The organism is Streptomyces sp. NPDC047853 (assembly GCF_043204535.1).
Classification (GTDB): Bacteria; Actinomycetota; Actinomycetes; order Streptomycetales; family Streptomycetaceae; genus Streptomyces.
In genome coordinates this window covers 1-54,532 of sequence record NZ_JBIDCI010000031.1, presented here as the reverse complement: position 1 = coordinate 54,532, position 54,532 = coordinate 1, and the positions used below count along the sequence as shown (strand labels likewise).

51 protein-coding genes and 3 pseudogenes (1 of these 54 cut by a window edge) are annotated in these 54,532 nt (G+C 74.1%); 19 read left to right on the top strand and 35 right to left on the bottom strand.

The window, feature by feature from the left end; all coding sequences use genetic code 11:
• Together ACGF5T_RS34225 and ACGF5T_RS34220 are read right to left on the bottom strand one after the other, a co-directional pair.
• A protein-coding gene (locus tag ACGF5T_RS34225) for a protein kinase (protein WP_366768682.1) crosses the window boundary here: on the bottom strand, window positions 1-1,140 show its 5' portion. 696 nt of this gene lie to the left of the window's left edge; 1,140 of the gene's 1,836 nt are visible here — the first part of the coding sequence; the start codon lies at window positions 1,138-1,140; its stop codon lies off the left edge, out of view.
• Between the two features lie 240 nt (window positions 1,141-1,380).
• Entirely contained in the window at window positions 1,381-2,112 is a 732-nt protein-coding gene (locus tag ACGF5T_RS34220; protein WP_366768683.1) for a maleylpyruvate isomerase family mycothiol-dependent enzyme, read from the bottom strand.
• A gap of 123 nt (window positions 2,113-2,235) precedes the next feature.
• Here ACGF5T_RS34220 and ACGF5T_RS34215 point away from each other — a divergent pair.
• Window positions 2,236-2,412, top strand: a pseudogene (locus tag ACGF5T_RS34215) (NAD-dependent epimerase/dehydratase family protein); the annotation flags it as partial.
• A gap of 307 nt (window positions 2,413-2,719) precedes the next feature.
• Here the strand turns inward: ACGF5T_RS34215 and ACGF5T_RS34210 are convergent.
• Entirely contained in the window at window positions 2,720-3,271 is a 552-nt protein-coding gene (locus tag ACGF5T_RS34210; RefSeq protein WP_366768684.1) for a hypothetical protein, read from the bottom strand.
• A 157-nt stretch (window positions 3,272-3,428) separates the two neighbouring features.
• On the opposite strand from ACGF5T_RS34210, the gene ACGF5T_RS34205 reads away from it, so the two are divergent.
• The 4 genes from ACGF5T_RS34205 to ACGF5T_RS34190 all read left to right on the top strand — a co-directional run bounded on the left by ACGF5T_RS34205 (window position 3,429) and on the right by ACGF5T_RS34190 (window position 6,321).
• The gene (locus ACGF5T_RS34205) at window positions 3,429-4,007 is read left to right on the top strand and encodes a TetR/AcrR family transcriptional regulator (RefSeq protein ID WP_356611033.1); all 579 of its coding nucleotides are present in this window, start codon (window positions 3,429-3,431) and stop codon (window positions 4,005-4,007) included.
• Between the two features lie 485 nt (window positions 4,008-4,492).
• Window positions 4,493-4,813 (top strand): hypothetical protein, encoded by a 321-nt coding sequence (locus ACGF5T_RS34200; RefSeq protein ID WP_366768685.1) that lies wholly within the window; start codon window positions 4,493-4,495, stop codon window positions 4,811-4,813.
• Window positions 4,814-5,031: 218 nt separating this feature from the next.
• Window positions 5,032-5,313 carry a hypothetical protein gene (locus ACGF5T_RS34195; protein WP_366768686.1) on the top strand — a complete coding sequence of 94 codons (282 nt, stop codon included), beginning with the start codon at window positions 5,032-5,034 and terminating at the stop codon, window positions 5,311-5,313.
• Between the two features lie 120 nt (window positions 5,314-5,433).
• Window positions 5,434-6,321, top strand: a complete 888-nt coding sequence (locus ACGF5T_RS34190) for a septum formation family protein (RefSeq protein ID WP_366768687.1) — start codon at window positions 5,434-5,436, stop codon at window positions 6,319-6,321.
• Between the two features lie 268 nt (window positions 6,322-6,589).
• Here ACGF5T_RS34190 and ACGF5T_RS34185 read toward each other — a convergent pair whose 3' ends face one another.
• The 5 genes from ACGF5T_RS34185 to ACGF5T_RS34165 form a co-directional block, all read right to left on the bottom strand.
• Window positions 6,590-6,841, bottom strand: coding sequence for a hypothetical protein (locus tag ACGF5T_RS34185; RefSeq protein WP_366768688.1), 252 nt, complete (start codon window positions 6,839-6,841; stop codon window positions 6,590-6,592).
• 27 nt (window positions 6,842-6,868) lie between these two features.
• Complete coding sequence (locus ACGF5T_RS34180) at window positions 6,869-7,174, bottom strand: hypothetical protein (RefSeq protein WP_356611025.1); 306 nt, start codon at window positions 7,172-7,174, stop codon at window positions 6,869-6,871.
• Between the two features lie 30 nt (window positions 7,175-7,204).
• On the bottom strand, window positions 7,205-7,384 hold the full coding sequence (locus ACGF5T_RS34175) for a hypothetical protein (RefSeq protein ID WP_356611023.1): 180 nt from the start codon (window positions 7,382-7,384) through the stop codon (window positions 7,205-7,207).
• Window positions 7,385-7,714: 330 nt separating this feature from the next.
• Window positions 7,715-8,206 carry a hypothetical protein gene (locus ACGF5T_RS34170; RefSeq protein WP_366768689.1) on the bottom strand — a complete coding sequence of 164 codons (492 nt, stop codon included), beginning with the start codon at window positions 8,204-8,206 and terminating at the stop codon, window positions 7,715-7,717.
• A gap of 83 nt (window positions 8,207-8,289) precedes the next feature.
• The gene (locus tag ACGF5T_RS34165) at window positions 8,290-9,627 is read right to left on the bottom strand and encodes an NlpC/P60 family protein (protein WP_356611019.1); all 1,338 of its coding nucleotides are present in this window, start codon (window positions 9,625-9,627) and stop codon (window positions 8,290-8,292) included.
• A 231-nt stretch (window positions 9,628-9,858) separates the two neighbouring features.
• On the opposite strand from ACGF5T_RS34165, the gene ACGF5T_RS34160 reads away from it, so the two are divergent.
• Window positions 9,859-10,992, top strand: coding sequence for a hypothetical protein (locus ACGF5T_RS34160; protein WP_366768690.1), 1,134 nt, complete (start codon window positions 9,859-9,861; stop codon window positions 10,990-10,992).
• 131 nt (window positions 10,993-11,123) lie between these two features.
• Window positions 11,124-12,704: a serine/threonine-protein kinase gene (locus tag ACGF5T_RS34155; RefSeq protein WP_366768691.1), complete on the top strand. Its 1,581-nt coding sequence runs from the start codon at window positions 11,124-11,126 to the stop codon at window positions 12,702-12,704.
• Between the two features lie 58 nt (window positions 12,705-12,762).
• Here the strand turns inward: ACGF5T_RS34155 and ACGF5T_RS34150 are convergent, their stop codons facing one another.
• The 3 genes from ACGF5T_RS34150 to ACGF5T_RS34140 form a co-directional block, all read right to left on the bottom strand.
• The gene (locus tag ACGF5T_RS34150; protein WP_366768692.1) at window positions 12,763-13,653 is read right to left on the bottom strand and encodes a hypothetical protein; all 891 of its coding nucleotides are present in this window, start codon (window positions 13,651-13,653) and stop codon (window positions 12,763-12,765) included.
• A gap of 149 nt (window positions 13,654-13,802) precedes the next feature.
• Window positions 13,803-14,501: an NUDIX domain-containing protein gene (locus tag ACGF5T_RS34145; protein ID WP_361018781.1), complete on the bottom strand. Its 699-nt coding sequence runs from the start codon at window positions 14,499-14,501 to the stop codon at window positions 13,803-13,805.
• Window positions 14,498-14,881 (bottom strand): DUF4406 domain-containing protein, encoded by a 384-nt coding sequence (locus ACGF5T_RS34140; protein WP_366768693.1) that lies wholly within the window; start codon window positions 14,879-14,881, stop codon window positions 14,498-14,500. Before ACGF5T_RS34140 ends, ACGF5T_RS34145 begins: the two co-directional genes overlap by 4 nt.
• 48 nt (window positions 14,882-14,929) lie before the next feature.
• On the opposite strand from ACGF5T_RS34140, the gene ACGF5T_RS34135 reads away from it, so the two are divergent.
• The 5 genes from ACGF5T_RS34135 to ACGF5T_RS34115 all read left to right on the top strand — a co-directional run bounded on the left by ACGF5T_RS34135 (window position 14,930) and on the right by ACGF5T_RS34115 (window position 18,327).
• On the top strand, window positions 14,930-15,688 hold the full coding sequence (locus ACGF5T_RS34135; RefSeq protein WP_366768694.1) for a DeoR/GlpR family DNA-binding transcription regulator: 759 nt from the start codon (window positions 14,930-14,932) through the stop codon (window positions 15,686-15,688).
• Window positions 15,685-16,062 carry a hypothetical protein gene (locus tag ACGF5T_RS34130; protein WP_366768695.1) on the top strand — a complete coding sequence of 126 codons (378 nt, stop codon included), beginning with the start codon at window positions 15,685-15,687 and terminating at the stop codon, window positions 16,060-16,062. The genes ACGF5T_RS34135 and ACGF5T_RS34130 overlap by 4 nt, the downstream gene beginning before the upstream one ends.
• Window positions 16,063-16,182: 120 nt before the next feature.
• Window positions 16,183-17,241: an aminoglycoside phosphotransferase family protein gene (locus ACGF5T_RS34125; RefSeq protein WP_366768696.1), complete on the top strand. Its 1,059-nt coding sequence runs from the start codon at window positions 16,183-16,185 to the stop codon at window positions 17,239-17,241.
• A 172-nt stretch (window positions 17,242-17,413) separates the two neighbouring features.
• A complete protein-coding gene (locus ACGF5T_RS34120) occupies window positions 17,414-17,854 on the top strand; it encodes a VOC family protein (protein ID WP_356611006.1) in 441 nt (146 codons plus the stop codon).
• 167 nt (window positions 17,855-18,021) lie between these two features.
• The gene (locus ACGF5T_RS34115) at window positions 18,022-18,327 is read left to right on the top strand and encodes a hypothetical protein (RefSeq protein WP_366768697.1); all 306 of its coding nucleotides are present in this window, start codon (window positions 18,022-18,024) and stop codon (window positions 18,325-18,327) included.
• Between the two features lie 119 nt (window positions 18,328-18,446).
• Here the strand turns inward: ACGF5T_RS34115 and ACGF5T_RS34110 are convergent, their stop codons facing one another.
• Together ACGF5T_RS34110 and ACGF5T_RS34105 are read right to left on the bottom strand one after the other, a co-directional pair.
• A complete protein-coding gene (locus ACGF5T_RS34110) occupies window positions 18,447-19,031 on the bottom strand; it encodes a dihydrofolate reductase family protein (protein WP_366768698.1) in 585 nt (194 codons plus the stop codon).
• Between the two features lie 96 nt (window positions 19,032-19,127).
• Complete coding sequence (locus ACGF5T_RS34105; RefSeq protein ID WP_356611002.1) at window positions 19,128-19,520, bottom strand: SgcJ/EcaC family oxidoreductase; 393 nt, start codon at window positions 19,518-19,520, stop codon at window positions 19,128-19,130.
• Between the two features lie 175 nt (window positions 19,521-19,695).
• Between ACGF5T_RS34105 and ACGF5T_RS34100 the strand changes: the two genes are divergently transcribed.
• Window positions 19,696-20,292: a dienelactone hydrolase family protein gene (locus ACGF5T_RS34100; protein ID WP_366768699.1), complete on the top strand. Its 597-nt coding sequence runs from the start codon at window positions 19,696-19,698 to the stop codon at window positions 20,290-20,292.
• Between the two features lie 43 nt (window positions 20,293-20,335).
• Here the strand turns inward: ACGF5T_RS34100 and ACGF5T_RS34095 are convergent.
• Window positions 20,336-21,377 (bottom strand): annotated as a pseudogene (locus ACGF5T_RS34095) (saccharopine dehydrogenase family protein).
• 129 nt (window positions 21,378-21,506) lie between these two features.
• On the opposite strand from ACGF5T_RS34095, the gene ACGF5T_RS34090 reads away from it, so the two are divergent.
• Window positions 21,507-22,445, top strand: coding sequence for a helix-turn-helix domain-containing protein (locus tag ACGF5T_RS34090; protein WP_356610996.1), 939 nt, complete (start codon window positions 21,507-21,509; stop codon window positions 22,443-22,445).
• A gap of 90 nt (window positions 22,446-22,535) precedes the next feature.
• Here the strand turns inward: ACGF5T_RS34090 and ACGF5T_RS34085 are convergent, their stop codons facing one another.
• Complete coding sequence (locus ACGF5T_RS34085; RefSeq protein WP_366768700.1) at window positions 22,536-22,886, bottom strand: STAS domain-containing protein; 351 nt, start codon at window positions 22,884-22,886, stop codon at window positions 22,536-22,538.
• A gap of 716 nt (window positions 22,887-23,602) precedes the next feature.
• Between ACGF5T_RS34085 and ACGF5T_RS34080 the strand changes: the two genes are divergently transcribed.
• Window positions 23,603-24,064 (top strand): carboxymuconolactone decarboxylase family protein, encoded by a 462-nt coding sequence (locus tag ACGF5T_RS34080; protein WP_356610992.1) that lies wholly within the window; start codon window positions 23,603-23,605, stop codon window positions 24,062-24,064.
• 78 nt (window positions 24,065-24,142) lie between these two features.
• Here the strand turns inward: ACGF5T_RS34080 and pcaB are convergent, their stop codons facing one another.
• Together pcaB and ACGF5T_RS34070 are read right to left on the bottom strand one after the other, a co-directional pair.
• The gene (gene pcaB / locus ACGF5T_RS34075; protein ID WP_366768701.1) at window positions 24,143-25,558 is read right to left on the bottom strand and encodes a 3-carboxy-cis,cis-muconate cycloisomerase; all 1,416 of its coding nucleotides are present in this window, start codon (window positions 25,556-25,558) and stop codon (window positions 24,143-24,145) included.
• The gene (locus ACGF5T_RS34070) at window positions 25,555-27,567 is read right to left on the bottom strand and encodes an FAD/NAD(P)-binding protein (RefSeq protein ID WP_366768705.1); all 2,013 of its coding nucleotides are present in this window, start codon (window positions 27,565-27,567) and stop codon (window positions 25,555-25,557) included. The genes pcaB and ACGF5T_RS34070 overlap by 4 nt, the downstream gene beginning before the upstream one ends.
• A 268-nt stretch (window positions 27,568-27,835) precedes the next feature.
• Between ACGF5T_RS34070 and ACGF5T_RS34065 the strand changes: the two genes are divergently transcribed.
• Together ACGF5T_RS34065 and ACGF5T_RS34060 are read left to right on the top strand one after the other, a co-directional pair.
• Complete coding sequence (locus ACGF5T_RS34065; RefSeq protein ID WP_356610989.1) at window positions 27,836-28,699, top strand: sigma-70 family RNA polymerase sigma factor; 864 nt, start codon at window positions 27,836-27,838, stop codon at window positions 28,697-28,699.
• Between the two features lie 187 nt (window positions 28,700-28,886).
• Window positions 28,887-30,122, top strand: coding sequence for an acyltransferase (locus ACGF5T_RS34060; protein ID WP_361018760.1), 1,236 nt, complete (start codon window positions 28,887-28,889; stop codon window positions 30,120-30,122).
• A gap of 67 nt (window positions 30,123-30,189) precedes the next feature.
• Here the strand turns inward: ACGF5T_RS34060 and ACGF5T_RS34055 are convergent, their stop codons facing one another.
• The 3 genes from ACGF5T_RS34055 to ACGF5T_RS34045 form a co-directional block, all read right to left on the bottom strand.
• A complete protein-coding gene (locus ACGF5T_RS34055; RefSeq protein WP_356610986.1) occupies window positions 30,190-30,633 on the bottom strand; it encodes a carboxymuconolactone decarboxylase family protein in 444 nt (147 codons plus the stop codon).
• A gap of 78 nt (window positions 30,634-30,711) precedes the next feature.
• On the bottom strand, window positions 30,712-31,263 hold the full coding sequence (locus ACGF5T_RS34050) for a carboxymuconolactone decarboxylase family protein (protein ID WP_356610985.1): 552 nt from the start codon (window positions 31,261-31,263) through the stop codon (window positions 30,712-30,714).
• A 72-nt stretch (window positions 31,264-31,335) separates the two neighbouring features.
• The gene (locus ACGF5T_RS34045) at window positions 31,336-32,049 is read right to left on the bottom strand and encodes an SDR family oxidoreductase (protein WP_356610983.1); all 714 of its coding nucleotides are present in this window, start codon (window positions 32,047-32,049) and stop codon (window positions 31,336-31,338) included.
• A 164-nt stretch (window positions 32,050-32,213) separates the two neighbouring features.
• Between ACGF5T_RS34045 and ACGF5T_RS34040 the strand changes: the two genes are divergently transcribed.
• Together ACGF5T_RS34040 and ACGF5T_RS34035 are read left to right on the top strand one after the other, a co-directional pair.
• Window positions 32,214-35,171, top strand: a complete 2,958-nt coding sequence (locus tag ACGF5T_RS34040) for a BTAD domain-containing putative transcriptional regulator (protein ID WP_366768702.1) — start codon at window positions 32,214-32,216, stop codon at window positions 35,169-35,171.
• 117 nt (window positions 35,172-35,288) lie between these two features.
• Window positions 35,289-35,993, top strand: a complete 705-nt coding sequence (locus tag ACGF5T_RS34035) for a gamma-glutamyl-gamma-aminobutyrate hydrolase family protein (RefSeq protein WP_356612962.1) — start codon at window positions 35,289-35,291, stop codon at window positions 35,991-35,993.
• A 280-nt stretch (window positions 35,994-36,273) separates the two neighbouring features.
• Here the strand turns inward: ACGF5T_RS34035 and ACGF5T_RS34030 are convergent, their stop codons facing one another.
• The 15 genes and pseudogenes from ACGF5T_RS34030 to ACGF5T_RS33960 all read right to left on the bottom strand — a co-directional run.
• Window positions 36,274-37,788 (bottom strand): FAD-dependent monooxygenase, encoded by a 1,515-nt coding sequence (locus tag ACGF5T_RS34030; protein ID WP_366769244.1) that lies wholly within the window; start codon window positions 37,786-37,788, stop codon window positions 36,274-36,276.
• 41 nt (window positions 37,789-37,829) lie between these two features.
• Entirely contained in the window at window positions 37,830-38,804 is a 975-nt protein-coding gene (locus ACGF5T_RS34025; protein ID WP_366769245.1) for an alpha/beta hydrolase, read from the bottom strand.
• Window positions 38,805-38,845: 41 nt separating this feature from the next.
• A complete protein-coding gene (locus ACGF5T_RS34020) occupies window positions 38,846-39,682 on the bottom strand; it encodes an NAD(P)H-binding protein (RefSeq protein WP_361019655.1) in 837 nt (278 codons plus the stop codon).
• A gap of 196 nt (window positions 39,683-39,878) precedes the next feature.
• Entirely contained in the window at window positions 39,879-41,339 is a 1,461-nt protein-coding gene (locus ACGF5T_RS34015) for an FAD-dependent monooxygenase (protein ID WP_356612863.1), read from the bottom strand.
• Window positions 41,340-42,121: 782 nt separating this feature from the next.
• Window positions 42,122-43,633: an MFS transporter gene (locus tag ACGF5T_RS34010; RefSeq protein WP_356612864.1), complete on the bottom strand. Its 1,512-nt coding sequence runs from the start codon at window positions 43,631-43,633 to the stop codon at window positions 42,122-42,124.
• Between the two features lie 164 nt (window positions 43,634-43,797).
• Window positions 43,798-44,496, bottom strand: a complete 699-nt coding sequence (locus tag ACGF5T_RS34005) for a hemerythrin domain-containing protein (RefSeq protein ID WP_366769247.1) — start codon at window positions 44,494-44,496, stop codon at window positions 43,798-43,800.
• 145 nt (window positions 44,497-44,641) lie between these two features.
• Window positions 44,642-46,204, bottom strand: a complete 1,563-nt coding sequence (locus tag ACGF5T_RS34000) for an MDR family MFS transporter (RefSeq protein ID WP_356612867.1) — start codon at window positions 46,202-46,204, stop codon at window positions 44,642-44,644.
• A gap of 40 nt (window positions 46,205-46,244) precedes the next feature.
• Complete coding sequence (locus ACGF5T_RS33995; RefSeq protein WP_392890218.1) at window positions 46,245-47,000, bottom strand: response regulator transcription factor; 756 nt, start codon at window positions 46,998-47,000, stop codon at window positions 46,245-46,247.
• A 168-nt stretch (window positions 47,001-47,168) separates the two neighbouring features.
• Complete coding sequence (locus ACGF5T_RS33990; protein WP_356612868.1) at window positions 47,169-47,573, bottom strand: GNAT family N-acetyltransferase; 405 nt, start codon at window positions 47,571-47,573, stop codon at window positions 47,169-47,171.
• On the bottom strand, window positions 47,557-48,843 hold the full coding sequence (purB, locus tag ACGF5T_RS33985) for an adenylosuccinate lyase (protein ID WP_356612870.1): 1,287 nt from the start codon (window positions 48,841-48,843) through the stop codon (window positions 47,557-47,559). Before purB ends, ACGF5T_RS33990 begins: the two co-directional genes overlap by 17 nt.
• 98 nt (window positions 48,844-48,941) lie before the next feature.
• Entirely contained in the window at window positions 48,942-50,474 is a 1,533-nt protein-coding gene (locus ACGF5T_RS33980) for a glutamine synthetase family protein (protein ID WP_356612871.1), read from the bottom strand.
• Window positions 50,475-50,477: 3 nt separating this feature from the next.
• Window positions 50,478-51,905, bottom strand: a complete 1,428-nt coding sequence (locus tag ACGF5T_RS33975) for an amidase family protein (RefSeq protein WP_356612873.1) — start codon at window positions 51,903-51,905, stop codon at window positions 50,478-50,480.
• Window positions 51,906-52,036: 131 nt separating this feature from the next.
• Window positions 52,037-53,947, bottom strand: a complete 1,911-nt coding sequence (locus ACGF5T_RS33970) for a hypothetical protein (protein ID WP_392890215.1) — start codon at window positions 53,945-53,947, stop codon at window positions 52,037-52,039.
• Window positions 53,944-54,270 carry a 4Fe-4S dicluster-binding protein gene (locus ACGF5T_RS33965; protein WP_053125832.1) on the bottom strand — a complete coding sequence of 109 codons (327 nt, stop codon included), beginning with the start codon at window positions 54,268-54,270 and terminating at the stop codon, window positions 53,944-53,946. Before ACGF5T_RS33965 ends, ACGF5T_RS33970 begins: the two co-directional genes overlap by 4 nt.
• Before the next feature lie 46 nt (window positions 54,271-54,316).
• Window positions 54,317-54,532, bottom strand: a pseudogene (locus ACGF5T_RS33960) (hypothetical protein); the annotation flags it as partial.

Here is a 54,532-nt window from a genome sequence, read left to right as displayed (position 1 = left end):
GCCGGGGGCGGGGGTGTGGTGCCCGGGGTAGTGGGGGGCCGGGGTGTGGTGGCCCGGCGCGGGCTGTCCCGGGTGTCCGGGGGGCGGCACCGGGCCCACGGCGCCCGGCGCGGGGGGTGTGGCGAACCCGGTCGGCGCGTACGGGTCCACCGTGCCCGGCGGCGGCTGCGGCGGTGAGACCTGGGTCGGCGTCGGAGTGACGGAGGGCTGCGGCGGCGGGGTCCTGGCCGGTTCGGGCAGGCGGAGCCGCTCGGTGATCGATCCGGCGACCGTCCGCGGCAGCCAGTCCTCGCCCTGGCGCAGTGCGGTGGGCGACAGTTCGTGGCACAGCTCGATGATCTCGGTAAGGCTCGGCCGGCCGTCCGGGTCGCGGCTGAGGCAGCGGGACACCAGCGGCAGCAGCTCCCCCGGCAGCCGGCTGAGGTCGGGGTCCTCGTGGACGATCCGGTAGAGCACCGCGTGCGAGGAGCCTTCACCGTAAGCGGGCGAGCCGATCGCGGCGAAGGCCGCGATCTGTCCCAGGGCGAAGATGTCGGTGGCGGGGGTGACCGTGCCGGCCGACGCCTGCTCGGGCGCCATGAACGCCGGGGTGCCCACGCTGACGCCGGTGCCGGTCAGCGCGGTCGTGTCGGCCGCGCGGGCGATTCCGAAGTCGATCACGCGAGGGCCGTCGGAGGCCAGGAGGACGTTGGCGGGCTTCAGGTCACGGTGCACGATCCCCGCGCCGTGGATCACGTGGAGCGCCTCGGCCACCCCGACCGTCAGCAGCAGCACGCTGCGCAGCGGCAGCCCTCCGTGCTGGGCGACGGCGTGCGCGAGGGAGGGGCCCGGCACGTAGGCGGTGGCGAGCCAGGGCTGAACTCCGTCGGTGTCGAAATCGATGACCGGCGCCGTGTACAGACCTTGCACCCGCTGGGCGGCTTGGACCTCCTGCTTGAACCGCCGCCGGAACTCGGGCTCCTCGCTGAGCTCGGACCGGATCACCTTGAGTGCGATGGGCCGGCCGCCCGGCGTGTAGGAGAGGTAGACCTTGCCCATGCCTCCCGTGCCGAGGACGGCCGCCAGGCGGTAGCCGCCCACCACAGCCGGGTCGCCCTCCTGGAGTGGCTTGAAGAGGTCGGCGGAAGGTGTGCTGCTCATGATGAACCATCCCCTGTTTGCGGCAGTCCGGCCCCCGCCGAAGCCGCGAAGCCAAAGGGGAGCGTACCGACTGCCCCTCGGCGTCCCCGCCACGTCACGCAACGGTTCCGCTACGAAACCGCCGCACCCGCCGCAACGCCGGTGCCTCGCGCGCCTGCCGGGGTCCCCCGGGCCGGTTCAGGAGGGCGAGGGCGTCGCCGGTCGCCGCTCGACGGCCGGGCCGGGCCGGTGTCTTGCCGGTTACTTCCGCCAGGCGGGCACGGGCGGCAGCGGACCGGGCGGGTCGACCGTCAGGGTCCTCCCGTCGGTGCGGCCGGTCAGCCAGCCCAGGAGGTGTGCGGCCGGCCCCGACACCTGGGGACCGGCTCGGTCACCGATCGGGCGTGGTACCCGGTCCTCGTCGGCGAGCAGCACCAGGGCCGGGGCGTCGCTGCGGTCGTGGAGTGCCGCCGCGGCGGTGGCGAGTTCCCGTTGCACGAAGGGCGCGGGCCAGTGCGCCGGTTCGTGGCCGGTGGCCAGGTCGGTGTGGTGCACCTCCACCTCGCGCAGCATGCTGCTGACGGCGCCGCGCACGGGGCGCAGTCCCGCGCCGAGCCAGCGCACGGGGACGTCCCAGGCGTCCTGCGGGTGGCTGTGGGCGGCCGTCAGGAAGCGGTGCAGCGCGCTGTGCAGGTCCTGGGCCAGGACGGCGGCCGGGCGTCCCGCACCCTCCTCGATCTCGCTCTCGCGCTCGGCCTCGTCGCGGTACTGCGGCAGGTCGGCGCCGGTACGGGCCGCTGTGAGCAGCCGGGTGCGGGAGTCGGCGCTGCGGGCGAGGTGGGTGAGTACGTGTCCGCGGCTCCAGCCGGGCAGCCGTGAGGGGGCCCGTACCTGGTCGTCCGTCAGGGCGGCCGCGGAGGCGAGCAACCGTTCCGCGGATCTGCGCAGCACCGGCAGCAGGATGGTGGGCAGTTGGGGCTCGTTGCGCGTCATGGGTGCCTCCTACCCGTGTCGGCGGGTTGCCCGGCCGGCTTTGCGGGCGGCTGCTTCTTACCGACCCGTGACGTGCGGGGCGCTGCACCTGGTGCGGTCCGTGAGCGGGCGCAGCGTGGACGGATGCGTGTACTGGTCACCGGCAGTGCCGGGTTCATCGGGTCCCCTGTCGTGGATGTGCTGCGGGAGCCCGGGCACGAGTCCGTCGGCTACGACGTCCGAGCGGACCCGGGTGCCGATGTGCGCGATCCGGTGGCCGTGGCGCGTGCGCCGGCCGGGGTGGACGGCGTGTGTCACCAGGTGCGCCCCCGTCCGTGGCTGACGGCGCAGGCGATACTGGCTCGCCTGCTCAACCACGCCCTGGCGACCGGCTGGTGAGCGCGGGGAGGGCGGCCGCACAGCGATCCGGCGCCGGCTGGTGCTCTCGGGGGCGGGGCTCGACGGCCTCCTGGGCGCCGGTCTCTCGGCACCGTGGCTGCGCAGGGGGGAGCTGCCGGAGCGGATGCGGCGGCCTTGGAGGGCGCCTCGTCGAGCCTGTAGGACGGGGTGCGGGCCGGGCCTGCGCGGTCCCGGCCGCTTCCGGGCCGGGCACGGCGTGGTGGTGCCGTCAGCGCCGCAGGCGCAGGGCGGAGAGGAGGAAGAAGATCCCGCCGAGGAAGGCGTATCCGGCCAGGGCGGTCAGCGAGGCGTCGTCCTGTGCGGCCTGGGCGATGAAGGAGGCCCCGGCCAGGGTGGAGATGCCGCCGCTGGCGATCATCGGCCACTGTCCTTTCATGCCGCGCCGCAGGACGCCGACGGCCAGCTGGACGAGACCGGCGGTGACGGCCCAGGCGCCCCACAGGCGCAGCACGGCCGGGATGCCGGAGGAGACGGCCACGGCCAGTCCCGCGGCGGTCAGGGTGCTGAGGGCGATGTTCGCGTACAGGGCGCGGACCGGTCCGCGGGCGGCCCGCCCGGACCGCACGTCGACGATCGCGCAGGCCACGTCGAAGAGCGGATAGGCGATCAGCAGCGCCTTGGTGAGGGGCCCCAGGGTGTCGGCGGCCGTCCACAGCAGGCCGGCCCATACGGCGGCGAACGCGAAGCGCAGGAGGTACAGGCGCCGCAGCGTCACGGCGGCGCCCGCCGCGGGGGCGGGGGCGGCGAGGGTGGTGTCCATGAGGATGCCTTTCGGGAAGGAGCGGCACGTTCGCCGCCGCCGGAGTGGGACCAGCCCTCGACGAGGGAGAACGTTCGGTCTCTTTTCATCTAAGGCCGTCCGCGGCCGACCGTCAAGACCGAACGTTCTCCCTCAGGCGGCTGGTACGGTGGACGCCATGAGTGCGAGCACCGGGGGCGCAAGGACGTCCGAGGCGCGGTCACGACTGCTCGGCACGGCGACCCGCATCTTCTACGCCGAGGGCATCCATTCCGTCGGCGTGGACCGGATCGTCGAGGAGGCCCATGTCACCCGGGCCACCCTGTACCGGCACTTCAAGGGCAAGGAAGAGCTCGTCCTCGCCTACCTCCAGCAGGCCGACCAGGGCATCCGGGGCCAGATCGAGGCGGTGCGCGCCCAAGGGCTGCCGGCCCGCGACACGGTCCTGGCCGTCAGCCGGACGATCACGCAGGGCATCCGGTCCCCCGGCTTTCGCGGGTGCGCCTTCCTGAACGCGGCAGCCGAGTACCCCGACCCGGCGCACCCGGTCCACCAGGCCGTACTGGCGCACCGGACGTGGTTCCTGGAGACCGCCGTGGACTTGCTCGCCCAGGCCGGCTGCGTGCCCGCGGACGAGGCGGGCCGGCACTTCGTCATGCTCCGAGACGGCGCCATGGCCGCCGGGTGCCTCTTCGACCCCGCGCTCATCTCCGACACGTTCCTGCACGGCGTGGAAGGCATCCTGCCCTCCAGGTGAGCGCCCTCCAGGTGAGAACACCCCTTCCTCGTGCCGCCCCAGGGCGAGCACGGGCCGGATCCCCGAGGGCGGTGAGCGTGTCCGGGTGGTCCGGGCCCCATGTCGCCTCCCGCTGGGCGAAGACGCAACGGCGCAGCCGCTCCGCGTCCTCCGGCCGTCCACGATCCTGTGACAGGGAGGCGAGAGCGGTCTCAGCCGCCGCGAGGGTGCCCGGGCGGGCCCCGGGTCCGTCCTGCGCTCCGCCACGACCCAGCGGAAGACTTCCTCGGCTTCGTCGAACTCGCCTTCCTGGCGGAGCTGCTCGCCCGGCTCGAACGAGAACCGTACGACCTCCGGATGAGCGGGCCGTGCCCGGTCGCGAGATGTCCCAGCTTGATGCGCGTCGTCCCGGACGGTGTCGCGGAGAGCTTCATATTCATCACCGGGATGCCGTCCAGGTGAAAGGCTGCCCGGCGGCACCAGGACATGGACGGAGAGCTGGCGGGATGGGTTTCGAGGGCGAAGTCTGGCGACTGATGCGGCAGGAGGAACCAGTCGGCGAGATCGTGATCGACGAGGCCGACTTTCCATGGCTGAACGGTCACTTCGTTCCGACGCCGACGTTCGCAGAGGTGAAGCCGTGGTTCGACGAGTCGCTGGCTCTGCTGGAGGCGAAGGAGTACGAGCGGTTCGACGACTCCTACGACCGGATCGCGGACACCTTGTCGCTGGTGGGCCCGTCAGGGCCGGTCGCGGAGTTTCTTCTGCACATCAGGAGCGGTCGTGCTTGGTTCAGGTGGAGCGACGAACCATTCGATGATGTCTGAGCCCGCCAGGCATGGGGAATTGCGTGACCACGGCCCCTGGGGAGCAACGCTGTCGTCGGACGTGGCGATCGCGTCGATCACCTATCAGTGATCACGCCCCAGACAACGACAGCCCTCTCCGCCGCCACCGGCGCCGTGCCGGTGGCAGCCGCCACCGGGCCGGGCGCCCAAGGACCTCACCCTCCGGCAGGATCTGCGCCCGGCGCCGATGGGACCCGGTGCTCCTGGAACGGACGGCCGCCCATCTGATCGGCAACGCCGTCCGGCACGACCGCCCCGAGGCCCGTGCCGCGGTGCCCACCGGACGCACCGTCCAGGCGGCGTACCCGCGGGTGGTCAACGCCGGCGACGGCCCGCTCTCTGAGCAGTCACTTGCTTGGGAGTACCGCGCCTGCTCCCCGCCCGTGGACGGACCGGTGCCCGGCCGGCAGTACCGGTGCCGGCGTCTCCGTACCGGTACGACCTGCCGGTACAACCTTCGCGGCCCGTCCCGAGTCTGAGATGCCGCGATGAGGTGAGGGCCTGCCCCCTCCCCCGAGCCACCCGGCCACGACCGGGCACCGGGATGGCATACGATCCGCATGCCCCATGTAAAGATCCAGTAAGAGGATGTACACGTCATGACTGCCCGTGCTCCCTACCGTTCCCTTCGCGGTATATCCGCCGTTGCCGCCCTGCTCGCGATCGGCGCGGTGGGATGCTCGGACGTCACCGACGCCGTCGACAGCGCCAAGGACGGTGCGAAGAAGGTGGCCCGCCAGCGCTCGGTGTTCTCGCTGGACACCGGTGACTGCTACAACCCGTCCGGCAAGGCCGAGGGGACGGCGTACACCGTCGAGATCGTGCCCTGCGACGAGGCGCACGCAGGCCAGGTCGTGGGCGAGTTCTCGATCGACAAAGGCAAGAAGTACCCCGGCGACGACGGGGTCTCGGCGATCGCGGACACCCGCTGCCCGGTCGAGGCGCAGAAGTACGCCCCTGACACCTGGGCGCTCCCCAAGGGCGCCGAGCTCTTCTACTACACCCCGACCGCCGAGAGCTGGGCGACGGGCGACCGTTCGGTGAGCTGCACCTACACCGCCTCGAAGGGCGCGCTGAACGGCACGCTGGACACCGCGAAGTCCCTCAAGCCCGAACAGCTCACGTACCTCAAGGGTTCGAACGCGGTCTACGAGGCCCTGTGGGCGAACCAGTCCGAGAAGGACACCGTCGAGGCCGACCTGCCCGGTTACAAGGCGCAGGCCAAGGCCGTCGCGGCCGCTCTCCAGGACCACGTCGAGGGCCTCAACGGCATCGACGGCGCCGAGGTCGGCACGCTCCGTTCGACGCTGGCGAAGGCGGCCGGCGACTGGAAGAAGGCCGCGGACGCCGCCGACGCCGACATGTTCTACGCCGCCTACGACCCGGCGTTCACCGGCATCGACCCGAACAAGTCGGTCGCCGCCCGCAAGGAGTTGGGCCTGGCCACCACCGTCCCGGCCGACGAGGCCGAGGTCTGGGCGGGCTGACACCTGTGAGGTCCGGGCACCGGTCGGCCGGTGCCCGGACCCGCCTGACGGGGACGGGCCGGGACCGGGCCGGCTCTTGGGGAGAGCCTCCTTCCGGACGGCTGCGGTGCGCCGCCCTTGTACGCAGACGGTGCACGCGGTCGTCGACGAGGCGCCGGAAGGGAGGCGCCTTCGGCTCAGGGTCCCCGCCCATGGGTGTGACGGAGCACGGCCGTTGGCGGGGGGCGGACCGAACGGTCGCCCCCCCCGGGCGCGTGTGCCGTGGGGGTCAGCTCGCTCGCTGCTCCTTGACCAGCTTCTTCGCGCGGTCGCGACGGGATGGGGCCGGCACGTCCACCGTCACGCCGGCGCCCTCGCCGGGCGTGGCCTCGGCCCGCCGCGGCCGATCGGGGAGGGCGCGGACCGACGCGTCGTCGGGGCCGCGGTCGATGTAGAACAGCGATTCGTCCGCCGGGTCGTCGTCACCGTCCCCGCGCACCACGCCCTCGCAGTCGGCGAGGATGTCGCGGACCGTCAGCACCTGGAGCGGGAAGAGGGGGTTCCCTTTCTAGGGTGAGTAGATGATCAGCGCCGTGGTCGGCACGAACGTGGCCAGGGCGCTGAGCCACCAGTAGGTCCGTGAGGTGAGCGAACTCCGTCGGGCCAGGGCGCGGTTCACGGACAGCCACAGCAGGACGTACGGGACGACGACGACGGCCGCGATCGGCAGCCAGAGGACCATGGGGTCGTTGTCCGTCGCCTCGGGACCGCTCGTCCAGCTCGCCGCGAGGAACCACAGTATCCAGATCGGTATGACCCCGGGGACGCCCAGGAGGACGTTCGCCCCCAGAGCCGCCTGCCACCGCCTGGTCATCGGTGCAGCCCTCCTTCGTTCGCCGCGTCGCTAGGCGCGCGACAGCGCGTTGTACTGCTCCAGGACGTGGTAGAGGCCCATCAGCTCTCGTCCGTACTGCTCGGCGTCCGGGCCGGTGCCGTTGTACCGGCCGAGGACGGCCTCCGTGACGTGGACGTTGCCGCTCAGGTCCGGCCGGTCGATGCCGAGCAGTTCCGAGTTCCGGAGCAAGGCGTACGCGACCGTGCGGACGTTGTACTCCTCGTCGTCGTGGAGCTTGTCCCAGACGGCCCGGAGGTCGGACCGGGAATCGTAGTCCAGGGGTTCACCATTGCGCCGCCTGCCTCGGGGACGCCGACCGACTCCAGGTAGGCCTGCACGTCCTGGAGCATGACGCTGCGGTACGCGGCCGTGATCTGCCGGCCGCGTGTGGCGCCGGCCGTGTCCTGGATGCCGTCGGGGCGGGGGGCCTTCCGCCGTGCCGGGCCGTCCTTGGAGCGGGGGCCGGTGCGGTGTCCCGTGCGCCGGGGCACCGCACCGGGTGGGTTCAGCCGGCGGGGCTCAGCACTCGGGTACGCCGTCGATCCAGTTGGAGGCGTTGTCGATGTAGTAGCTCGACATGTAGCCGCGCTCGCCGTGGGTCGGCATGACCCACAGCCAGTACGGGTTGCCGCCCACGGACTCGATGCCGTACGTCTGGCAGTACACGTAGACCGCCTCGGGGGCGCTGACCTGGTTGACGATGCGGAAGCAGTTGACCGTGCCCGGCCGGAGCTGGCATGCCTCGCCGCCGGTGCGGAGGTTGACGCCCGACGCCCACACGCCGTACCAGCCGACGCCGTGTCCGTCGGCGTGCGCGGTGCCCGCCGCGCCCGTGAGGGTGCCGGTGGCGGCGAGGACGGTCGCGCCGATGACGGTGGCGGCACGCGTGCGCAGGCCGGAGGCGATGCGCCCGGCGAGGCTCGTCCTGCTCGTCGCCTTCGCCGCCGCCGCCGTCGTCGTCTGCGTCGTCTGCTTCGTTGGCTTCGTTGGCTTCGTGGAAAGGGAGGTCATGGGTTCCTCTGTCCTGTCTGGGGCGCGGTCGCCGGGACCGCGAACGGGGTGGTGGAGCAGGCAGTGCGCGCGGGGCGGGCGGGTCAGTACCAGCCGGTGCAGGCGATCGTTCCGCCCTTGCCGTTGGTGCCGCAGGCGCGCATCACCAGGCCGTTGTCGTTCCACTGGGTGGTGTACGCGTCGCCGCCGGAGGTGACGGTGGTGTAGCCGAGCATCGGCTCCCACGTCTCGCCGCCGTCGCTGCTGCGGTCGACCCAGATCTCGTCGCCGACCGTGCCGCCGATGATGCGGCCCCAGGCGCACGCGGTCGTGCCGTTGTAGCGCAGCTCGACGGTGCGGCCCCACACGGTGGCCGACTTGGCAGTCCAGGCGCCCGTGGAGTTCGGCTCGGTGCCGTCGCCGCAGGACGTGTTCGAGTCGGCGCCGTCCAGCGTGCCCCCGATGGCCGCGTACTGCCCGCAGGACGGTACGCCCGGCGTGATCGCGGGGCCTTGCAGGAACAGGTTGCTCACCCAGCTGCGGTAGTCCGGCAGGTAGGTCCAGACGTTGTTGACCATGCCGTCGACGGTGACCCGCTCGCCGACCCGCTGGCACAGCGCCCGGACGGCGACGGAGATGCCGTTGCCGTTCTGCCACTTGACCGGGCTGCCGGTGTGGGAGTTCTCGCGCAGGTTGGGCTGGCCCCACGTCTTCACGTGCTGGCCGAGCCCGTCGTACTCCCAGACCGGGAACACGCCGTTGGTGTGCGGCCGGAACGCGCCCTGGTAGCGGTCCCAGCGGGCGTCGGCGACCCGGACGACGTCACCGGAGTTGGGGGCCTCGACGACCTTGCCGTCGCCGAGGTAGAGCGCGACGTGCGTGATGCTCGTACCGAAGTAGAGGATGTCGCCGGGCAGCAGCGGGGCCTCGCCCTGTTCCTTGGTGAACTTCGTGTGCGCGTAGCCCGGGTTCTGCCAGGTGGACTGCGTGGTGCGCTCGCTGACGATGTCCTGCCGGGTCGCCTTGTACCAGGCCCAGCGCACCAGTCCGATGCAGTCGAAGCTCCAGAGCTTGGGGTCCCCGTACGAGCGTGGGTCGGTCGGATCGATCATGCCCTGGCTGGGGCCGGGCAGGCCCTGGGCGTGGCCGCCGCCCCAGGCGTAACTCCAGCCCACGTAGCGGCAGGCGACCTCCACCGCGTCCTCGGCGGTGGCGCTCGCCCCCGCCTTCAGCGGGGCGCAGGCGTCGGCGGCCCGGCCGGCGGCGGGGGTGGTGGCGGGGGTGGTGGTCCGGCCGGCGGCGGGGGTGGTGGCGGCCCTGGTCTCGGGGGCCGCGGTGCCGGCCGCGGGGGCAGCCGCCGGTGTCGCCGTGGCGGCGGTCGCCGTCGTGGCCGGCAGGCCCAGACAGGCCGCCGCCATGACCGCGGCGAGCAGCAGTCTCAACGGGCGCCCGCGGTCCAGGGGTCTTCGGCCACGGTCACCGCGCTCACTTGGTCTCATCTCGTTTCCCCGGTTTCTCATCGTGTGTCGGCGTGCCCGGGCGTGCGTCGTGGCGGCCCGGACGGGCCCAGCAAAGCGCCGCCGGGCCAGAGCTTTGTCCCGCTGGACAATCCGTGGACAATTGGCGGACAAAAGTCGGCCGTCCGGGGCCGGGCACAGTCGGGGGACTTCGTCATGGGCAGGCACGAACAGCCTCTCGACCCGAGAGGCGGGCCGCTCGCGCTCTTCGCTCGGGACCTGCGCGGGCTGCGGCGCGCCGCCGGTTCGCCGTCGTACCAGCGTCTTGCCGCACGGACCCATTTCGCCGCCTCGACGCTGGCCGCGGCGGCGGGCGGCAAGCGGCTGCCGAGCGCCGCGGTCCTCGCCGCCTATGTGGCGGCGTGCGGCGGTGACGTGGCGACGTGGGAGACGCGCCGCCGGGCCCTGTCCGCGGAACTCGCCCAACGCTCGGAGCTGTCGGAGCTGTCGGAGGTCGCGGAAGCCGCCCGACTCGCGGAGCTGTCGGAGGTCGCTGAAACCGCGGAAGCCACGGGGCCGTCCGCGGCCGCGTCGGTGTCCGGCGCACCGGCGCAGCTCCCGCCTCCCCGCAGCTTGGCGCAGGGCCCGTCCGAGGCGGGTCCCGCGCGGGACGCGCCCGCGGTGGTGTTCGCGGGCCGGCGGCACCTCCTGCGCCGCGCCGTCGGCATCACGGGAGCCGCGCTGCTGCTCGTGACCACGGGGGCCGCGTCCGCGCCCCGGGGCGACGCCGAAACCCGGGCGCTCGACTCGTGGTTCGCCCGCGATGCCGCCATCCCCGCCCGCTACCGGCGCGCGATCGTGGCGGCGGGCACCGCCTGCGCGGCGCCGCAGGTCTCGCCCGCCCTCGTCGCGGCGATGCTGAAGACCGAGAGCGACTTCGATCCGCAGCTGAGCGATCCCGCCGCGGACGAGTACGGCATCGCCCGCTGGACCCCCCGCGTGCTGCGGTACTACCTCCCGGAAGGCCGGCAGGACCGCGTCCCCCGGCCCCCGCTCGACGCGGAGACGTCCATCGCGGCCCTCGGCCGGATGCTGTGCACGCTGGCACCGCAGCTGGAGGGCGTCGCCGGGGACCCCGCCCTCAACCTCGCCGCGGCCTACCGCACCGCGACCTGGGTGGTGCAGAAGGAGAACGGCATCCCGGACCGCATCCGTCCCTACACCGACCGGGTCCGCTCCCACCTCCTGCGGTACGCGCCCGAGCACGGCGTGTGCCTGCCGTACGCCACGGCGGAGAGTTCCTACCCGGCCCCCTGCGGGAGGGCGGTGGCGGGCTCTCCCGCCGCATGACCTCACAAGCCGGGACCCCGGCGCCCGGCCGCGGGCGACGGCGGGCGGTCCGGCGGTCCGCTCCTCCCCCTTTAGGCTGCTGTCCGGGGCCGGACCTGCGGCCGGGCGGGGATCAGGGGGACGACAGTTAGATGAACGGCACCACCGAGGTGTTCCAGCCTCTCCAGGCGGGCGACCCTCCCGTCGTGGCCGGCTACCGGCTCGCGGCCCGGCTCGGCGCGGGGGGCATGGGCCGGGTGTACCTGTCGCACACCCAGGGCGGCCGGCCGGTGGCGGTCAAGGTGGTGCGCCCGGAACTCGCCGACGACCCGGCCTTCCGGCGGCGTTTTCGCCGGGAGGTGGAGGCCGCCCGCCGGGTCAGGGGCGCCTACACCGCGGAACTCGTCGACGCCGACGCCGACGGCCTGCCCCCCTGGCTCGCCACGCTGTACGTGCCCGGGCCGTCCCTGACGGCGGCCGTCGCCCGGCGTGGCCCGCTGCCGGTGCCCGCGGTGCTGTGGCTGATGGCCGGCGTGGCCGAGGCGCTGTCCGCGATTCACGAGGTGGGGGTGGTGCACCGGGACCTCAAGCCGTCCAACGTGCTGCTGGCCGCCGACGGACCGCGGGTGATCGACTTCGGTATCTCGGTCGCCGCCGACCTCTCCTCGCACACCGCCACCGGCTCCACGGTCGGCACGCCCCACTTCATGGCGCCCGAGCAGGCGACCGCCGGTGAGATATCCCCGGCGACCGACGTCTTCGCCCTGGCCCAGACGGCGGCCTTCGCGGCGCTGGGCGAACCGTTGTACGGGGAGGGCACGGCGCCGGTGGTGCTGTACCGGATCGTGCACGAGGAACCCGACCTGTCCCGGCTGCCGGAGGCGTTGCGTCCGCTGTTCGCCCGGTGCCTGGCGCCCGACCCGCGGGAGCGGGCCACACCGGCGGAGGTCGTCCGGTGGTGCCGGGAGCAGCTGGGAGCGGACGCCGACGCGGGCGCCGGGCCGGCCGTCTGGCGTGAGGTCACCGGCCCCCAGGCGAGTGTCCCGGAGCCGGTGCGTACGCCGGTGGATCCTCCGACGGCGGCCTCCACGCTCGCGCTCGGGCCGGCCCGGCGGCGGGCGCCACTGGGGCGGCGCACCGCGCTGATCACGGGCGCGGCCGTGGTGGCGGGCGCTCTGCTGGCGGGGCTGACGTGGTTCACCAGCGACGGGTTCGGCCTCGGCGAGCGGGCCGCGAGCTCCCCCGCGTCGGCTCCCGCGCCGACGCGGTCCGCGGCGTCGCCGTCGCGTACCCCGCAGGCGGCCGGCGGCTCCCCTCGGGCGTCGCAGCCAGCCCCGGACGCCTCGGGTCCCCCCGGGGTGTCCCCCATGTGGCTGCGCCGGACGAACTCCCTGAGCCTGAACGAACCGAGGCTCCCCGATGACCGGACGGGCGACATCCGCCTGGACTGCGAGGACGACGTCGACTGCGCGCTGCGAAGCGACACCAGCCGGTTCGTGCAGCTGTTCAACGGCAAGGCCGCCTCCGCCGAGACCTGCCGCCACCTCCTGAGCGGTGCCACCGGCCCCGAGTACCGCACCTGGTCCCTCGCGGCGGCCGACGAGGGCACCCGGATCTGCGTCGGGAACGACTCGGGCGACATCGCGGCGCTCACGATCCAGGTCAAGCAGACGGCCCTGCGCGAGGAGGCCTTCCTGCAACTGGGCATGACCGTCTGGGGGAAGGCGGCCTGAGGCCTGCGGGGGCGTCACCCGCAGGCCGTCGGTTGCAGGCCGGGGGCCGGATTCCGGGTCAGCTCTGCTGCCGGCCCTGCTTCATCACCTCGGCCGTCATGTCGGCCACCTGGCCGGCCGGGGGTGCCTGGGCCTCGACCTCGGTGCCGAAGTCGGAGTAGTTCATCACCATGGTCATCTTGATCTGCTGCGGTGCGGCGCTGTTCTGCGCCTTGGCGCCGGCGGAGGGCGCGCCCTTGATGCTCATGTCGAGCTGCTGGCGTCGCAGCCGTCCGTCGCCGTCGAGCCAGACCTGCATCGGCAGCGTCGGGCCGACCTGTTGGCGCAGCTGGTCGCCGCCCGGCAGCTCGGCGACGTCCACCGACACCTTGTAGTGGGTGGTGTCGGCGCCGTCGATCTTCTCCTGGCCGACCTTGGTGACGTCCTGGTCGGTGATGGCCTTGGCGTAGCGGGCCGACTGGGCCGGGTCACCGATCTGCCCGGCGTTCACGCCCAGTGCCTGCGCGGCCTTCTTCAGGTCGATCTTCATCCAGGTCTTGCCGCCCTGGGCCTTCTGCCCCGGCACCTTCTGGTAGAGGACCTGGTCGACCACGCGCTGCTCGATGCTCTTGCCCTGGGCGGTCACGGTCATGACGCTGTCGCCCTCTTCGAAGTCGAGCGCGCCCTTGCCGTCGGTCGTGATCGACTCCTCGGGCGCGGAGAGCTTCATGTTGATCGTCATTTTGGCCGTCTCCGCCTCGGCCGTCCTGTCGTAGGCGGCCCGCACCTGCGTGGTGCCCTGCTCCTGCGCCCCCGCGTCGCCGCTCGCGCTCGCGCTCGCGCTTCCGCTCGATGCCGTACCGGCCTTCTGCGACTTCGGCTCCTCGTCACCGCCGCAGCCCGTCAGTACGGCACTCGCCATGACGGCGGCCACGCCGATCGCGCTGGCCTTCATCCCCCTGCTCGGCATGTGAACTCCCCATCTCCTCAACGGCTTGCGGCCACTGCGGCCCCGCGGCTTTCTGCCGTCCCGAATGCCCCGGGGCGGGCGGAACACACGCTGGCCGGTGCGGAGTTGGCGCGGTGCGTCGTCCGCCGTGCCGGTGCGGGCGGGCGGGTTCAGCCGCCGTGCGGGGGCCGGCCGCCGGGCGCGGGCCGGGGGGCGAAGGGCCCGTGCAGGGCTGCCCATTGCAGGAGCAGGAGGGTCTTTCCGTCGGTGATGCGTCCGTCGGCGGTCATGGCGAGGGCCTCGGTGAAGGGGAGTTCGAGGACCTCGATGTCCTCGCCCTCCTCCGCCACTCCCCCGCCCGCGGCGATCCGGTCGGCCGGGGTGTAGGGGGCGGCGAAGAAGTGGAGGCGTTCGGTGACGGAGCCCGGGCTCATGTAGGCGTCGAGGACGTGGGTGAGCGGGCCGAGTCGGACGCCGAGTTCCTCGGCGCTCTCGCGGCGGATCGCGGTGGCCGGGTCGTCCTCGTCGAGCAGTCCGGCCGCCGCCTCGACGAGCATGCCGTCATGGTGGCCGTTGACGTAGGCGGGGTAGCGGAACTGGCGGGTGAGCAGGACGTGGCCGCGTTCGGTGTCGTAGGGCAGGACGACGGCGCCGTTGCCGCGGTCGTAGGTCTCGCGCTGCTGGGTCTCCCAGCGTCCGTCGCGGCGCCGGTAGTCGAAGGTGGTGCGGCGCAGGACGTGCCAGCCCTGGGAGGTGAGTTCGACGTCGCGGATCCGGACGCCGGGGTTGCGGTCGAGGCCGCGTCCGGCGAGGTGCAGGCCGGTGCGCCCGCGGTGGTCGGGGGTGTCGGTGCCCGGGAGGCTGTTCACGCGCTCTCCTGCGGGGTGCGGCGGGGAAGGCCGGCGACGTCGTGGTGGACGGGCAGGCCGCGCCTGCGTGCGGTGGCGACGTCCTGGCCGGCGCCGGCGGATGCGCCCGGCAGGCGCAGCACGGCGTCGCAGTGGGTGAGCAGCCGGTCGGCGGCCGGGTGGAGGACCTGGTCGGCGAGGGGGTCGGTGGGGCCGGCGCCGGCGGAACGCAGGACGGGCAGGGCGAGCCGCTCGCCGATCACGGGGAGGTGGCCGGCCGCGACGACGGGCCGGGCGGCGGCTTCCAGGCGGGCGGGGTCGGCGGCCATGGCCTGCGGGTCGCCGTCGGTGCCGGAACGGCAGGGGCCGGCGGTCAGGATGAGCAGGGGTTTGTCGTCCATGACCGCTAAGATACATGCAGAACCGTGCAACATCTGGAAGGAACGTGAATGCTGGCTGCTGAGCGACGCGATCACCTGCTCGGGCTGCTCGCCCGGACGGGCAAGATCGTGGCCAAGGACGTCGCCGCCGACCTGGGCATTTCCGAGGACAGTGTGCGGCGCGACCTGCGCGACCTCGCCGCGGAGGGGCTGTGCCAGAGGGTGTACGGCGGCGCCCTGCCCGCGTCCCCGGCGGTGGTGGGCTACGACGCCCGCCAGGCGGTGGCCCCGGACGGCAAGCGGAAGGTCGCCGCGGTGGCCGCCGCGCTGGTACGGCCGGGCAGTTCGCTGATCCTCGACGGCGGCACCACCGCCCTCGCGGTGGCGCGGGCGCTGCCGAAGGAGCTCACCTGCACGGTGATCACCCACAGCCCGACGATCGCCACGGCCCTGATCGACCACCCGGGGGCGGAGCTGTTCCTGCTCGGCGGGCGCGTCTTCAAGCACTCGGCGGTCACCTGCGGTGCCGCCGCGGTCGAGGCCGCGCAGAACGTCTCCGCCGAGCTGTGCCTGCTCGGCGTCACCGGTGTGCACCCCGAGGCGGGGCTGACCACCGCGGACGCCGACGAGGCGGCGATGAAGCGCGCCCTGGCCGCGCGGGCCGCGGACACCTACATCCTCGCCTCCCGCGAGAAGATCGGAACCGCCTCGCCCTACCGCGTCCTGCCGTGGGAGAAGGTCACCGGTCTGATCACCGACGCCGATCCCCACGACCCGGTCGTCGGGCAGCTCGGTGCGCTCGGCGTCCAGCTCCTCGAAGCCGCATGAGGAGACAGCCCGGGACCAGCCGGCCGGAACGGGAGCACCCCCTGGTCCGCGAGGTCTTCCCGGAGCTGGTCGCCGAGCTGACCGCCCTTCTGGAGGACGAGGGGGAGGGCGAGCTGGCGCTCTGCGCGAGGGACCTGCGGCTGGTCGAGGAGTGCGGCTGCGGCGACGGCTTCTGCCAGAGCATCCGCACGGCGGACCTTCCGCGGGGGCAGCCCTACGGGCCGGGCCACCGGTGCGTACCTCTGTGCCCCCCGGCGGGCATGCTGATCCTGGACGTCGTGGACGGCCGGATCGTGTACGTCGAGATACTCGACCGGCCGCCCCTGCACCGCCGCGCGCAGCGAGCCGGGCGGGAGGGTCCGCCGGCGGCGTAGGCGTGGACGGCACAGGGCGTGCCCGGCGCAGGGCCTGGACGGCGCAGGGCGTGCCCGGCGGCCGGACGCGACGGGGTGGAACTCCTGCGCAACGCTGGCAAAGGCCCTACGCTGCCCCGCATGCCGATCCCCGTGCCGCTCAGCGGCGAACTGCGTGCCGTGTTCGGCTCGCCCACGCAGGCCGTACTCCTGGACAGCAGTCCGCGCTCCCGGGTGTGGCGGGTCGGACTGGAGGGCGGCAGCCGGGTGATCGTCAAGCAGATTACCGAGGGGGGCACGAGCGGGCCCGACGGGGACGCGCGCTACGCGCGGGAGGTCGCCGCGCTGCGGCTCGCCGCGCGGGCGACCCGGCCGGCCGTCGCGCCCGCACTCCTGGCGACGGACGCGGCATCCCGCGTGATGCTCCTGGAACACCTGGACGACCTCGGCGCGGCCGATGACTGGATGCCCGGCTACGCCGAGGCCCTGGCCCGGCTGCACGCGCTCACCGGGCCGGCCGATGCGGGGACGCTGCCCGCCTGGTCCGGGCCGGCCGCCGCCGACGCGGAGTCCTTCCTCGCGCTCGCCGCCGCCCTCGACGTCCCCGTCCCGCCCCGGGTGCCGGACGAACTGGCCGGCCTCATCGAGCGGCTCGACCCGGCGTCCCACCATGCGCTGCTGCACGGCGACCCCTGCCCGGGCAACGACCTGCGCACCGCCGCCGGCGTCCGCTTCGTCGACTTCGAGCAGGCGTCGCTGGGCAACGGCCTGGTCGAGCTCGCCTACCTGCGCATCGGCTTCCCGACCTGCTGGTGCGCCCTGTCGGTCGCCGCCGCGCCGCTCGCGGAGGCCGAGGCCGTCTACCGGGCCACCTGGCGCGGCCTCACCGGCCGGGAGGTTCCCGGCGACCTCGCCGACGCCTGCGCCGGCTGGCTGATCCGTGGCGACGCGCTCGTCGAACGCGCCCACCGCGAGACCGTCGACCACCTCGCACGCGTGCCCGCGGAGGACTTCCGGTGGGGTGATGTCTCCGCCCGCGAACGCCTCGTCCACCGGCTCGGCGTGGTCGCCGACCTGACCCGCGGGCACGACCGCCTGCACGCCCTCGGGCAGCTCAGCTCGGCGCTGGCCGTACGCCTGCTGCACCGGTGGCCGGCCCTGCGCCCGCTGCCCGCGCACAGCACACGGCCCTGGTCCTGACCGCCCCGCTGCGGCGGCCCGGCTCGCGGGCTGCCGCGGCGGCGCGGGCGCGCGATCCTGGGTCCGCGGGAACCGGCGGCCGGCCGGCGGATGCCGAGAGCGTGCCGCCGGCTCCGTCCCGGGGACGGTGGCGGCCGCCACCGGGCCGTACGAGGAAGAGGGAGCAAGCAGCATGGCGATTCAGCGGATGGACAACGTCGGCATCGTCGTCGGGGACCTGGAGGCCGCCGTCGCGTTCTTCGTGGAACTGGGCATGGAGCTGGAGGGCCGGGCGGAGGTCGAGGGCCTCTTCGCCGACCGGTGCACCGGACTCGACGGCGTCCACTGCGACATCGCGATGCTCCGGACCCCGGACGGTCACAGCCGGCTCGAGCTGGCGAAGTACCGCAGCCCCGCGGCGACCGGCGCCGGGCCCCGCAACCCGCCGCACAACGTCCTGGGCACGCACCGGGTCATGTTCGCCGTCGACGACATCGAGGACACCCTCGCCCGCCTGCGCCCCCACGGCGCCGAACTCGTCGGCGACATCGCCCGGTTCGAGGACAGCTACGCGCTCTGCTACCTCCGCGGCCCCGAGGGGATCATCGTCGGACTGGCCGAGCAGCTGCGCTGAGGGGATGGCGCTGTACGCCTTCGGCCCCGTGCCGGACGCTCGGGGCGATCCTTCGGGGACGACCCCCTCACGAGGGATGTGAAGGCGGCGTGTTGACAGTGCGGGGATGGCGTGCCGGAGGGTCGGTTATGGTTCAGCCGTCAACATGTGAACGAGAGGGGGCGTCTGTGAACACGCCTAGTCAACCGCCGCAGCAGTACGGGCAGCAGGCGTACGGGCAGCCGCCGCAACCGCAGTACGGGCAGCAGGGGTACCCCCACCCGCCGCAGCCCTACGCGCCGCAGCCGATCATCATCAACAACAACGTGTCGGCGGCCGCTTCGGCGTCGGCCGCGGCGTTCGCCGGCGGGTACGGCCGCAGAAAGCGCCAGTCCTTCTGGGCGCACTTCTGGCTGTTCCTGTTCACTGCGGGCCTGGGCAACATCGCCTACGCCTGGTACGTGAGCGACTGGAACAAGAAGCGCGGCCTGTAGCCCGGCCGCGGCGGGAAGGGCCGTGCCGCACAGGCGCGGCCGGGGCGGCGGAACGGGGGCGGCCCGGGGCCCGGTCGATGGGCTCGGGCGGCTTCTCACGGTGACGCGGCAGGGGTGTTTCACGCGGTTTCGCCGGGCCGGTGGACGCGGTAGCGCAGGTGGGTGACATCCCGGGCCTCCAGCCGTCGCACGAGGTCGAGTTCGGTGGGGTGGCCGCCCAGGTGGTCGAAGAGCCGTCGGCCTTCGCCCAGGAGGACCGGGACCAGGTGGATCTCCATCTCGTCCAGCTGCCCGGCACGCAGAAGCGCCTGGGCCGCGCCCGCCCCGTGGAGCATGACCGGCCGGTCCCCCGCGGCCGCGCGGGCCTGCCGGGCGCAGTCCTGGACGTCGGTGACGAAACGCGCGTGGCCCGGTGGCACGTCCCCCTCGTCGACGTGGTGGGTGAGGACCAGGACCGGCACACCGTCGTGGTGGTCGCCCTGCCAGCGCCCGGCGAGTTCGAAGGTCCGCCGGCCGCAGACCACCGCGCCGGTCGCCCGGGCCTCGCGGTAGACCTGACCGCTCGGACCGTCGGACTCCCGGTCGTCGAGCCAGTTGAAGAGCCGCCCGCCGCCGCGTCCGAGTTCCTGGCCCGGCCGGTCGTCGGGGCCGGCGACGAAGCCGTCGAGCGACATCGACATGTACAGCCGGATCGGGGTGTCCATCGTGGTCTCCCTCGCTTCGCCGACCGGTTCGGGCGTGTCATCGGGTAGACCTCGGGCGGCCGGCGAACTCATCGGTGCGCCGGGGCGGCGGTGGTCTCAGCCGGTGCGTACTTCGGTGTTCTGGCCCGCGTGCAGCAGCCACCTCCCGTCGTCCTGCCTGGTCATGACGTACAGCGGGCTGCCTTCGGTGTCGCCCTGCGCCGAGTGGTAGACCTGGCGGACCTTGACGGCCGCCACGTCGGCCCGCAGGAACCGGATGTGCGCCGCCTCGTAGGTGACCTCCCCGTCCCAGGTCGCGGCGGGCAGCACGGCGCGGGTGAACCCGGCGATCGCGTCGAAGCCGATGAGGACCTTGCCGTGGGCGGTCGTCCACAGGGCGTCGGGGTGGAACAGGGCGAGGAATCCTTCCACGTCCTTGGCACGCTGAGCGCGCTCGACGGTGGCCACGACCTGTTCGATGGCTGTGATGTCCGCGGGGTCGGTGTTCATACCGACCAGCCTGCGACCTCAGGCGGACTTGAGGTCAAGAGCCGGCTCCGGGGGCGGGGGTGAGTGTGTCCCGGCCGGTGCCGGAGGCCGGCGGGCGCGGGCCCGCGGCTGTCGGTGGCGCGCGCCATACTCGTGCCGCGGCGCCGCCCGGGTGCCGCGGCACGAGGGGAGCGACATGGCTGGGGTACTGGTCTTCCACCACGGACACGGGCTGACCGCCGGCGTCCTGGAGTTCGCCGACCGGCTGCGGCAGGCCGGACACACCGTCCACACCCCGGACCTGTTCGAGGGGCAGGTGTTCGACAGCCTCCAGGAGGGTGTCGCTCACGTCGAGAAGACCGGGTTCGGCACGTTCGTCGCGCGGGGGACCGCCGCCGCCGAGGGGCTGCCCACGGAACTCGTCTGCCTCGGGTTCTCGCTCGGGGTCCTGCCGGCGCAGAAGCTGGCCCAGACCCGCCCGGGCGCCCAGGGCGCGGTGCTGCTCGAGGCGTGCCTGCCCGTCGCGGAATTCGGCGGTGCCTGGCCCCGGGGCGTCCCCGTCCAGGTCCACGGCATGGACGAAGACCCGTTCTTCTCCGGTGAGGGAGACGTGGACGCGGCCCGTGCGCTCGTGGGGACGGCCGCGGATGCCGAGCTGTTCCTCTACCGCGGCGACCGGCATCTGTTCACCGACGCCAGCCTGCCGTCGTACGACGAAGACGCGGCAGCGCTGGTCACCCGCCGGGTGCTCGATCTCCTCGGCCGTACCGCACAGCCGGCAAAGGCCGGCTGACGCGTCCTTCGTCCCTGCCCGGCGGACGGAGGGGCGGGCCGGGTCAGGCGGCGTGTGCGGGCTGGGGCAGGTCGACCGTTACGTGGGGGGCGAGGGCGCGCAGGAAGTCGGGGGCGTCGAAGATCTCGCCGGCGGAGGTGACGCCGACGGCCTTGACGCGGCCGGTCAGGACGCGGTCGAGGGCTTCGACGACGAGGGGCGCGGTGACGGCGTAGATGTCCTGGCCGGTGGCCGTGGCCCGGCGCCGGGTGTCGCCGGAGCGGACGACGACGTCGACGAGGAAGGTCTGGGCGGAGCGTCCGCTCTCGTCGGCGGCGGTCGGGGCCGGTGTGTCGGGGGCGGCGACGTCGCGGACGGCCTCGGCACTCATGTAGGTGGTCACGTCGGGGATGGCCAGGTGCTGGGGGACGGTCACGACGTCCGCCATGGTGAACTCCGCGATGACGGGGCGGCGTCCCAGCGGATCGGGGAAGTCCCACTGGGCCGTGGGCGCGGCGTCGGTGCGCTGCTCCCACTGTCCGCCGCGGTAGCGCAGGCGGACGTCGCCGCGCCGTTCGCGGGAGACGGCGCCCGAGAGCCGGGTGCCGGCGGTGGGGTGCCAGTCGCTGAGCGCGTAGGCGATGTGGGCCTCGTCGGCCGTGGTCCACTCGCCCATCGCCGCGGTGGCCAGCAGGTCGCCGAGGCCGCCGAAGAAAGCCATGGCCGGGACGATCACCGCCGAGGCGTCCCGGGCCCGCTCGCGGAAGCGCGTAGGTGTCGAGGTTGGCCTCGATCTCGGCGGCCACGTCCAGGTAGGGGATGCCGGCGCGCAGCGAGGCCTCGATCACCGGGCCGGTGGTCGAGGCGAAGGGGCCGGCGCAGTTGATGACCGCCGCCGTGCCGGCCAGGGCACGGTCCAGCGAGGCCGGGTCGTCCACCGACGCGACCCGGGCCTGCAGCCCGTGCGCGTCGGCCAGTTCGTCCAGCGCCCGCCGGTCGCGTCCGCAGAGCACCGGGACGAATCCGCGCGCGGTGAGTTCCGCGACCACGAACCGTCCGGTGTGACCGTACGCGCCGAACACCGTCACCAGCCGGCCTGACTCCATGAGACTGCTCCCGTGATCTCGCTCGTCCGCTGCGGCGGTGGTCCGCCGGCGGTCCGACCCCCACATCCTGTGTCGTGGGCGGGCCACCGCACGAGCGTCGGAAACGACGTGCCGCATACACTTTCAGACATGCATCGCGTCGCGCTGGCCGTCACCGAGGGCATGCTCCACTACGAACTGTCCGTGGCGGTGGAGGTGTTCGGGTCCGACCTGACCCATGTCGTGGACCCCTGGTACGAGTTCGTCCTGTGCGGGCCCGGGCCGGTGCGTGTCGGCCGCTTCCTGCTCGAGCCCGACCAGGGGCTCGAGGGTCTCGCGCGGGCCGACACGGTGGTGGTGCCCGGGTGGGCCGACACCGGCCGCGAACCCCCGGCGGAACTGGCCCACGCGGTGCGCGCGGCCCACGCGGCGGGGGCGCGGGTGGCGTCGCTGTGCACGGGCGCCTTCGTCCTGGGCGCCGCCGGCCTGCTCGACGGCAGGCGCGCCACCACGCACTGGGCCCACACCGGGGAGCTGGCCCGGCGCTACCCGGCCGCCACCGTGGATCCGGACGTCCTGTACGTCGACAACGGTGACGTGCTCACCTCGGCGGGCAAGGCCGCCGCCATGGACCTGTGCCTGCACCTGGTGCGTCTCGACCACGGCTCGGCCGGCGCCAACAGGATCGCCCGTCGTCTGGTCACCGCACCGCACCGGGACGGCGGCCAGGCGCAGTTCATCGCCACGCCCGTTCCCGAGCCGGGCGGCAGCCACCCCCTCGGGGAACTCCTCCCCTGGGTTCTGCAACGCCTCGACCAGCCCCTCACCGTGGAGGATCTGGCCCGGCGGGCGGGGCTGAGCTCACGTCATCTGGCGCGGCATTTCAGGCACCTCACCGGCACCACGCCGCTGCAGTGGCTCCACGCCCAGCGTGTCCGCCGCGCGCAGGAGTTGCTGGAGACGACCGACGCCACCGTCGACACCGTCGCCGAGGCCGCCGGGATGGGCACCGCGACCACGTTGCGCCGCCATTTCCAGCGCACCGTCGGTGTTCCGCCCGACGTCTACCGCCGCACCTTCCGTCCCTGAGGGAACAGCTTTCGGGGACAGGAACCGGAAGGGGCGGGCCGCTTCGGGTGCGGCCCCGTGCGCGCTTCGGGTGCGGCCCCGTGCGCCCGGTCAGGGCCGGCGCGTGCCGCCGTGCGCCTCCTGCGGCGTGCCGGGGTCCAGGCGGGCGGCGTCCAGGGCGGGGTCCAGGCCGGCGGCGAGGGACAGCAGCCGCAGCGGCTGCGGGCCCAGCCCGCACACCGTCGTCGTGCGCAGCGGGCCGCCCGGCGGGGCGGGGTCGAAGAGGAGGTGGAGACCGGCGACATCCATGAACGTGGCCCCGCCCATGTCCCACAGCAGATCGGTCACACCTGCCGGGAGTGCGGCGGTGGCCGCCCGCAGCGGGGGCAGGGTGTCGTAGTCGATCACTCCGCGCGGGCTGATCCGGGCGCGGGTGCCGTCGATCGTGGTGGTGATGTCCATGCGGGACGCGCCCCCTTCCGGGGGTTGGTGAGCCCAACGGCGGAACGTCCCTCAGTGACGGGGCGGGCCGGCGATGGCGGGATCCGGGTGCCCGGAGTGGGGGCGACTCCCGAAAGCCCAAAGGTCGGCGCCCACGGGGTGCCGACCGGTCTCGCGTCCCTCCACCGTCGCACACTCCACCGCGAGGGGCCAGGTGCCCCGGGCCGGTGTTCTTCGGGGTGGCGGCGGTTGCCTTCCCGGGGCGGACGGGCCCCCGGGAAGGCCCTGAGGGGGCCGGTGGCTCGCGGAGGGCGTCCTGACCTGCCGCTCGGTGCGGGCGGTGGGGGGTGTCCGGCGCCCGGGCGGGAGGGGCCGGGCGTGCCGGTGCGCCGGCGGTTTGTGGAGCAACCGGGTTCAGTGCCCGTGGGCGTGGTGAAGAAACCCGGGAATCAGGTCGTGTGTTCTATCGGGTGGCGGGCGCGCGGAGCGGCGGAGGTCGATCACCGCCCGGTGCGGTCCCCGGCCCGGTGCGCGGTGGTGTCCGGGTCGAGGGGCGCTGGAGGAACGGTCGGGGGGCGGGGCGGGGGGCCGCGGGGGCGGGGCATGCTGGCGGGGCCGGTGGCGGCCCAGAAGTTTTCTCCGGGCGCCGGTCACATCTTCGGTTTCCCGGTCGTCAGTGCGGTGAAGGCATCGCGGCCGTTCGCTACCGGCCGCTTATGAAACTGGTGGAGGAACCCATGACTGCTCGTATGCCCAACCCCGCGATCGTCGCTGGTCCCGAGGTCATCCCGGCCCTGCTGGGCGTGGCCGGTGCGGTGAAGAACACCGGGGTGCCGGAGGCCACGATCAACCTGATCTACCTGCGTGCCAGCCAGATCAACGGCTCCAGCTGGAACGTGCACAAGCACGCCGGTGACCTGAAGGCGGCCGGTGAGAGCGACGAGCGGATCCACACCGTCGCGGCCTGGCGCGAGACGCCGTTCTTCACCCCCGAGGAGCGTGCGGCGCTGGCGCTCGCCGAGGCGGCGACGCGGCTGAGCGACCGTGAGGACGCGGTGTCGGACGAGGTGTGGGCCGAGGCCGCCAAGTACTTCAGTGAGCAGCAGCTCGCCGGGATCCTGCTGGCCACGGGTCTGAGCAACCTGTGGCACCGGCTGATCCCCACCACCCGCCAGGCCGCGGGGCCGATCGCCGGCTGACCACCGGCGCGGGCCGGGGCGGGGCGGACGCACACGGCGTCCGCCCCGCCCCGCTGTTCGTTGCCTGCGGGGCCTTTTCTACGGGGTGGCGGGGCGGGCCAGGGAGCGGTCCACCAGGGCCGCTGCCGCTCCGGTGTAGGCGGCCGGGTCCAGGAGGCCGGCCAGTTCCGCGGGGGTGAGCACGCCCTTGAGCGCGGGGTGTTCGCCGAGCACGTCGGCCAGCGGGCGGCCGGTTTCGGCCGCCTGCCGGGAGGCCTGGGTCAGCAGCTGTGCCGCCTCGCTCCGGCCCAGGCGGGGGGTGAGGGCCGCACTGACGCGTTCGGAGACGATCAGCCCGCCGGTCGCCTGGAGGTTGGCGCGCATCCGGTCGGGGTGGACGACCAGTCCCCGGGCCAGTGCCACGGCCGTCTCGGCGGCGCCGCCGCTCAGGCGCAGCGCCTCGCGCAGGGGCTGCCACTCGGCGTGCCACAGGCCGGCGGAGCGTTCGTCCTCGGCGGGCATGCAGTGGGCCAGGACCGAGGCGAGGGCGGGTACCTGGAGGGCGGCCGAGCGGATGAGGGTGGCCAGGACGGGGTTGCGTTTGTGCGGCATGGCCGAGGAGGCGCCGCGGCCGGCCGGGCCGGGTTCGGCGACCTCGCCGATCTCGGTGCGGGTCAGCACCTGCACGTCGGCGGCGATCTTGCCCAGTGCGCCGGCGGTGTGGGTGAGGGCCGCGCCCAGGTCGGCGACGGGGGTGCGCAGCGCGTGCCAGGGCAGGGCGGGCGCGCGCAGGCCGGTCTCGTCGGCGTAGGCGGCGCCCAGGTCCTCGATCAGGGTGCGGGGGGTGGTGTGGGGGCCGGCGTGCTGGAGGTAGCCGGCGAGGGTGCCGGCCGCGCCGCCCAGGGAGACGGGCAGGCTGTGGGCGGTGCGGGTGAGGCGCTGGGCGGCGTCCAGGACCAGTTCGCGCCAGCCGGCCGCCTTCAGGCCGAAGGTGGTGGGGACGGCGTGCAGGGTCAGGGTGCGGCCGGCCATGGCGGTGTCGCGGTGGCGGGCGGCCAGGCGGGCCAGGGCGTCGGCGACGGTGTGCAGGTCGGCGGCGGTCAGGTGCAGGGCGCGGGAGGCGACGAGCATGGCGGCGGTGTCCAGGACGTCCTGGCTCGTGGAGCCGCGGTGGACGTACTCGGCGGCCTGCGGTGAGCGGGCGGCGACGGCCCGGGTGAGGGCCTTGACGAGGCCGACGACGGGGTTGGCGGTCTCGCGGGAGGCCAGGGCCAGTTCGCGCACGTCGAAGTCGGCGGCCCGGGCGCAGTCGGTGATGGTGCGGGCCGCGGTCGCAGGGACGGTGCCGCACCGGGCCTGGGCGCGGGCCAGGGCGGCCTCGGCGTCGAGCATCGCCTGGAGCCAGGCGGTGTCGGCGACGGCCGCCTCGACGCGGGTGCCGGCCCGCACCGGGGAGAGCAGGCCGGTGTCCCCCGGGCAGGCGGTGTCGGCGGGGCCGGGCCGGTCGTGGCTCATGAGGCCTTCCTCGCCGGCGGGGTGGCGGTGGCGGCGGGGGGTGTGAGCGGCGCCGGGGCGGGCAGTGCGGCCGGCCGGGGCAGGGCGAGGACGGCGGCCGCGATGGCGTCGGAGTCCTCCAGGGTCACCGAGCCGACGCCGGGCCGGATGCCGGCCGCGGTCACCCAGTGGACGGACTCGGTGGGCACGCCGTAGGCGAAGCGCCGGGGGTGGGCGGTGCCGGCGGCGTCGATCAGGTGGTAGGGGCGGGGGGTGACGGCCAGGCCGCCGGTCTCGTAGTCCTCGCCGTCCGCGCCGGGCACGCGGTGGGTGCGGCACTGGCCGGTGTGCAGCAGTTGGTTCATCAGCGGGTCGGCGGTGCGCCGCAGGTCGATCTCGGGCAGCCGGGACTCGATCAGCGTGGTGGCGTGCACGCGCACCCCGGGGATGTCGCCGGTGCCCGTGAAGCGGGGGCCGCCGGGGGCGTCGGGGTCGGCCTGCACGCGCAGGCCGGGCCCGGTGACCTCCAGGACGCCCGCGTCGATGAGGGCGGCCATCTCCTCGATGCGCGAGGCGGGCGGGCCGATGGAGAGGTAGGCGTTGAGCGGGGTGTACCAGCGGTCGAGTTCGTCGCGGTGCGAGGACGCGTCGAGGCCGGCGTGGTCGACGGCGAGCCGGATCTCGTTGCGCAGGTCGCGCAGGACGTCCAGGGCGGCCTTGCGGGGGCCGCTGACGTTGCCCAGGCGGGCCTGGCGGACGTCGTCGTCGAGGTGGGCGCGCAGCCAGGTGCGGAAGGCGGTGGCATCGCCGAAGGTGCGCTGCCCGTAGGGGCGGGAGACCCAGGACCAGTCCCAGCGCTCCTGCGCCGGCACGGCGTGCTCGTCCAGGAGGCGGTCCTGCCCGGCGCCGGGCGGGGTGTGCAGGTAGCGGGCGGCGAACGCGGCGACGCGGGCGCCGTCCAGGCCGCGGGCGGCCAGGAGGGTCTCGTAGTAGACGCTCTCGACCTCCCGGGAGATCAGGGGCCACAGGTCGGCGGTGAAGCGGACGGGGCGGGGCCGGCCGCCGGGGGCGCGCAGGGCGAGGGCGTGCTCGGCGGTGAGCAGGCGGGGGAAGTAGCGGCCGTGGGCGCCCTTCTCGTTCTCGCCGCGTGCGTGGTAGGGCACGCCGCGCCGCGAGCCGGCGTACAGGCGTGGTTCGCGGCCCGAGGGCTGGTAGGTGAGCCGGCCGCCGGTGCGGGTGAAGGTGCCGCCGCGGCCGTGGGTGAACAGGGCCATGTAGTCGAAGAAGTTCAGGCCCAGTCCGCGCAGCAGGACCGTCTCGCCGGGGGCGATGCCCTCCAGGTCGGTGTCGGCGGGGTTGGCGGGGGCGAGGTAGGTCAGGCCGTGCCGGTCGGCGAAGGCGGCGAGCCGCTGTTCGGTGGCGGTGGGCCGGGCCGGTACGTGGCCCTGGGCCAGGACGACCGCGGACAGGCCGGTCAGCCGGGTGCCGTCCTCCAGCAGGACGCTCTGGGCGGCGTGGGGGCCGGGGGCGTCCTGGCCCAGGGCGACGGCCCGCGCGGGGTGCACGCGGACGGTGACGTGGGCCGGGGCGTCGGCGGTGACCTGACGGAAGACCCACATCAGGTAGTGGCCGTACAGGGCGCGGGTGGGGTAGTCGTCGGGTCCCAGGGCGCGCGCCTCGGCCAGCGCTCCGGAGTCGGCGGCGAGTTCGGGGCCGGTGGCCAGGGCGCCGGCGCCGACGGCTCTGGCCCACTGGTGGAGGCTGGGGCCTTCCTCCAGGGGGCCTTCGGCCTGGACGCTGGCGTCGGTGAAGACCGTGACCTGGGAGGCGACGGTGTTCATCAGCAGCTGCCGGGACTGGGCGGGCCGCCAGACCCGGCCGGAGCCGGGGGGCGAGGGGTCGGCCACGTGGATGGTGACGCGGTCCCAGCGCGGGTTCTTGCGTTCGTGGGCGCACAGCCGTTCCAGTACGGACAGGCCGCGCGGTCCGGCGCCCACGATGCACAGGCCGGCGTGGGTGCCGCCCGTCAGGGCCCCGGGCCGGGCGGCCGGTGCCCCTGGGCCGGCGGCGTCGGGGTGCGGGAGCGGGAGCGGGAATCCGGCGGGCCGGCCCGGCCCGTCGTCAGGTGAACGGTCCACAGCGCCTCCTTGTCCGCGCCACCGTCGGCCGCCGCGCTCAACCACCGCTCGGTCCCTGCTGGAGGCCGGGGCCGCACGGCGCGCGTCAGGGGCGGGGCGGTCACATCGGTGCCCTCTCGTGCGTCAAGGTGGTGAGGAACCGATCGGGAGGAGACCTGGCGTGGACGAGCAGGAATGGCTGGCCGAGCAGTTCGAGGGCGCCCGCGGGCATCTGCGGGCGGTCGCGTACCGCATGCTGGGCTCCCTGACCGAGGCGGACGACGCGGTGCAGGAGGCGTGGCTGCGCCTGAACCGCGCCTACGACAGTGACATCCAGAACCTGCGGGGCTGGCTGACCACGGTGGTGGGCCGGGTGTGCCTGGACATGCTGAAGTCGCGGCGGGTCCGCCGGGAGGACTCCTTCGACTCGGTGGTCCACGTGCCGGACTACGTCCACGAGGAGGAGGGCGATCCGGAGCAGCGTGCGCTGCTGGCGGACTCGGTGGGGCTGGCCCTGCTGGTGGTGCTGGAGGCGCTGGACCCGGCGGAGCGGCTGGCGTTCGTGCTGCACGACATGTTCGGGGTCCCCTTCGACGAGATCGCGCCGATCGTGGAGCGGAGCCCGGCGGCGGCCCGGCAGCTGGCCAGCCGCGCGCGGCGCCGGGTGCGGGGCGGGTCCGCGGTGCCGGACCCGGATCTGGCCAAGCGGCGTGAGGTGGTGGAGGCGTTCTTGTCCGCCGCGCGCGGGGGTGACTTCGAGGCGCTGCTGAACGTGCTGGACCCCGGGGTGGTGGCCCGCTCCGACGGCCGGCTGGGGGCGCGGGGGGCTGCGGCGGTGGCGTCGACGGCGGCGGCGTTCGCGCGGATCGCGGAGGTGGCGCAGCTGGCGCTGATCAACGGTTCGCCCGGTGTGATCGCCGCACATGCCGGGGAGGGGTTCCGGGCGATGACGTTCGACGTGAGCGAGGGCTGCATCACCGAGATCGACGTCATCACCGACCCGGGGCGGCTGCTGACCCTGGACCTGGCGCTGCTGGAGGGCTGAGGAGGGACGGCGCTGCGGCGCCGCTGCGGGGACGGGGCCATCGGCTCTGTCCCCGTTCCTGTTCCCTTTCGTACCGGTTTTGGATCTCGGCCCCAGCCAGATTCGAGTCACGTGCCGTCTAATCGCCCGCGCAGCGGTGCTCTGCCCCGTCCGCAGAGCACGTTCCCCTGGGCGAGGAGGCTTTGGCGTGGCACACGACGAGATGACGGGTGGTGCTTTTCCGCCCACGGCGGCGGGACCCGGCGGGCCGGCCGCGGCCCCGGTGCCGGCTGCGTCCGGTGCGCCGCAGGAGGTGGCGGGGCGGGCCCGTTCGGCGCGGCTGGACTCCCTGACGGGGCTGCGGTTCGGTGCGGCGCTGCTGGTGTTCTTCAACCACGTCGGCCTGCCCTTCCCTCATCTGCGGCTGCTGGAGTCGGACTCGGCGGCGATGAACCTGTTCGACGTGACCGGCAACGCGGGCGCGCTGGGCGTGACGTTCTTCTTCGTGCTGAGCGGTTTTGTGCTGACGTGGTCGGCGCGCGAGCGGGACACCGCCGGGCGGTTCATGCGCCGCCGGCTGGTGAAGATCTACCCGAACTACGTGATCACCTGGGCGCTGGCGATGGTGCTGTTCGCGTCGGTGTACACCACCACGGGGACGGCGATCGCCAACCTGTTCATGGTGCACGTGTGGGTGCCGGACTTCGACGTGTTCTCCAGCGTGAACCAGCCGAGCTGGTCGCTGGGGTGCGAGGCGTTCTTCTACGCGTGCTTCCCGCTGCTGCACTCCTGGTTCACGCGGATCCGCGCCGAGCACCTGACGTACTGGATCGCGGCGGTGACGGCGGGCATCATCGCCACCCCGTGGGCGGCGTACGTGTTCATCGCGGACAAGCCCTACTTCCCCGGTGCCTCGCTGGGGGCGACGGTCTCCGCCGAGCAGTACTGGTTCGCCTACAACCTGCCGGTGACGCGGGTGCTGGACTTCGCGCTGGGCATGCTGGTCGCGCAGGCGGTGATCCGCGGGCGCTGGTTCAACATCGGCATGGTGTGGTCGGGTGTGCTGCTGGCCGGCAGCTACGTGCTCTGCTCGCACGTGCCGTTCCTGTACTCGCAGCGTTCGGTGACCATCATCCCGATCGTGCTGCTGATCGCGGCCGCCGCGACGGCCGACATCCGGGGCACCAGGAGCTGGTTCAGGGGCCGGACGATGCTGTGGCTGGGCGAGATCTCGTTCGCGTTCTACCTGGTCCACTTCATCGTGCTGACCTACCTGCGCAAGGAGCTGGAGGGGACCTTCTCCATCGCCGAGACCACCGGGCTGGTGGCGCTGGGGCTGGTGGTCAGCGTGCTGGCGTCCTGGGCCCTGTACGCGCTGGTGGAGCGGCCGATCACCCGGCGGTTCTCCTCCTCGCGGCGTGCCCGGCGTGCGGTGGCGTCCTGAGGGCGCCCGCCGCCCGCACGGGGCGGCCCGGCACCCGCGCGGGGGTACCGGGCCGCCGGTGCGGCGTTCACCAGGCCTGGCCGGCCACTTGACGGGTGGTGGCGTTGAGCCGGTTGAAGAAGTTGGCCACGGCGCTCATCATCACGAGCGCGGCCAGGCCCTGCTCGTCGTAGTGGCGGGCCGCCTCCTGCCAGACGGCGTCGGGGACGGGGTCCGTGCGGTCGGCCAGGCGGGTGGAGTGCTCCGCGAGGGCCAGCGCGGCGCGTTCGGCGTCGGTGAAGAACGGCGCCTCCCGCCAGGCCGCCACGGTGGCCAGGCGGTCGTCGCTCTCGCCGGCCTTGCGGGCGCTGCGGGTGGCGGCGTCGACGCAGGCGCTGCAGCCGTTGATCTGGCTGACGCGCAGGTGGACGAGTTCCAGCGTGGACTGGGGGACGCCGCCCTGCCGGGTCGCCTTCATCAGGGCGCCGACGGCCTCCATGGCGCCGGGGAGGACACCGGCGGGGTTGCTCATCCGTGCTTCCATGATCGGGATCTGCTTTCGGTGAGTGCGGACGGGGTACGGGGCGGGCCGCGGGCGGCCGCGCCGGGCTCAGGCGGGTGCCTCGTCGTGGCGGACGAGGGGCCAGTCGACGCGGACGCGTGCGGTCCTGCCGAGGTAGGTGGTGAGGGTGTTCAGGGCGAGGTGGGCGACGATCTCGGTGATCTGCCCGCCGCTGAGGCCGCTGCGGCGGGCCGCGGCCAGTTCGGTGTCGCTCACCTCGCCCTGACGGCGTATCAGGGACCGGGTGAGGGCCAGGGCCGCCCCGGTGAGGGGGTCCTCGGCCTCGCCGCGGCGGGCGCGGTGGGCCTGGTGGTGGCTGAGTCCGGCCACGCGGGTGCCGGTGTAGGTGTGCCAGGACAGGCCGTAGTCGCAGGCGTTCTCCTGCGCGACCAGCAGCGCGATGCTCTCCTGGACGGCCGCGGGCAGCGTTCCCGCGGCCAGTGCGTGCCGCAGGCCGAGGAATCCCCCCAGGGCCGCGGGGCTGTTGGCCATCGCCTTGGCGAGGTTGGGGGTCAGGCCCAGCGTGTGCTGGACCGCTTGCAGCAGGGCCGCCGCCTCGCCGGTGGCGTTCTCCGGCTGGATGAGGGGAAGTCCGCTCACGGTGCGGGCCTCGCTTCCTTGGGGTTGAGCCGCGCGTGGTGCGGTGGCCCGCCCGGCGGCGGGCCCGGGCACTCACCAGGGCAGCGGGCCCTCGTGCTGGAAGAACCGGGCGTTGGGGCCGTCGGCGTCCAGCGTCGCCAGGTGCACGGCGATGCGGGCGCCCTCGGCGGCGGTGATGAAGCCCATGCCGTTGTTGATGTCGGTGGCGCAGTAGCCGGGGTCGCAGGCGTTGACCTTGATCGGGGTGCCCCACAGTTCCTTGGCGTAGGTCACGGTGATCATGTTGAGGGCGGCCTTGGAGGAGTTGTACGGCATGTTGTTCAGCGGCCACAGCGGGCTGTCCTCGACCATCACGCGGGTCATGGAGGCCAGTTCGCTGGACTGGTTGACGATGCGGGCGGCCGGCGCGCGGCGCAGCAGCGGCAGCATCGCGTTGGTCACCGTGACGACGCCGAACACGTTGGTCTCGTAGATCCGGCGCAGCGTCTCGGTGGTGGTGGCGCTGGGCAGGCCCAGCGGCGGCGGGACGGTGACGCCGGCGTTGTTGACCAGGATGTCCAGCCGGCCGTACTCCGTCTCGATGAAGCGGGCGGCGTCCTGGACGCTGTCCGGGTCGGTCACGTCGAGCTGCACGTGGGGCTGGGCGAGCTGCTCGCCCGCTTCCTTGCCGCGCTGTTCGTCGCGTGCGCCGATGACGGTGGTGATGCCCCGTTCGCCGAGCTGGCGCGCGATCTCGAAACCGATTCCCTTGTTTGCTCCCGTGATGAGAGCGATCTTGTCGGTCATTCCTGCCTCTCCACTTCAGCATCCGGAAGGTGGCCTTCGGGTCTTCTGCCAGCGTGGACGAGCCCGTTCATAGGTAGGCGATGCATTCGCTATAGGTGCCGGCAGGTGCACTTGGCCGGTTTCAGAATGAACATGGCCGGTTTCAGAAAGGGACTGCGGCAGTCATGACGGTGCGTTTTTCGATCCTGGGTCCGGTGGAGGTGTCGGTGGCGGGGCGGCCCCTGCCGGGGACGGCGCCCCGCCACCGGGGGGTGCTGGCCCTGCTGCTGCTGAACGCCCGGACCGTGCTCGGCGCGGAGCAGATCATCGACGCGATGTGGGGGCCGGCCCCGCCGGCGACGGCGCGGGCGCAGATCCACGCGGCCGTCGCGGCCCTGCGGCGGGTGCTGCGCACCGCGGACGCGGAGCATCTGCTGCAGACCCGGCCGGGCGGGTACGTGATCGCGCTGGAGGCCGGGCAGCTGGACTGGGAGGAGTTCACCGACCGGCTGCGCGAGGTGGCCGATACGGACGACCCGGCCCGCTCGGCGGCCCGGATCCGGCAGGCGCTGTCGCTGTGGCGGGGGAGGCCGCTGGCGGACGTGCGGGCCGACTACGCCGACAGCGCGCGGGTGCGTCTGCAGGAGCGGCAGCTGACCGCCCACGAGCAGCTGGCCGAACTGGAGCTGTCGCTGGGCCGGCACGAGCAGGTCGCCGACGAGCTGGCCGCGCTGGTGGCCGCGCATCCGCTGCGGGAGCGGCTGGCGGGGCGGCTGATGCTGGCCCTGCACCGCTCGGGCCGCCAGGCCGACGCCCTGGCCGTCGCCCGCGGGCTGCGCCGCGCGCTGAGCGAGCAGCAGGGCCTGGACCCCGGGCGGGCGTTCGTCGCGCTGGAGCGGGCCGTGCTGCACGACGACCCCGCGCTGGCGGCGCCGGCCCCGGACCCGGCGCCGCCCCCCGCACCCGCACCCGCACCCGGGCCGGCGCCGGCGGCCGGGCGGGCGGGGCGGGCACGGCAGGCGAACTTCCTGCCCTACGACTCGCCGGACTTCTCCGGGCGCGCCGCGGAACTGGCGCAGCTGCTGGAGGGCCGGCACGGCCCGGAGGGGGCGGTGACGGTGTCGGTGATCGACGGCATGGCGGGCATCGGCAAGACCGCCCTGGCCGTGCACGCCGGCCACCGGCTCGCCGAGCGCTACCCCGACGGGCGGCTCTTCGTCGACCTCCAGGCGCACACCGCCGGCCGGACGCCCATGGACGCGGGCAGCGCCCTGGGGGTGCTGCTGCGCCAGCTCGGGGTGCCGGCCGAGCGCATCCCAGCGTCGGCGGCGGAACGGGCCGGGCTGTGGCGGGCGGAGCTGTCGGGCAGGCGGGTGCTGGTGGTGCTGGACAACGCGGCCGGCACCGACCAGGTGCGGCCGTTCCTGCCGGGGGCGACCCGCAGTCTGCTGCTGGTCACCAGCCGGCGGCGGCTGACGGGCCTGGACGGGGCGGCGTGCCTGTCGCTGGACCCGCTGCCGGCGGCGGACGCCCTGGAGCTGTTCACCCGGATCGTGGGCCGGCGGGTGGACGACGAGCCGCTGGCCGCGCTGGACATCCTGCACCTGTGCGGGTTCCTGCCGCTCGCGGTGCGCATCGCCGCCGCCCGATTACGCCACCGGCCGCGGTGGAGCGCGGCGCACCTGGCCGACCGGCTGCGCGACCAGCGCCACCGGCTGGCGGAACTGTCCACCACCGAGCGGGGGGTGGCCGCCGCGTTCGCCATGTCCTACCAGCAGCTGGACGCCGAGCAGCGGCGCATGTTCCGGCTGCTGGGGCTGTATCCGGGGCCCGACGCGGGCGGCCGGGCGGCGGCGGCGCTGGCGGGGGTGGCGCCCGAGCGGGCCGAGCGCCTGCTGGAGGAGCTGCTGGACGCGCACATGCTGCGCCAGCACGAGGCCGGCCGCTACACCTTCCACGACCTGCTGCGCCGCTACGCGCACACCCTGGCCGAGGAGGAGGAGAGCCCCGCCGCGCGGCGGGAGGCGCTGGACCGGCTCTTCGGGCACTGCGTGGCGGGCGCCTCGCAGGCCGCCGCGCTGCTCTTCCCCCAGAGCCCGGGCCGCAGCGTCCACTCCCCCGCCGTCGCCCCCGACGAGCCGGCACCCGACGCGGCGCCGGTGGTGCTGCGCGACGCGCAGGAGGCGGAGGCGTGGCTGGACGCCGAGCGGCTCTCCCTGGTCGCGGCCGGCGCCTACATGGCCGCCCACGGCTGGCCCGCGCACACCGCCCGGCTGGCCTCGGCCCTGCACCGCTACCTGTACGACCGGGCCTTCCACGCCGACGCGCTGGCGCTGGGCGAGCAGGCGCTGCAGGCCAGCGCGCTCAGCGGCGACCACACCGCGCAGGGCCGGTTCCTGACGGACCTGGCGTGGCTGTACTGGCGCCGGGGCTGCGACGAGCGGGCGGCCCGGCACGCGGCGCGGGCGGTGCGGCTGGCCCGGCGCACCGGTGACCGGCTGGGCGAGGCGCGGGCGCGGGACTGTCTGGGCCATCTGTTCCTGCGCGGCCACGACCAGGAGCAGGCCCGGTACTGCTTCATGGCGGCCCTGCGGCTCTTCCGCGCCGTCGGCGACCGGCACGGCGAGGCCCGCGGCCAGGTGGGGCTCGGCCTGGTCCAGGAGCGCCTGGGCTGTTACGAGGCGGCCCGCATCCACCACCACCGGGCGCTGGAGCTGTACCGGGAGCTGGGTGACCTGGGCGGGGAGGCGGTGGCGCTGGTGGGTCTGGGGTCGGTGCACGGGCGGCAGGGGCGTCCCGGGCAGGCGCACGGTCTGGCGCTGCGGGCGCTGCGGGTGCAGCGGGCGCTGGGCAACCGGGGGCACGAGGCGGAGGCGCTGAACGCGCTGGGCGAGGCGGCGCTGGCGCTGGGCGCGCCCCGGCAGGCGGCGCAGCAGCACGAGGCGGCGCTCGCGCTCGCCAGCGAGGTGGGTTTCCGGCCCGAGCAGGCGCGGGCCTTCCAGGGGCTGGCGCGGGCCCATGACGCGCTGGGCCGTCCCGATCTCGCCCGCGGGTATGCGCGGCGGGCGCTGTCGCTGTCGGCGGCCCGCACGGCGGCGGGGGCCGGGCGGGCGCCGTCGGCGGCCGTCGGCGGGGCCGGGTGAGCTTCCCGGGACCGGTGGCCCCCGGCCGGGCTCGACCCCTGGTCCAGCGGGCTGCGATGCACTGTGTGCCCGGCCCTGAACGGGCCGGCTTTTTCGAGGGAGAGGGACGGCCGCACGATGACGCGACCCGTGGTGGCGGTGACCGCCGACGCGACGACAGTGAACTGGAACATCTGGGGCGACGTGGCGGTCTCGCTGCTGCCGCAGCCGTATCTGGACAAGGTGGCCCGCGCCGGCGGCGCCCCGGTGCTGCTGCCTCCGATCGTGGAGGCGGTCGAGGCGGTGATGGAGCGGGCGGACGCGCTGCTGATGAGCGGCGGCGCGGACATCGATCCGGCGCTGTACGGGGCCGAGCGGGAGAAGTTCACCTTCCCGCCGCACCAGGCGCGGGACGCGGCGGAGCTGGCCGCGCTGGCGGTGGCCGAGCGGCGCGGCATCCCGGTCCTGGCGGTGTGCCGGGGCCTGCAGCTGATCTCCGTCTCCCGGGGCGGCACGCTCGACCAGCACCTGCCCGAGCACTCCCCCGCCGTGCCGGGCCGCTACGAGCCGCGCACCATCCGGGTCAAGCCCGACTCCGTGCTGGGCGGGGCGATGGGAACCTCACCGACCGTGTACTGCCACCACCACCAGGGCATCGACCGGCTCGGGGCCGGGCTGGTGGCCACCGCCTGGTCGGACGACGGGATCATCGAGGGGGCGGAGGCCGAGGACCCCTCGGCGCCGTTCCTGGCGGGTCTGCAGGCGCACGGTGAACTCGGCGAGGACACCGTGCCGTTGTTCGAGGCGTTCATCGCGGCGGCCAAGGCCGGCCCCCGCACCTGACCGGTCCCCCTCCCCCCTCGGACGAGGGGGGAGGCACGAAATGGCTGCGGCCCGCGGCCCGCATGTGCGGGGCCGCGGGCCGCAGCCATTTCGTGCCGGTCGGCCGGGGGGCCGGTCCCAGTGAGCCACCGCACCGCACCGGCGGTGCGGGGGATGTGACCGTCGGACGGTGCGGTGGCGGCACCGGATGGGACCCGACCCCTCATCTGTCTGACGATGCGCGGCCCGCGGGTGTGACCGGAACGGCGAAACCGGCGGGAGAACCGTGCGCGCCCGGGCCTCAGACGCGGGCCGCGCCGACGGCCTGCGGCCGGCCGGCCGGATCCGCCGCCGTGCCGAACCAGCGCCCGAGCGCCTGGTCGAGCAGGTCCGCGCCGTCCGGGGCGGCCCAGGCCACGTGCCCGTCGGGGCGCAGCAGCACCGCGGCCGGGCGGTCGGGGCCGGCGGGCTCGGCCCAGTCGGCCTCGACCGTGCGCACCCGCTGCCCGTGTCCGGCGGCGGCCCGGCGCAGGTGGGCGGCGTCGGCGGCCGCGCCGGTCACCAGCAGCACGCCGCGGGCGGGGTAGAGCAGTTCGGCCACCGTGGTGCGGGTGCCGTCCGCGTGCAGCAGTTCGTGGCCGGGGGCCAGGCGCAGGCCCAGCAGCGGGTGGCTGCCGGGGCCCATGTCGTAGCGGATGTCGATGCCGGAGACGATGCCGGCCAGGTGGCGGGCCGCCTCGGGCAGGGCCACCAGTTCGCGCATGACGGCGCGCAGCGGCTCCATCTCGTCGCCGGTGAGGTAGAGGCGGGTCTGGGCGCGGGTGTTGCGCATCAGCTTCTGGCCGACCGGGTGGCGTTCGCTCTCGAAGGTGTCCAGGAGGCCCTCGGGTGCCCAGCCGTTGATGGCGGCGGCCAGCTTCCAGCCGAGGTTGGCGGCGTCCTGGACGCCGACGCTCATGCCCTGTGCGCCGGCCGGCATGTGGATGTGGGTGGCGTCGCCGGCGAGGAAGATCCGGCCGCTGCGGTAGTGCTCGGCCTGGCGGGTGGTGTCGGTGAAGGAGCTGATCCAGCGGACCTCCGCGTGGTGCAGCGACTCGCCGGTCATGCGCTGCCAGGCATCGGCGATGTCGCCGAACCTCAGGGCGCTCTTGTCCTCCGGCGGGCGCAGGCTCTCGTCGTGGATGACGATCCGGTCCACGCCGTTCTCCAGGTTGAACGCCATCACCATGCCGCCGGGCACCTTCTCCCCGATGGGCCGCTGGCGCACCCCCGCGCCGACCAGGTCGGCCATGTACATGCCGCGGGTGGCGCCCCAGCCGGGGAAGTCGATGCCCGCGAGGGTCCGCACGAGGCTGCGGGCGCCGTCGCAGCCGACCAGGTACTGGGCGCTGTCCTCGCCGTGGCCGTCCGGGCCCTCGTACTCGACGACGACGCCGTCGGGTGTCTGGCGGTAGCCGGTCACCTCGTGGCGGCGGTGTACGGGGACGCCCAGTTCCTTCAGCCAGTCCTCGAGGATCTCCTCGGTGCGGAACTGGGGGACGCCGCGGACGCTGAAGTGGTTGTCGTCCAGCTTGCCGAAGTCGATGCGTACGCCGCCGAAGTGGCCCTGGGCCCATTCGACGTCGCCGAAGCGGCGCAGCAGGCCGCGCTGCTCGAACACCTCGGCCGCCCGCCGGGTGAAGCCGACGCCGCGCGACTCCCCGCTGGGGCCGGGCAGCTTGTCGTAGACAGCGACGTCCACTCCGCCCAGCCGCAGTTCACCGGCGAGCATGAGCCCGACCGGGCCGGCGCCGACGACTATCGCGCCCTTTGCCATTTCGTACTCCTCATGCAGATGGATGTGTCCGGCGGGTGCCGTCAGCCGAAGAAGTCGCGCAGGGCCCCGGCGATGACGTCGGGTTCCTCCTCGGGCAGGTAGTGCACCGACTTCGAGGCGCGCACCATGCGCACGTCGGTGGCCTGCCCGGTCAGCTTGCGTTCCAGGTCCTCGTAGGTGTAGTTGCCGCCGATGCCCAGGACGGGCATGGTCAGCGTGGGGTAGCCGGCCAGGTCGGTGATGTCCTGGTGGCAGGCCTGGTACCAGCGGGTGCCGGCCCGCACGGCCTGCGGGCTGTCGTAGCGGTGCGCGAAGATGTCGCGGTCCCGGTCTGTGACCAGGCTCTGGTCGGCCAGGGAGTGGGCGTACAGCCAGTCGATGACGTGCCGCATGCGGCCGTGCATCAGCTGTTCGGGCAGCTGCTGGAGCTGGTTGACCGCCCACCACCACAGGGCTGTTTGGGTGCCCGGCCGGTACAGGATCCGCATCTCGTACTCGCTCTGGTCGGGGTGCGGGGTGTCCAGCAGCGCGACCTTGCGGGTGGCCTCGGGGTGGTTGGCGGCGAAGGCGAAGGCCACCATGGAGCCGATGTCGTGTCCGGCGATGTTGACCTGCCGGTGGCCCAGCTTGCGTACCAGGGCGTGCAGGTCGGCGGCCATGGTCTTCTTGTCGTAGCCGCCGGCGGGCTTGTCCGAGCCGCCCATGCCGCGCAGGTCGACGGCGATGACGCGGTAGCGGCGGGCGAGCTGGGGCATGACCTTGCGGTAGGCCCACCAGGTCTGCGGCCAGCCGGGCACCAGCAGCAGGGGCTCGCCGTGGCCGCCGCTGACGTAGTGCAGGCGCACGCCGCCCACGGTCGCATGCCGGCTGGTGAAGCCGCCGGGCAGCGAGCGGGCCAGTTCCCGGTCGGAGGGCACGGGGGCGGGGTGCGGGCCGGGGTGGGCGGGGGTGCCGGTGACGGCCAGGGCCGTCGCGCCCGTGCCCAGGGCGAGGATCTTTCGTCGGTTCAGCGTCATCTGCCCATGTCCTCGTGGGTTCGTGGCCGGGGTGGTCCGCGTCAGGGACGGAAGGCGTCGGCGTGCTGGGCCGCCCACTCGGTGAAGGGGCGGGCCGGGTGGCCGGTGAGCTGCTCGACGTGGTCGGTCAGCGCGACCGGCTCGGTGCTGGCCGCCCACAGCTCCAGCAGGGCGTCGGCGATGTCGTCGGGCATGAAGCCGGGCTTGTTGGCCCGCCACACCTGCGGCTCGATCCGCTCGACGGGGATGTCCCGGCCCGCGGCGGCGGCGATGATGCCCACGTGCTCGGCGAAGGTGAGGGACTGCGGGCCGGTGAGGTGGTAGGACCGGCCGCGCAGTGCGGGGTCGGTGAGGACCGCGCAGGCCGCCTCGGCGATGTCGCGCTCGTTGACCGGGTCGGCGTGGCTGTCGGGGTAGGGCAGGCCCACCGCGCCGCGCGCCTTGAGCGAGAAGGCCCAGGGCAGCGCATTGGAGGCCAGGGCGCCGCAGTTCAGGGGGGTGGAGGTGAGCGGGGAGGCGGCCAGGGCCTGTTCGACGGCGAGGTGGGGGGCGGCGATGGGGTCGTCGGCGGCACCGGGGCGCAGCACGGCGTCCGCCGACATGATCACGACGTGTTCAACGCCGGCCGCACAAGCCTGCTCGACGAAGGCGTCGACCGCGGCCGGCTCGCAGTACAGGAAGACGGAGTCGACCCCGTCGAGGGCGGGGGCGAAGTCGGCGGGGGTGTCGAGCGCGAGGCGTACGGTCTCGGTGCCGGCCGGCGGTGACAGCTTCTCGGGGTTGCTGGAGGCGGCGCGCACGGCGACACCCCGCTCGCGCAGGATCTGCACGAGCAGGGAGCCGACCTTGCCTCGGCTGCCGGTGACGAGGACGGTCATGACGGGGGCCTTTCCGGGGTCGGGGGGCGGGGGGCGGCCGTGCGGTGCGCCACCACGGCCGCAGCCGCGGCGACGGCTGCGGTTGCGGTTGCGGCGACGGCTGCGGCTGTGGCCGCGGTGGCGGTCGCGTCCGGCGGCAGGGGCAGGCCGGGGGCGAGCCGGCGGGGCGGCCCCGGGGCTGCGGGCCGGTGCCGGCTCACGCGGTGGCCGCGCCGAACCAGCGGGTGAGGGCGTCGTGCAGCTCGCCGCCGTCGGGGTCGGTCCACACGACGTGGCCGTCGGGGCGCACCAGCACCGCCTCGGGCCCGCCGTCCTCGCCCCAGGTGCCGGTGACGACGTCGACGCGGTCGGACCAGCCGGCGGCGGTCTTCTCGGCGGTGGCCGGCTCGCCGGTGCTGATGAGCACGCCGCGTGCGCCGTGCAGCAGTTCGGCGACGCGGGTGCGTTCGCCGCCGGCGCGGACCAGTTCGGTTTGCGGGGGCAGGCGCAGGCCCAGCAGCGGGTGCTCGCCCGCTGCGACGTCGTAGCGGATGTGCAGGCCGCTGACCTGGCCGGCCAGGTAGCGGGCGGCGTCGGGCAGCCGTACGAGTTCCCGCAGGACGGCGCGCAGCGGCTCCCCCTCGGGGCCGCTGAGGTAGAGCAGCGACTGGGCGTGGACGTTGCGCAGCAACTGCTCGCCCAGCGGGTGCCGTTCGCCGTGGTAGGTGTCCAGCAGGCCCTCGGGGGCCCAGCCGTTGATCGTGGCGGCGAGCTTCCAGCCGAGGTTCACGGCGTCCTGGATTCCGACGCTCACGCCCTGCGCGCCCAGCGGGGCGTGGTCGTGGGCGGAGTCGCCGGCCAGCAGGATCCGGCCGCTGCGGTAGCGCTCGGCCAGGCCGGTGGCGTTGGTGAGGGCGGTCATCCAGCGGGTGGTGCCGTGGTGGATGGACTCGCCGGTCAGGCGCTGCCAGGCGTCGGCGACCTCGGCGAAGGTCAGGGTGCCCTCGCCGTGGTGGGGGCGCACGCCCGGCTCGTGGATGACGATCCGGTCGTAGCCGTCGCCCAGGCCCACCGACAGGACCATGCCGCCGCCCTCGATGCGCTCGCCGATGGGCCGCGGGCGGATGTCGGCGCCGGTCACGTCGGCGAGGTACATGCCGCGGGTCGCCGCGTCGCCGGTGAAGGGGATGCCGGCCAGGCGGCGCACGGTGCTGCGGGCGCCGTCGCAGCCGATCAGGTACTGGGCGCTGTCCTCGCCGGGGCCCTGGGGGCCGTCGTAGTGCACCAGGACGCCGTCGTCGGTCTCCTGGAAGCCGGTGACCTCGCGGCCGCGGTGCACGGGCACGCCGAGGCGCTGAACCCAGTCGCCGAGCAGCTGCTCGGTGCGGGACTGGGGCAGGCCCATCACGCCGAAGTGGCTCTCCTCCAGCAGGGTGAAGTCGATGCGGACGCCGCCGTAGTGGCCGTGCTGGCCCCAGCGGAAGTCGCCCAGTTCGGTGAGCAGTCCGCGCTGGTCGAGGACCTCGGCGGTGCGGCTGGTGAAGCCCAGGCCGCGTGATTCCCCGCTGGGGGCGGGCAGTTTGTCGTAGACCACCACGTCCACGCCGCCGAGCCGCAGCTCGCCGGCGAGCATCAGGCCGACCGGCCCGGCGCCGACGACTATCGCGCCCTTTGCCATGACGTACTCCTCACGCAGATCGTTTGGGGACCGCTCCCGTGTGCGCGGCGGCAGCCAGGCACCAGCAAAGACCTCGTCGATCGAGCGGCGCTTCAGGCGGAGTGCAGGGCGTCTCAAAGGGCGGCCTGCCGCCCTGTGGGGGGCCCTGCCGGGCGGGGCGGGGCGGGGGCGCCGGCAGGGGTGTGACCTGGGCGGACGGCGGTGCGGGGCCCTGCCGGGGCGGGTGGCGCGAGGTCCCGGGGGCGGCGTGACGGCCGGGGGCTGAAGGTGCCACCGGTGCGGGGGGGCCGCTGCGGGGCGGGGCGCTCGCCGGGCGGGCGGGGCCGCCGCGGGCGCGGCGGTGCGGGGCCCTGCCGGGGCGGGTGGCGCGAGGTCCCGGGGGCGGCGTGACGGCCGGGGGCTGAAGGTGCCACCGGTGCGGGGGGGCCGCTGCGGGGCGGGGCGCTCGCCGGGCGGGCGGGGCCGCCGCGGGCGGGCGGCTGCCGGGGCCGTGCGGGTGCGGTCCGGGAAGTGCCGGGGCCGGCTTGGGGCCTTCAGGTGGGGGCGGCGGGAGTGCGGGGGTCTCGGCGCGGCGCGTGAGGGCCCGGGAGGGGTGCGGGGCCCGGTCTCAGGGCGGGGGCGGACGGCGCCGTGCCGGGGGTGCGGTGCGCCATGGCGGTCACGGGGGGGGCGGTGACGCCGTACGGGGTGCTCGGGGTGGTGTCGGGGCGCGGAACGGCCCCGCCGGTTCGGGGGATGGCCGGCGGGGCCGTGTCTGGGGGCCGGTGCGGCCCGGGGGTGGGTTACTTGTCGGCGTCGGCCTTGACCAGGGCGGGGCCCTCGCCGGCCTCGGCCGTCGGGTTGGAGCTCATGGACTGCTTGCCGCGCGGCATCATGAAGGTGACCACCAGCAGCGCGACCGTGCCGAGCAGGGCGCCCGAGAGGAACGCGTCGTGGTTGGCGGCCTCGTGGACCTTGGTGACCAGGCCGGGGTCGCCGCCGGTCGCGGCCATCTCGGAGCTCATGCCGCTGTAGGCGATGGTCGCCACGACGGCCAGGCCGAGCGCGCCGCCGGCTTCCTGGCTGGTGTTGATCAGGCCGGCGCCGACGCCGGCGTCCTCGTCGGTGACTCCGACGAACGCGGCGATCTGCAGGGTCACGAAGACCATGCCGCAGCCGAGGCCGAGCAGGATGAACGGGGCCAGCAGGTCGACCGCGTAGCTGCCGTCGGCCGGGGCCCGCCACATCAGCAGCAGACCGGCGACCGTGAGCGTGAGGCCCAGCATCACGACCGGGCGGGCCGCCATCTTGGTGACCAGGGCGGAGGCGATGCCGGCGCCGGCCGCGACGGAGAACGCGAGCGGCACGTAGGCGAAGCCCGCCTTGAGGGGCGAGTAGCCGAACGCCTGCTGCATGAAGAGGCTGGCGAAGAAGAACAGCGAGCCGAAGGTGCCGAAGACCAGCACGGCGGAGATGTTGGCGACGCGCATGGTCTTCAGGCGGAAGATGCGCAGCGGCATCATCGGGGAGGCGACCTTGGCCTCGATGACGACGAAGGCCGTCAGCAGGGCGGCGACGCCGACCAGCGAGCCGATGGTGCGGAAGGTGTCCCAGCCGACGGTGGTGGCCTCACCCAGGGTGAAGATCAGCAGCAGCAGGCCGGCGGTGAGGGTGACCGCGCCCAGGGTGTCGAACTTGCCGCGGGTCTCGGCCTTGCTCTCGGGCAGGATGCGCGGCGCCAGCGCGGCGGCGGCCAGGCCGATCGGCACGTTGATCCAGAAGATCCACTCCCAGCCCCAGGTGTCGGCGAGGACGCCGCCGAGGATCACGCCGACGATGGAGGCGATGCCGGACAGGGAGCCCCACACGCCCAGTGCCTTGTTGCGCTCGGGGCCCTCGGCGAAGGTGTTGGTCAGGATCGCCAGGGCGGCGGGGGTGATCAGTGCCGCACCGAAGCCCTGGACGGCGCGCGAGACGATGAGCATCGTGCCGCTGTCGGCGAGGCCGGAGGTGAGCGAGGCCAGGGCGAAGATGAGGAAGCCGACCTGGATGAGCCGGCGGCGGCCGAAGGTGTCCGCCAGGCGTCCGCCCAGCAGCAGGAAGCCGCCCAGGACGGTCGCGTAGGCCGTGACGATGTAGTTCAGGCTGACCTCGGACATGCCGAGGCCTTCCTGGATGGAGGGCAGGGCGAGGTTCACGATCGACACGTCGGTGAAGACCATGAACTGGCCCATGCAGACGAATGCCAGGATCAGTCCGGGGCTGAGGCCCGCCCCTGGTGCTGACCGGGCCGTGGTGGCGTCGGAGGCAGCCATCGATTAACTCCTCAAGAAGGTGCAGGATCGGGTCATCGAACGCGGTTCCACCCGCCAGAGCGGTGCTGGTGGGAGCCGCTGGGACAGCCGCCGGAGGAGGTTCCGGCGGCCGGAGTGGGCGTCCGTCGGTGCTTTGACGAACGGGGACCGGTGGATGTGACCGGTCAGCTGGAAATTCCTGCGGGCCCACCCCGCAGTCCCTGGGCGCTGTCCTCGTAGCGGCTGGTCATCTGGGGTTGGGCGGCACGCAGCTGCGGCGGGAAGTTCTCGATGAGCAGGTCCCGGCCGCGGGCCGGCTCGGGGTCGTCGAGCAGCCCGAACAGGAAGTGCACGCCGAAGCGGGGCGATCCCTGGATGAACGCCTCGCGCAGCCGGTCGATGTCGTCCTCGGGGACCTGCGGGAACAGGTCCTCCACCACGGCCTCCTCGGCGCTCAGGTGGGTGTCGAGGACCTCGTGGACCTGCCGGGCGGCCTCGGCGCCCGCGCGGGCGCCGTCCGTCCCTGCGCTGTCCCACCCGGCCGCGCCGGCCGCCGCGAGGTCGTCGATGGCCCGCTGAAGGGCGTTCAGCCTCCCGTCGAGGACCACGTGGTCGTCCGAGAGCTCCTTGAGCTGTGCGTGGGCTTCGGGGTACAGCCCCTGGAGCACGGGCCAGAACAGGTCGTCCTCCGCCTTGTGGTGGGCGTGGGTGAAGGCGAGCAGCCACCTGCCGGCGTCGGCCAGGGTCGCGGTGTCGACGCGGTGGCCGTCGGCGAGGCGCTCGTAGGCGTCCACGACCAGGCGGGTGCCGCGTCGCAGCACCGCGTGGATCGCGACGAACTCCTCGTACATGCGGGCGCCCGGGCTCTGCACCGGATCGCTCATGGAAACTCCCGTTTCGCAGGGGCAGGCCATGGCCGGCACGGAATTCCGGTTCGGTTCCGTGGGCCGCGGCCAGTACACCGGAGCGCGGACGAAGTGGCCTTGAGGAATGCTGGAGAGCGCGGGAGGGCGGCTTCCGCCGTCTCCGTCAGCGGCTGCCGTCCGGTTGCGGGCGGGCGGGCCGTGCGGGGCCCGGTGCCGCCCGGCGCAGGGCGACCTCGCGCACCAGCAGTGCGGCGGCGCACACGGCGGCGGCGGCGACCGCGCTGACCAGGAACGCGGTGTGGGTGCCGGCGGCGGTGGCGTGGCGGTAGGCCTCGTACAGGGCGGGTTCGAGGCGCTCGAGGCTGGCCGCGTCCAGCTGGGCGTTGTCCAGGGCGGGGCGGCCGGGGGCGCGCTCGGCCATCACCTGCTGCACCTCGCGGTTGAACAGGGTGCCCATGAGCGCGACGCCCAGGCAGCTGCCCAGGGTGCGGAAGAGGGTGATCGCCGCGGACGCGGCGCCCAGGTCGCGGTTGTCGACGCTGTTCTGGGCGACGACGGTGACGATCTGGGTGAGGAAGCCCAGGCCGGCGCCGAGCACCGCCATGTACAGGGCGGCGGTGGGCCGGGAGGTGGTGGTGTCCATGCGCGACAGCAGCCAGGTGCCGGCGGTCAGCAGGGCGCCGCCGGCCACCGGGAACATCTTGTAGCGGCCGCTGACGGTGGCGGTGCGGCCGGCCGCCAGCGAGGTGGCGATCATCGCGGCCAGCATCGGCAGGAGCAGCAGTCCGGAGTTGGTCGCCGAGGCGCCCTGGACGGCCTGCTGGTACAGCGGCAGGTAGAGCAGGGCGCCGAAGAGCACGAAGCCGGTCAGGAAGCCGATGACGGACATCAGGGTGAAGTTGCGGACGCGGAACATGTGCGGCGGCATGATCGGGTGCTCGGTGTGGCGCTGGCGGTGCACGAAGGCCCACAGGGACGCGCCGGCGGTGGCGGCGAGGGCGAGGGTGGGGGCGGAGTCCCAGGCGTGGCGGGTGCCGCCCCAGGTGGTGAGGAGGACGGCCGCGGTGATGCCGGTCATCAGCAGGGCGGCGCCCAGGTGATCCACGCGGGCGGTGGAGCGGCGTTCGGGCAGCCGCAGCAGCAGCCAGATCATGGCCAGGGCGAGCAGGCCCAGGGGCAGGTTGAGGTAGAAGGCCCAGCGCCAGCCGGCGTGGTCGGTGACGGCGCCGCCGGCCAGGGGGCCGCCGATCATCGCGATCGCCATGGCCGCGGAGATCATGCCCTGGTAGCGGCCGCGTTCGCGGGGCGGGACGAGTTCGGCCACGGTCGCCATGACACCGGCCACCAGGCCGCCGGCGCCCAGTCCCTGCAGGGCGCGGAAGCCGATGAGCTGGCCCATGCTCTGGGCGGCGCCGCTGAGTGCGGAGCCGGCGAGGAAGACGGCGATCGCGGTGAGCAGGGTGCCCTTGCGGCCGCGGGTGTCGCCCAGGCGGCCCCACAGGGGGGTGGAGGCGGCGGTGGCCAGGGTGTAGGCGGTGACCACCCAGGAGACGTGTTCCAGGCCGCCGAGTTCGGCGGTGACGGTGGGCACGGCGGTGGCGACGATCATGTTGTCCAGCTGGGAGAGCATCATCGCGAGCATCAGCGGGACGAGCAGGACGCGCACCGAGCGGGGGTGCGGCAGGCGGCGGGCGGCCGCGGCGGGGGTTTCGTCGAAGGTGGTCACCGTGTCCCCCGGCCCGGGCAGGTGCGGGCGGGTGCGGTGGTTATCCGGCGCCCAGTTTGAATCCGACGCCGCGGACGGTGACGATCCAGCCGCTGCCGCCGAGTTTGCCGCGCAGGCTGCTGACGTGGGTGTCGACGGTGCGCTGGGACCAGGAGTCGCCCCAGACCTGTCTGAGGAGCTGTTTGCGCGGGATGACGGTGTCGGGGTGCGAGGCGAGCAGACACAGCAGATCGAACTCCTTGCGGGTCAGCGGTATCCCGCTGCCGTCCACGGTGACCTCGCGGGAGTTGACGTCGATGTGCAGGCGTCCGCGGCGGATGTGCCGGCGGGCGGCCGGCTGCCAGTGGGCGCGGCGCATGACGGCCTCGATGCGGGCCATCAGTTCACGCAGCCCGTAGGGCTTGGTCACGTAGTCGTCGGCGCCGGCCTGGAGGCCCAGGACGCAGTCCAGTTCGGACTGGCGGGCGGTGACGATGACGACGGGCACCCGGCTGACGGCGCGGATGGCGCGGCACACCTCCAGCCCGTCCAGGTCGGGCAGTTCGAGGGCCAGCAGGACCAGGTCGGCGTCGGCGTGGGCCTGCAGGGCCTGGCCGCCGCACTGCACGGCGAGGGGTTCGTGGCCGTAGCGGCGCAGCTGGGTCACCAGGGAGTCGGCGGGGTCGACGTCGGCGTCCACGACGAGGATGCGGCGGCCGCCGGGGGCCGGGGGTGGCGCGCCGTCCTGGGCCAGCCGGATCAGCTGCGCCGCGGGTGTCCGCAGGTCCGGCATCGTCGGTAGCGACATCTGGCTCATGCCTCCCCCAAAGGTCATGCACGTCCGTGGGCGGGGTGCCAGGGACCGGCCCCCGAGAGGTCCGGTCCCTGTCGTACACCCCACCTGGACGCTACAAACCGGTGGTCGAGCCCCGGTACAGGCTGGGGCCGAAAAGCGTGGAGGGGCGGGCGGGGTGCCGGGTGGCCGTCACGGGTTGAGGACCCAGGCGGAGTTGTGCCGGGTGAAGCCGATGTGGGGGTAGTAGTCGGTGGCGGCGGGCGCCGACAGCAGCACGATCTTGGCTGTGGGGGCTTCCTTGCGGGTGGCGTCGATCAGGGCGCGGCCGATGCCGGAGCGCTGGAGGCGGCCGGTGACGGCGATGTCGGACAGGTAGGTGACGTAGGAGAAGTCGGAGACGCTGCGGGCGATGCCCAGCAGGGTGCCGTCGGTGTCGCGGGCGACGAGGACGAGGTTGGCGCCGGCGAGCATGGCGGCCATGCGGTCGCGGTCCTCGACGGGCCGGCGCTCCCCCAGTCCGGACGAGCGGTAGAGGGCGAGCACCTCGTCCAGGTCCAGGTCCTTGCCTTCGGTCCGCTCAGTCGTCCAGTTCACGGAGGGTCTCCAATCGGGTGCGGATCACGTCGTGCCGGGTGAGGAAGCGCTCGGGTTCGAGGCTTCCGGGATCGATGCCCTGGCGGGCCAGGCCGGCGGTGAAGTGCTCGCCGGTGGTGAGGGTGTGGGTGGCGGCGGCCTGCACCGACCGGTAGGCGTGTTCGCGTTCCACGCCGCGGGTGAGCAGGTCGGCCAGGATGCGGGAGCTGTGGACGAGGCCGTCGGTGGTGTCGATGTGGGCGCGCATCCGGTCGCCGTGCACGGTGAGGGAGTCGACGAGGTCGGTGGCCGCGACCGTCTGGAAGTGTCCCACGGACAGGCTGTCGGGCAGGATGACGCGTTCCACGGACTGGTGGGCGAGGTCGCGTTCGTGCCACAGGGCGACGTTCTCCAGGGCGGTGTCGGCGTAGCCGCGCAGCAGCCGGGCCAGTCCGCACAGCCGTTCGCTGGTGGTGGGGTTGCGTTTGTGGGGCATGGCGCTGGAGCCCTGGTAGGCGCCGGTGCGGTGTTCTTCGACCTCGCGGACCTCGGTGCGCTGCAGCAGGCGCATCTCGAGGGCGATCTGTTCGATGCAGGCGCCGAGCGCGGCGACGGCCTGCATGAGCTGGGCGTGCCGGTCGCGGGCGACGACCTGGCTGGGTACGGGTTCCACGCCCAGGCCCAGGCTGTCGCAGACGTGGCGTTCGACGGCGGGGTCGATGAGGGCGTAGGTGCCCACGGAGCCGGAGACGGTGCCGACGGCGACGGCTTCGCGGGCGGCGGTGAGCCGGGCCAGGGAGCGGTGGACGGCGAAGGCGTGGACGCCGAGTTTGTGGCCGAAGGTGGTGGGTTCGGCGTGGACGCCGTGGGTGCGGCCCACCATGGCGGTGTCCCAGTGTTCCAGGGCCCGGGTGACCAGGGTGGTGCGCAGGCGGCGGGCGGCGGCCAGCAGCAGGTCGGTGGCGCGGGCCAGGGTGTGGCCCAGGGCGGTGTCGACGAGGTCGTAGCTGGTCATGCCGTGGTGGACCCAGCGGGCGGAGTCCTCGGGGATGTCCTCGCAGTAGGCGGCGAGGAAGGACAGGACCTCGTGGTCGCGTTCCTTCTCGATCTCGGCGACGCGTGCGGCCAGCGGTACCCGGGCGCGGCGCATGTCCTCAACAGCCCGCTCGGGTACCAGGCCCAGGCGGGCCTGGGCCTGGGAGGCGAGGATCTCGACCTTGACCCAGGTCGCGTAGCGGGACTGGTCCGCGAAGAGGTCGGCCATCTCGGGCAGCGTGTAGCGAGGGATCATCGGGTGGCCTTCGTCGAGGGAGGGGTGGACGGGAGCCGCACGGGGGCCGGGCGCCGGGCGGGTGCCGGGCGCCGGGCGGGCGTCGGGCGGCCGGGGGGTCAGTAGGCGCCGAAGTACTCACGCTGTTCCCAGTCGGTGACCTGGCCGGGGTCGGGGGTGTGGGCGTCGCTCCAGGCGGTGAAGCGGCTCAGTTCGCTCTCCTTGAGCTTGGTCATGCAGGCGGCCAGGGGCGCTCCCAGGACCTGGCCGGCGCGGCCGGCGCGGAAGGCGTCCAGGGCCTCGGCCAGCGACTGGGGCACGGTCTGCGGCTGGGCCGGGCCGCCGGCCTCGTCCTGCCCGCCGGGGGCGGTGGGCGCCTGGGGGGCGGCGGGCTGGGCCTGCAGGCCTTCGAGGCCGGCGAAGAGCTGGGCGGCGATGTTCAGGTAGGGGTTGGCGCAGGGTTCGCCCATGCGGTTCTCGATGTGGGCGCCGGCGCCGCTGCCCACCACGCGCAGCATGGCGGTGCGGTCCTCGAAGCTCCAGCCCAGGCGGGTGGGGGCCAGGGCGTGTTCGGCGGCCAGGCGCCGGTAGCCGTTGACGGTGGGCACGGACAGCAGGAACAGTTCGCGGGCCCAGCTCAGCAGCCCTTCGGCGTAGGACTTCCCGCTGGGTGACAGGCCGCCGGACAGGCCCTCGGCGCTGAAGACGTTGCGGCCGGTGGTGGTGTCCACGACCGACTGGTTCAGGTGCCAGCCGCTGGGGTCGGCGGCGTCCAGCAGGGGCTGGGACATGAAGGAGGCGTGGTGGCCGCGGCGGGCGCAGTACCGCTTGGTGACGGTGCGGAACAGCAGCATCGCGTCGGCGGTGTCCAGGGCGGACATGGGGCTGAAGGTGGTCTCGACCTGGCCGGGGCCCGACTCGTGCTCCATCGACCGCAGCGGCAGCCCGAGCTTTTGCAGGTACAGGCCGAGCGGGCCGGTGATGGGGGCGACGGTGTCGTAGGCGGCGTCGAGGTTGAACTGGTAGCCGGCGTTGACCGCGGCCACGCGCGGTGCCCGGCCCTGGAGTCCGAAGCCGTTGCCCTGGTTGCCGGGCTCGTCGTCCAGGCGGCGGGTGAGGTACCACTCGACCTCCAGGCCCAGGACGGGCTGCAGGTCCAGTGCGGTGTAGCGCTGAAGGACGCGGCGCAGCACGGCCCGGGAGGACAGCGGGTGGGGGGTGCCGTCGCGCAGGTACTCGTCGCCCAGGACCCAGGCGGTGCGCGGGCCGCGGCCGGGCAGAACCTGGAAGGTGACGGGGTCGGGCACGAGGACGAAGTTGCCGGCGCCGGAGATCTCGTCGACGCCGATGCCGTGCTCGCCCAGGAAGTCGACGGCGACGGCGTGTCCGGTGTCGAACAGGAACGGGCCGGGGCTGAAGTTCATGCCGTTGCGCAGCACGGTGCGGAAGGCGTCGGTGGTGAGGGTCTTGGAGCGGGCCAGACCGTGCGGGTCGCCGAAGACGAGGCGGACGAAGTCGACGTCGTCCAGGGCGGCTTCGACGCGTTCGGCGGCGGCGAGGCGCTCCTCGTCCCACAGTTGGTGGTCGGTGACGAAGGACGGGCGCCCGACGCTGCCGTCGCTGACGGGCGTGGACCATGACCGGGCATACATGGTTCAGGACGTCCTTTCGCCGGTGGAGGCGGTGGTGGCGGTGGTGGCGGTGGTGGCGGGAACGAGGTGGGCCGTGGGCGGCTGCGGAAGCGGTGCGAGCATCGCCTCCAGGCGGCGGGCCACGGTCAGGACGAGGTCGTCGGCGCCGACCGGGCCGACGAGTTGCACCCCGGCCGGCAGTCCGGCCGAGGTGAGTCCGGCGGGCAGGGACGCGGCGGGCTGGCCGGTCATGTTGTACGGGTAGGAGGCGGGCGCCCACGCCAGCCACAGCAGGTCGCGGGCGTCGGCGGCCCAGTGGGGGCCGATGGCGGTGGCGTCGAAGGGTTCGACGGGCACGGTGGCCATGGCGAGCAGGTCGTAGTTGTCCATGACCGAGCGCAGGGTGGCGCGCAGGTTCTGGCGGATCTCCTCGGCCTGGATCACGGCGACGCCGCTGAGGGTGCGTCCGTGGCGCACGACGTGCAGGCGGCCGGGGTCGATGAGGGCCTCGTCCTGGGGGCGGGTGCCGGCGGCCTCGTTGGCGGCGAGGATGTCGACGACGGCCGGGTAGAGGTTGTTGCAGCGCACCTCGACCTCGTCGACGTGGTGGCCCTCTTCCAGGAGCACCTCGCGGGCGGTGTCGGTGACGCGGCGTATCTCCGGGTCGGTGCCCTCGTACTCGATCCAGCCGATGCGCAGGGAGCGCATGTCGCGCGGGGAGTCCAGCGAGCCGAGCCCGGAGTCGGGGTCGGTGGGGTGGGGGCCGGCGATGACCTGGCCCAGCAGCGCGGCGTCGGCGACGGAGCCGGCCAGGGGCCCCTGGTGGGCGAGGCGGTCGGCGCCGTTGGGGTAGTAGGGCACGCGGCCGTAGGAGGGCTTGTAGCCGACGACGCCGCAGAACGCGGCGGGGATGCGGATCGATCCGGAGCCGTCGGTGCCCAGCGCGCCCTCGCACAGGCCGGCGGCGACGGCGGCGGCGGCCCCGCCGCTGGAGCCGCCGGCGGTCAGCCGCGGGTCGTAGGGGTTGCGGGTGGGCGGGGCGACACGGCCCACGGTGGAGGCGCTCCAGCCGAACTCGGAGGTGCTGGTCTTGCCGACGACGATCGCGCCGGCCGCGCGCAGCCTCGCCACCGCCGGGGCGTCCTGCGCGGGCCGGGTGTTGGGCAGCAGGGAGCCGCGCGTGGTGGGCAGGTCGCGGGTCTGCAGCAGGTCCTTGACGGAGACCGTCACTCCCAGCAGCGGCATGTCCCACCAGGCCTCGCGGCCGCGTTCGCGGATCAGGGCGTCCGCGTGCTCGGCGGCCCTGAGCGCCTCCTCGCCGGCGACGGCCACGTACGCGTCCAGGTGGTCGCGTTCGCGGACGGCCGCCAGCACGTCCTGGACGTGTTCGACGGCGGTGAGCTCCCGGCGGGACAGCAGTTCCTTGGTCCGGCGGATGCCGCGGGCGGTCATCGCTCACTCCTTCTGCTCCTGTGCTGCCGCGGGGCATTCAGGGGCGCTGCGGACGGTGCTCGTCGAGGAGGGGGCCGGTGCCCGGCGGGGCGGGGGAAGGACCCGCCGGGCGGCCCGTGGGGCGCGACCGTTCAGGACGCGCGGCTGGCGGGGGTGTCCTGGCCGGTGACGGCCGACCAGTGCCACGGGGAGTCGAACGCGGTGATCTCCGGTCCCGCTCCGGCCGCGGCCAACTCCGCGGCCAGGCCCGTGGCCCGGCCGGTGAACGCCGACACCCGGTGCGCGGCGAGCAGGTCCTGCTCGTCGAAGGGGTCGCCGTCGCAGCGCAGCAGCCGCAGGTCGACGAAGCCGTTGAAGCGCCGCCCGTCGACCACGACGGACTGCGGGGAGCGGATGGAGAACCGCACGTGGTTGTTGACGTGCCCGTGGTGGTGCTGGTCGGAGTAGAAGGCGACGTCCGGGATGGTGGGCGGCACGAAGTGGTCGCGGTCGATCACCTCGGGGCCCTTGGGCAGGTTCCCGGCGATGAAGTGCCAGGAGTTGTACTGCATGCGCGAGGACATCGCCCAGGCGGCGTCGGCCAGGGCGGCGGTGGAGCCGCCGAAGTGCCGGGCGGCGGAGGGGTGGGGCACCACACAGCAGAAGAAGCGGGTGATCTCCCAGTCGCAGATCTCCGCCCACCGCTGCTCGCGCAGCGCGCTGATCAGGTCGGGCAGGGACCGCATGCCCCGGCTCATCGCGAAGTCGGCGTCGAAGGCGTCGGTGGCGGCCGCCGCCGACTCGAAGACCAAAGACTCCAGGCCGGTGCCGAAGCCGCCGTGCGGGGCGCTGAGCCAGGTAGGGTCGGCGGCCAGGGCCCGGCCCAGGTCCTGAAGGGTGTCACCGGCCAGCGGCAGCCGGGCGGTCAGCCGGGCCACCACCGCCTCCTCACGCGAGCGGGCGCCGTCGGCGTAGGGCCGCGCCACCTTCTCGATCTTGTGCATGAGGGCGCCGTGGATCTCGCGGTAGAGCTGCGCGCCGGTGGCGACCTCCGCGCGGTGGGCGCGCAGGTTCCGGGCCAGCTCGTCGAGGTCGGCGACCTGGGCGGTGGGGGCGGGCGGCACCTGCTCGCGGCCCAGCGCGGCGTTGTAGCCGACCCGGATGCGTTCCAGCATGTGGGCGAGGTGGTCGACGGTGAGCTGGGTGCCGTTGGCCTCCTCGACACGGCCGGGGCCGGCCGAGCGCACCAGGAGGGTCAGCCCGACCAGCAGCTGCACGTCGTGGTCGGACCACAGCTCCAGCGGCAGTCCCTGGAGGCTGCTGAGGGAGCAGTCGGGGTGGCCCGGCCACAGCGTCTTGCCGGTGAGGGTGTTGTGGTCGCGGAAGTTCGTGTACTGCCGGCCCTGCTGGTAGAGGACGAACGGCGCGGTGCGCAGCGCCGCCTCCTTGGCCTGCTCCAGCAGCGTCTCGCGGCCCTGCTCGCCCTGTGCCTCCAGCCAGGCGCGGCAGTCGGCGACGGTCTCGGCGACGCGGGCCTCGGCCCGTTGCAGGTACTCCCGGTAGGCGTCCAGGTCGGCCTGCGTCCAGGGCACGCGGCGCACCCCGCCGACCAGCTGGTCGGCCTTCAGCGGCGCCTGCGAGGGCACGCGCAGCACGACCCGCCCGCTGGTGGCCAGGGCGATCTCGCCCCAGAAGACCGGCTCCCCCGCGCCCGGCGCGTGCGGGGCGGCGGTGGCGGTCTCCTGGGCGCGCCACGTCAGGCCGCACAGGACGGCCAGCGCCGCCTCCTCAGGGGCGCTGAGCGCACGCAGCTGGACGTCGGCCGGTACGTGGCCGTCCAGGGTGAGCAGCACCTCGGTGAACGAGCGCAGGTCGTCGGCTTGTTCGGCGCGCTGCCAGGCCCGCTTGAGCAGGCCCGGGAAGCCGGCGTCGGCCTCACGGACCCGGTCGGGCTTGAGCGTGGCGCCCGCGACCAGGCCCAGCCGGCTGGGCCGGCGGCTGACCCGCTTCCTGGCGTTGGCGGCGCGGCGGGATTCCCCCCGCTCGGGCAAGGCACTCATCATGCACCCTTTGCGGTGAGCTCGATGTGGTTCCACATGGCGTCGTCGGTCGGCGTCCAGTCCTCGTCCACGTAGATGCAGTCCACGGGGCACTCCAGCACGCAGGCCGGGCAGCCCGAGCACAGCTCGGGGATGATCACTACGTCCAGGCCGCGGTCGAAGATGGCACCGAACTCCGCGGGGCAGCTGCGCAGGCACGTGTCGCACGTGATGCACTCGGACTTCTCGATGCGCCGCGGCGGCTTCTTCCAGGCGTCCGAGCGGTCGCGCTGGGCGATCCGCTCGGCGCGACCGGACAGCGCGGCCGGCGAAGCGATTTTTTTCATGAGCTCGGACCCCTTTGGGTGAGTCTTCTGGCCACAACCGGGATGCTCAGATGCTCGTGCGGCCCTCTCGACCGGCCCCTGAGCGCTGATGGGAACCGGGTCGAGCCCGCCCGGTGGGCGGCTTCCCGCCAGGAGCGAGTCCGGCGAGCCGGAGCAGGAGTTGTTTGACGTCGGTGGCTTCGATGCGGTCGCCGAGGGCGCGGGGGGTGGAGCAGATGAGGAGCGGGCCTTCGTCGTCGCTTGCGGGGAGGCGGCCGTGGCT

What these genes read in the sequence shown, in the direction of transcription:
- ACGF5T_RS34160 (WP_366768690.1), top strand. Translation starts at nt 9,859, where the DNA reads ATGGGCAGGCACGAACAGCCTCTCGACCCGAGAGGCGGGCCGCTCGCG.
- ACGF5T_RS33995 (WP_392890218.1), bottom strand. Translation starts at nt 47,000, where the DNA reads ATGAGCCAGATGTCGCTACCGACGATGCCGGACCTGCGGACACCCGCG.
- ACGF5T_RS34120 (WP_356611006.1), top strand. Translation starts at nt 17,414, where the DNA reads ATGGCGATTCAGCGGATGGACAACGTCGGCATCGTCGTCGGGGACCTG.
- ACGF5T_RS34045 (WP_356610983.1), bottom strand. Translation starts at nt 32,049, where the DNA reads ATGACCGACAAGATCGCTCTCATCACGGGAGCAAACAAGGGAATCGGT.
- ACGF5T_RS34085 (WP_366768700.1), bottom strand. Translation starts at nt 22,886, where the DNA reads ATGGACATCACCACCACGATCGACGGCACCCGCGCCCGGATCAGCCCG.
- ACGF5T_RS34040 (WP_366768702.1), top strand. Translation starts at nt 32,214, where the DNA reads ATGACGGTGCGTTTTTCGATCCTGGGTCCGGTGGAGGTGTCGGTGGCG.
- ACGF5T_RS34135 (WP_366768694.1), top strand. Translation starts at nt 14,930, where the DNA reads ATGCTGGCTGCTGAGCGACGCGATCACCTGCTCGGGCTGCTCGCCCGG.
- ACGF5T_RS34110 (WP_366768698.1), bottom strand. Translation starts at nt 19,031, where the DNA reads ATGGACACCCCGATCCGGCTGTACATGTCGATGTCGCTCGACGGCTTC.
- ACGF5T_RS34125 (WP_366768696.1), top strand. Translation starts at nt 16,183, where the DNA reads ATGCCGATCCCCGTGCCGCTCAGCGGCGAACTGCGTGCCGTGTTCGGC.
- ACGF5T_RS34030 (WP_366769244.1), bottom strand. Translation starts at nt 37,788, where the DNA reads ATGGCAAAGGGCGCGATAGTCGTCGGCGCCGGCCCGGTCGGGCTCATG.
- ACGF5T_RS34220 (WP_366768683.1), bottom strand. Translation starts at nt 2,112, where the DNA reads ATGACGCGCAACGAGCCCCAACTGCCCACCATCCTGCTGCCGGTGCTG.
- ACGF5T_RS34155 (WP_366768691.1), top strand. Translation starts at nt 11,124, where the DNA reads ATGAACGGCACCACCGAGGTGTTCCAGCCTCTCCAGGCGGGCGACCCT.
- ACGF5T_RS34200 (WP_366768685.1), top strand. Translation starts at nt 4,493, where the DNA reads ATGGGTTTCGAGGGCGAAGTCTGGCGACTGATGCGGCAGGAGGAACCA.
- ACGF5T_RS34105 (WP_356611002.1), bottom strand. Translation starts at nt 19,520, where the DNA reads ATGAACACCGACCCCGCGGACATCACAGCCATCGAACAGGTCGTGGCC.
- ACGF5T_RS34055 (WP_356610986.1), bottom strand. Translation starts at nt 30,633, where the DNA reads ATGAGCAACCCCGCCGGTGTCCTCCCCGGCGCCATGGAGGCCGTCGGC.
- ACGF5T_RS34090 (WP_356610996.1), top strand. Translation starts at nt 21,507, where the DNA reads ATGCATCGCGTCGCGCTGGCCGTCACCGAGGGCATGCTCCACTACGAA.
- ACGF5T_RS34080 (WP_356610992.1), top strand. Translation starts at nt 23,603, where the DNA reads ATGACTGCTCGTATGCCCAACCCCGCGATCGTCGCTGGTCCCGAGGTC.
- ACGF5T_RS34010 (WP_356612864.1), bottom strand. Translation starts at nt 43,633, where the DNA reads ATGGCTGCCTCCGACGCCACCACGGCCCGGTCAGCACCAGGGGCGGGC.
- ACGF5T_RS34035 (WP_356612962.1), top strand. Translation starts at nt 35,289, where the DNA reads ATGACGCGACCCGTGGTGGCGGTGACCGCCGACGCGACGACAGTGAAC.
- ACGF5T_RS34205 (WP_356611033.1), top strand. Translation starts at nt 3,429, where the DNA reads ATGAGTGCGAGCACCGGGGGCGCAAGGACGTCCGAGGCGCGGTCACGA.
- ACGF5T_RS33975 (WP_356612873.1), bottom strand. Translation starts at nt 51,905, where the DNA reads ATGACCGCCCGCGGCATCCGCCGGACCAAGGAACTGCTGTCCCGCCGG.
- ACGF5T_RS33965 (WP_053125832.1), bottom strand. Translation starts at nt 54,270, where the DNA reads ATGAAAAAAATCGCTTCGCCGGCCGCGCTGTCCGGTCGCGCCGAGCGG.
- ACGF5T_RS34100 (WP_366768699.1), top strand. Translation starts at nt 19,696, where the DNA reads ATGGCTGGGGTACTGGTCTTCCACCACGGACACGGGCTGACCGCCGGC.
- ACGF5T_RS34025 (WP_366769245.1), bottom strand. Translation starts at nt 38,804, where the DNA reads ATGACGCTGAACCGACGAAAGATCCTCGCCCTGGGCACGGGCGCGACG.
- ACGF5T_RS33980 (WP_356612871.1), bottom strand. Translation starts at nt 50,474, where the DNA reads ATGTATGCCCGGTCATGGTCCACGCCCGTCAGCGACGGCAGCGTCGGG.
- ACGF5T_RS34140 (WP_366768693.1), bottom strand. Translation starts at nt 14,881, where the DNA reads ATGGACGACAAACCCCTGCTCATCCTGACCGCCGGCCCCTGCCGTTCC.
- ACGF5T_RS34210 (WP_366768684.1), bottom strand. Translation starts at nt 3,271, where the DNA reads ATGGACACCACCCTCGCCGCCCCCGCCCCCGCGGCGGGCGCCGCCGTG.
- ACGF5T_RS34150 (WP_366768692.1), bottom strand. Translation starts at nt 13,653, where the DNA reads ATGCCGAGCAGGGGGATGAAGGCCAGCGCGATCGGCGTGGCCGCCGTC.
- ACGF5T_RS34170 (WP_366768689.1), bottom strand. Translation starts at nt 8,206, where the DNA reads ATGACCTCCCTTTCCACGAAGCCAACGAAGCCAACGAAGCAGACGACG.
- ACGF5T_RS34020 (WP_361019655.1), bottom strand. Translation starts at nt 39,682, where the DNA reads ATGACCGTCCTCGTCACCGGCAGCCGAGGCAAGGTCGGCTCCCTGCTC.
- ACGF5T_RS33970 (WP_392890215.1), bottom strand. Translation starts at nt 53,947, where the DNA reads ATGATGAGTGCCTTGCCCGAGCGGGGGGAATCCCGCCGCGCCGCCAAC.
- ACGF5T_RS34180 (WP_356611025.1), bottom strand. Translation starts at nt 7,174, where the DNA reads ATGACCAGGCGGTGGCAGGCGGCTCTGGGGGCGAACGTCCTCCTGGGC.
- ACGF5T_RS34005 (WP_366769247.1), bottom strand. Translation starts at nt 44,496, where the DNA reads ATGAGCGATCCGGTGCAGAGCCCGGGCGCCCGCATGTACGAGGAGTTC.
- ACGF5T_RS34190 (WP_366768687.1), top strand. Translation starts at nt 5,434, where the DNA reads ATGACTGCCCGTGCTCCCTACCGTTCCCTTCGCGGTATATCCGCCGTT.
- pcaB (WP_366768701.1), bottom strand. Translation starts at nt 25,558, where the DNA reads ATGAGCCACGACCGGCCCGGCCCCGCCGACACCGCCTGCCCGGGGGAC.
- purB (WP_356612870.1), bottom strand. Translation starts at nt 48,843, where the DNA reads ATGATCCCTCGCTACACGCTGCCCGAGATGGCCGACCTCTTCGCGGAC.
- ACGF5T_RS34015 (WP_356612863.1), bottom strand. Translation starts at nt 41,339, where the DNA reads ATGGCAAAGGGCGCGATAGTCGTCGGCGCCGGGCCGGTCGGCCTGATG.
- ACGF5T_RS34130 (WP_366768695.1), top strand. Translation starts at nt 15,685, where the DNA reads ATGAGGAGACAGCCCGGGACCAGCCGGCCGGAACGGGAGCACCCCCTG.